Annotated in this window: 54 protein-coding genes, 1 tRNA gene and 4 pseudogenes (2 of these 59 running past the window's edge); 27 read left to right on the forward strand and 32 right to left on the reverse strand. The window is 62.1% G+C overall.

Annotation, left to right across the window (positions count from 1 at the left end; all coding sequences use genetic code 11):
- From cobT to ACFFNA_RS17985, 3 genes are all read right to left on the reverse strand, one after another.
- Positions 1-1,753, reverse strand: partial view of a cobaltochelatase subunit CobT gene (gene cobT, locus ACFFNA_RS17975; RefSeq protein WP_378920360.1) — the 5' portion only. The gene continues 146 nt to the left of window position 1, outside the view; only the first 1,753 of its 1,899 coding nucleotides appear in the window; its start codon is at positions 1,751-1,753; its stop codon lies off the left edge, out of view.
- An 11-nt stretch (positions 1,754-1,764) separates the two neighbouring features.
- Entirely contained in the window at positions 1,765-2,751 is a 987-nt protein-coding gene (gene cobS, locus ACFFNA_RS17980) for a cobaltochelatase subunit CobS (RefSeq protein WP_378920362.1), read from the reverse strand.
- A 123-nt stretch (positions 2,752-2,874) separates the two neighbouring features.
- Positions 2,875-3,504, reverse strand: coding sequence for a J domain-containing protein (locus ACFFNA_RS17985; protein ID WP_111544302.1), 630 nt, complete (start codon positions 3,502-3,504; stop codon positions 2,875-2,877).
- Positions 3,505-3,684: 180 nt separating this feature from the next.
- On the opposite strand from ACFFNA_RS17985, the gene ACFFNA_RS17990 reads away from it, so the two are divergent.
- The gene (locus ACFFNA_RS17990; RefSeq protein ID WP_095084914.1) at positions 3,685-3,987 is read left to right on the forward strand and encodes a BolA family protein; all 303 of its coding nucleotides are present in this window, start codon (positions 3,685-3,687) and stop codon (positions 3,985-3,987) included.
- Between the two features lie 22 nt (positions 3,988-4,009).
- Here the strand turns inward: ACFFNA_RS17990 and ACFFNA_RS17995 are convergent, their stop codons facing one another.
- The gene (locus ACFFNA_RS17995; RefSeq protein ID WP_378920365.1) at positions 4,010-5,563 is read right to left on the reverse strand and encodes an acetolactate synthase large subunit; all 1,554 of its coding nucleotides are present in this window, start codon (positions 5,561-5,563) and stop codon (positions 4,010-4,012) included.
- 127 nt (positions 5,564-5,690) lie between these two features.
- Positions 5,691-6,497, reverse strand: a complete 807-nt coding sequence (locus ACFFNA_RS18000; protein ID WP_378920367.1) for an alpha/beta hydrolase — start codon at positions 6,495-6,497, stop codon at positions 5,691-5,693.
- A gap of 457 nt (positions 6,498-6,954) precedes the next feature.
- Here ACFFNA_RS18000 and ACFFNA_RS18005 point away from each other — a divergent pair, with 457 nt between their 5' ends.
- The 3 genes from ACFFNA_RS18005 to ACFFNA_RS18015 are packed head-to-tail and all read left to right on the forward strand — an operon-like array spanning position 6,955 to position 11,781.
- Positions 6,955-8,904 (forward strand): PrkA family serine protein kinase, encoded by a 1,950-nt coding sequence (locus ACFFNA_RS18005; RefSeq protein WP_111544304.1) that lies wholly within the window; start codon positions 6,955-6,957, stop codon positions 8,902-8,904.
- Positions 8,905-8,922: 18 nt separating this feature from the next.
- On the forward strand, positions 8,923-10,230 hold the full coding sequence (locus tag ACFFNA_RS18010) for a YeaH/YhbH family protein (RefSeq protein WP_111544305.1): 1,308 nt from the start codon (positions 8,923-8,925) through the stop codon (positions 10,228-10,230).
- Positions 10,231-10,239: 9 nt separating this feature from the next.
- Positions 10,240-11,781: a SpoVR family protein gene (locus tag ACFFNA_RS18015; RefSeq protein WP_111544306.1), complete on the forward strand. Its 1,542-nt coding sequence runs from the start codon at positions 10,240-10,242 to the stop codon at positions 11,779-11,781.
- A gap of 117 nt (positions 11,782-11,898) precedes the next feature.
- Here the strand turns inward: ACFFNA_RS18015 and ACFFNA_RS18020 are convergent, their stop codons facing one another.
- From ACFFNA_RS18020 to ACFFNA_RS18030, 3 genes are read right to left on the reverse strand one after another with little or no spacing between them, the layout of a single operon-like run.
- Complete coding sequence (locus tag ACFFNA_RS18020; RefSeq protein WP_111544307.1) at positions 11,899-12,795, reverse strand: HlyC/CorC family transporter; 897 nt, start codon at positions 12,793-12,795, stop codon at positions 11,899-11,901.
- Positions 12,792-13,976 carry a 3-dehydroquinate synthase gene (gene aroB / locus ACFFNA_RS18025; RefSeq protein ID WP_378920370.1) on the reverse strand — a complete coding sequence of 395 codons (1,185 nt, stop codon included), beginning with the start codon at positions 13,974-13,976 and terminating at the stop codon, positions 12,792-12,794. The genes ACFFNA_RS18020 and aroB overlap by 4 nt, the downstream gene beginning before the upstream one ends.
- On the reverse strand, positions 13,973-14,584 hold the full coding sequence (locus ACFFNA_RS18030; RefSeq protein WP_378920372.1) for a shikimate kinase: 612 nt from the start codon (positions 14,582-14,584) through the stop codon (positions 13,973-13,975). Before ACFFNA_RS18030 ends, aroB begins: the two co-directional genes overlap by 4 nt.
- Before the next feature lie 209 nt (positions 14,585-14,793).
- Here ACFFNA_RS18030 and ACFFNA_RS18035 point away from each other — a divergent pair, with 209 nt between their 5' ends.
- From ACFFNA_RS18035 to ACFFNA_RS18055, 5 genes are all read left to right on the forward strand, one after another.
- Positions 14,794-14,946, forward strand: a complete 153-nt coding sequence (locus ACFFNA_RS18035; protein WP_378920599.1) for a histidine kinase — start codon at positions 14,794-14,796, stop codon at positions 14,944-14,946.
- 52 nt (positions 14,947-14,998) lie between these two features.
- A complete protein-coding gene (locus tag ACFFNA_RS18040) occupies positions 14,999-15,934 on the forward strand; it encodes a site-specific tyrosine recombinase XerD (RefSeq protein ID WP_378920375.1) in 936 nt (311 codons plus the stop codon).
- Between the two features lie 99 nt (positions 15,935-16,033).
- Positions 16,034-16,984 carry an acetyl-CoA carboxylase carboxyltransferase subunit alpha gene (locus tag ACFFNA_RS18045; RefSeq protein ID WP_111544312.1) on the forward strand — a complete coding sequence of 317 codons (951 nt, stop codon included), beginning with the start codon at positions 16,034-16,036 and terminating at the stop codon, positions 16,982-16,984.
- A 212-nt stretch (positions 16,985-17,196) separates the two neighbouring features.
- Positions 17,197-18,516: a L,D-transpeptidase family protein gene (locus tag ACFFNA_RS18050; protein WP_111544313.1), complete on the forward strand. Its 1,320-nt coding sequence runs from the start codon at positions 17,197-17,199 to the stop codon at positions 18,514-18,516.
- Between the two features lie 54 nt (positions 18,517-18,570).
- The gene (locus ACFFNA_RS18055) at positions 18,571-18,828 is read left to right on the forward strand and encodes a sulfurtransferase TusA family protein (RefSeq protein ID WP_111544314.1); all 258 of its coding nucleotides are present in this window, start codon (positions 18,571-18,573) and stop codon (positions 18,826-18,828) included.
- Positions 18,829-18,831: 3 nt separating this feature from the next.
- Here the strand turns inward: ACFFNA_RS18055 and ACFFNA_RS18060 are convergent, their stop codons facing one another.
- Both ACFFNA_RS18060 and ACFFNA_RS18065 read right to left on the reverse strand, forming a co-directional pair.
- On the reverse strand, positions 18,832-19,926 hold the full coding sequence (locus ACFFNA_RS18060) for a CobW family GTP-binding protein (RefSeq protein ID WP_378920378.1): 1,095 nt from the start codon (positions 19,924-19,926) through the stop codon (positions 18,832-18,834).
- A 67-nt stretch (positions 19,927-19,993) separates the two neighbouring features.
- The gene (locus ACFFNA_RS18065; protein ID WP_378920380.1) at positions 19,994-21,163 is read right to left on the reverse strand and encodes a D-alanyl-D-alanine carboxypeptidase family protein; all 1,170 of its coding nucleotides are present in this window, start codon (positions 21,161-21,163) and stop codon (positions 19,994-19,996) included.
- Positions 21,164-21,379: 216 nt separating this feature from the next.
- On the opposite strand from ACFFNA_RS18065, the gene ACFFNA_RS18070 reads away from it, so the two are divergent.
- Together ACFFNA_RS18070 and ACFFNA_RS18075 are read left to right on the forward strand one after the other, a co-directional pair.
- On the forward strand, positions 21,380-22,543 hold the full coding sequence (locus ACFFNA_RS18070; protein WP_378920382.1) for a M20 aminoacylase family protein: 1,164 nt from the start codon (positions 21,380-21,382) through the stop codon (positions 22,541-22,543).
- 85 nt (positions 22,544-22,628) lie between these two features.
- Positions 22,629-22,705: transfer RNA gene (locus tag ACFFNA_RS18075), tRNA-Arg, on the forward strand.
- Positions 22,706-23,068: 363 nt separating this feature from the next.
- Here ACFFNA_RS18075 and ACFFNA_RS18080 read toward each other — a convergent pair.
- The 7 genes from ACFFNA_RS18080 to ACFFNA_RS18110 form a co-directional block, all read right to left on the reverse strand.
- Positions 23,069-24,295 carry an MFS transporter gene (locus tag ACFFNA_RS18080; protein ID WP_378920384.1) on the reverse strand — a complete coding sequence of 409 codons (1,227 nt, stop codon included), beginning with the start codon at positions 24,293-24,295 and terminating at the stop codon, positions 23,069-23,071.
- On the reverse strand, positions 24,292-25,677 hold the full coding sequence (locus ACFFNA_RS18085; RefSeq protein ID WP_378920386.1) for an NAD(P)-binding protein: 1,386 nt from the start codon (positions 25,675-25,677) through the stop codon (positions 24,292-24,294). The genes ACFFNA_RS18080 and ACFFNA_RS18085 overlap by 4 nt, the downstream gene beginning before the upstream one ends.
- 44 nt (positions 25,678-25,721) lie before the next feature.
- Positions 25,722-26,042: an ArsR/SmtB family transcription factor gene (locus tag ACFFNA_RS18090; RefSeq protein WP_378920601.1), complete on the reverse strand. Its 321-nt coding sequence runs from the start codon at positions 26,040-26,042 to the stop codon at positions 25,722-25,724.
- A gap of 70 nt (positions 26,043-26,112) precedes the next feature.
- Positions 26,113-26,922: a sulfite exporter TauE/SafE family protein gene (locus ACFFNA_RS18095; protein ID WP_378920388.1), complete on the reverse strand. Its 810-nt coding sequence runs from the start codon at positions 26,920-26,922 to the stop codon at positions 26,113-26,115.
- 412 nt (positions 26,923-27,334) lie between these two features.
- Positions 27,335-27,550, reverse strand: a complete 216-nt coding sequence (locus ACFFNA_RS41275) for a DUF768 domain-containing protein (RefSeq protein ID WP_446685970.1) — start codon at positions 27,548-27,550, stop codon at positions 27,335-27,337.
- A gap of 413 nt (positions 27,551-27,963) precedes the next feature.
- The gene (locus ACFFNA_RS18105) at positions 27,964-28,236 is read right to left on the reverse strand and encodes a hypothetical protein (protein WP_378920392.1); all 273 of its coding nucleotides are present in this window, start codon (positions 28,234-28,236) and stop codon (positions 27,964-27,966) included.
- A 9-nt stretch (positions 28,237-28,245) separates the two neighbouring features.
- A complete protein-coding gene (locus ACFFNA_RS18110; protein ID WP_378920394.1) occupies positions 28,246-28,512 on the reverse strand; it encodes an ATP-dependent DNA ligase in 267 nt (88 codons plus the stop codon).
- On the opposite strand from ACFFNA_RS18110, the pseudogene ACFFNA_RS18115 reads away from it, so the two are divergent.
- The 8 genes and pseudogenes from ACFFNA_RS18115 to ACFFNA_RS18150 form a co-directional block, all read left to right on the forward strand.
- Positions 28,457-28,867 (forward strand): annotated as a pseudogene (locus ACFFNA_RS18115) (transposase family protein); the annotation flags it as partial. The gene ACFFNA_RS18110 and the pseudogene ACFFNA_RS18115 sit on opposite strands and share 56 nt — an antisense overlap.
- Before the next feature lie 18 nt (positions 28,868-28,885).
- Positions 28,886-29,410, forward strand: a pseudogene (locus tag ACFFNA_RS18120) (IS6 family transposase); the annotation flags it as partial.
- 455 nt (positions 29,411-29,865) lie between these two features.
- Positions 29,866-30,951 carry a dipeptidase gene (locus tag ACFFNA_RS18125; RefSeq protein WP_514132020.1) on the forward strand — a complete coding sequence of 362 codons (1,086 nt, stop codon included), beginning with the start codon at positions 29,866-29,868 and terminating at the stop codon, positions 30,949-30,951.
- 42 nt (positions 30,952-30,993) lie between these two features.
- Positions 30,994-32,631, forward strand: coding sequence for an ABC transporter substrate-binding protein (locus ACFFNA_RS18130; protein ID WP_378920398.1), 1,638 nt, complete (start codon positions 30,994-30,996; stop codon positions 32,629-32,631).
- A 68-nt stretch (positions 32,632-32,699) separates the two neighbouring features.
- On the forward strand, positions 32,700-33,716 hold the full coding sequence (locus ACFFNA_RS18135) for an ABC transporter permease (protein ID WP_378920603.1): 1,017 nt from the start codon (positions 32,700-32,702) through the stop codon (positions 33,714-33,716).
- The gene (locus tag ACFFNA_RS18140) at positions 33,713-34,645 is read left to right on the forward strand and encodes an ABC transporter permease (RefSeq protein ID WP_378920400.1); all 933 of its coding nucleotides are present in this window, start codon (positions 33,713-33,715) and stop codon (positions 34,643-34,645) included. Before ACFFNA_RS18135 ends, ACFFNA_RS18140 begins: the two co-directional genes overlap by 4 nt.
- Positions 34,642-35,475, forward strand: coding sequence for an ABC transporter ATP-binding protein (locus ACFFNA_RS18145; RefSeq protein WP_378920402.1), 834 nt, complete (start codon positions 34,642-34,644; stop codon positions 35,473-35,475). Before ACFFNA_RS18140 ends, ACFFNA_RS18145 begins: the two co-directional genes overlap by 4 nt.
- A complete protein-coding gene (locus ACFFNA_RS18150) occupies positions 35,472-36,233 on the forward strand; it encodes an ABC transporter ATP-binding protein (protein ID WP_378920404.1) in 762 nt (253 codons plus the stop codon). Before ACFFNA_RS18145 ends, ACFFNA_RS18150 begins: the two co-directional genes overlap by 4 nt.
- Before the next feature lie 12 nt (positions 36,234-36,245).
- Here the strand turns inward: ACFFNA_RS18150 and ACFFNA_RS18155 are convergent, their stop codons facing one another.
- A complete protein-coding gene (locus ACFFNA_RS18155) occupies positions 36,246-37,298 on the reverse strand; it encodes a GlxA family transcriptional regulator (RefSeq protein ID WP_378920406.1) in 1,053 nt (350 codons plus the stop codon).
- 215 nt (positions 37,299-37,513) lie between these two features.
- On the opposite strand from ACFFNA_RS18155, the gene ACFFNA_RS18160 reads away from it, so the two are divergent.
- Complete coding sequence (locus tag ACFFNA_RS18160; RefSeq protein ID WP_378920408.1) at positions 37,514-38,752, forward strand: Atu1372/SO_1960 family protein; 1,239 nt, start codon at positions 37,514-37,516, stop codon at positions 38,750-38,752.
- Position 38,753: 1 nt separating this feature from the next.
- A complete protein-coding gene (locus ACFFNA_RS18165) occupies positions 38,754-39,965 on the forward strand; it encodes an FAD-dependent oxidoreductase (RefSeq protein WP_378920410.1) in 1,212 nt (403 codons plus the stop codon).
- A 221-nt stretch (positions 39,966-40,186) separates the two neighbouring features.
- Here ACFFNA_RS18165 and ACFFNA_RS18170 read toward each other — a convergent pair whose 3' ends face one another.
- Together ACFFNA_RS18170 and ACFFNA_RS18175 are read right to left on the reverse strand one after the other, a co-directional pair.
- Positions 40,187-41,089, reverse strand: a complete 903-nt coding sequence (locus tag ACFFNA_RS18170) for an ImmA/IrrE family metallo-endopeptidase (RefSeq protein ID WP_378920412.1) — start codon at positions 41,087-41,089, stop codon at positions 40,187-40,189.
- On the reverse strand, positions 41,086-41,364 hold the full coding sequence (locus ACFFNA_RS18175; protein ID WP_378920414.1) for a hypothetical protein: 279 nt from the start codon (positions 41,362-41,364) through the stop codon (positions 41,086-41,088). Before ACFFNA_RS18175 ends, ACFFNA_RS18170 begins: the two co-directional genes overlap by 4 nt.
- 6 nt (positions 41,365-41,370) lie before the next feature.
- On the opposite strand from ACFFNA_RS18175, the pseudogene ACFFNA_RS18180 reads away from it, so the two are divergent.
- Both ACFFNA_RS18180 and ACFFNA_RS18185 read left to right on the forward strand, forming a co-directional pair.
- Positions 41,371-41,721 (forward strand): annotated as a pseudogene (locus tag ACFFNA_RS18180) (siroheme synthase domain-containing protein); the annotation flags it as partial.
- Positions 41,722-41,723: 2 nt separating this feature from the next.
- Positions 41,724-42,320, forward strand: coding sequence for a uroporphyrinogen-III C-methyltransferase (locus ACFFNA_RS18185; protein ID WP_378920416.1), 597 nt, complete (start codon positions 41,724-41,726; stop codon positions 42,318-42,320).
- 216 nt (positions 42,321-42,536) lie between these two features.
- Here the strand turns inward: ACFFNA_RS18185 and ACFFNA_RS18190 are convergent, their stop codons facing one another.
- The gene (locus ACFFNA_RS18190) at positions 42,537-42,923 is read right to left on the reverse strand and encodes a type II toxin-antitoxin system VapC family toxin (RefSeq protein WP_378920418.1); all 387 of its coding nucleotides are present in this window, start codon (positions 42,921-42,923) and stop codon (positions 42,537-42,539) included.
- Entirely contained in the window at positions 42,920-43,165 is a 246-nt protein-coding gene (locus ACFFNA_RS18195) for a type II toxin-antitoxin system Phd/YefM family antitoxin (RefSeq protein WP_378920420.1), read from the reverse strand. The genes ACFFNA_RS18190 and ACFFNA_RS18195 overlap by 4 nt, the downstream gene beginning before the upstream one ends.
- Before the next feature lie 332 nt (positions 43,166-43,497).
- Here ACFFNA_RS18195 and ACFFNA_RS18200 point away from each other — a divergent pair.
- Positions 43,498-44,050: pseudogene (locus tag ACFFNA_RS18200) on the forward strand (IS6 family transposase); the annotation flags it as partial.
- A gap of 350 nt (positions 44,051-44,400) precedes the next feature.
- On the opposite strand, the gene ACFFNA_RS18205 reads toward ACFFNA_RS18200, so the two are convergent.
- From ACFFNA_RS18205 to ACFFNA_RS18235, 7 genes are all read right to left on the reverse strand, one after another.
- Positions 44,401-45,183 (reverse strand): ABC transporter ATP-binding protein, encoded by a 783-nt coding sequence (locus tag ACFFNA_RS18205; RefSeq protein WP_378920422.1) that lies wholly within the window; start codon positions 45,181-45,183, stop codon positions 44,401-44,403.
- A 10-nt stretch (positions 45,184-45,193) separates the two neighbouring features.
- Positions 45,194-46,057 carry an ABC transporter permease gene (locus tag ACFFNA_RS18210; protein WP_378920424.1) on the reverse strand — a complete coding sequence of 288 codons (864 nt, stop codon included), beginning with the start codon at positions 46,055-46,057 and terminating at the stop codon, positions 45,194-45,196.
- Between the two features lie 28 nt (positions 46,058-46,085).
- Entirely contained in the window at positions 46,086-47,093 is a 1,008-nt protein-coding gene (locus tag ACFFNA_RS18215) for an ABC transporter substrate-binding protein (RefSeq protein WP_378920605.1), read from the reverse strand.
- A gap of 264 nt (positions 47,094-47,357) precedes the next feature.
- Positions 47,358-48,089, reverse strand: a complete 732-nt coding sequence (gene hutC, locus ACFFNA_RS18220) for a histidine utilization transcriptional repressor HutC (protein WP_378920426.1) — start codon at positions 48,087-48,089, stop codon at positions 47,358-47,360.
- A gap of 31 nt (positions 48,090-48,120) precedes the next feature.
- A complete protein-coding gene (locus ACFFNA_RS18225; protein ID WP_378920607.1) occupies positions 48,121-49,146 on the reverse strand; it encodes a zinc-dependent alcohol dehydrogenase in 1,026 nt (341 codons plus the stop codon).
- Positions 49,147-49,161: 15 nt separating this feature from the next.
- Positions 49,162-50,484, reverse strand: coding sequence for a histidinol dehydrogenase (gene hisD, locus ACFFNA_RS18230; protein ID WP_378920428.1), 1,323 nt, complete (start codon positions 50,482-50,484; stop codon positions 49,162-49,164).
- Positions 50,485-50,566: 82 nt separating this feature from the next.
- On the reverse strand, positions 50,567-51,340 hold the full coding sequence (locus tag ACFFNA_RS18235; RefSeq protein WP_378920430.1) for an SDR family NAD(P)-dependent oxidoreductase: 774 nt from the start codon (positions 51,338-51,340) through the stop codon (positions 50,567-50,569).
- A 201-nt stretch (positions 51,341-51,541) separates the two neighbouring features.
- Here ACFFNA_RS18235 and ACFFNA_RS18240 point away from each other — a divergent pair, with 201 nt between their 5' ends.
- From ACFFNA_RS18240 to ACFFNA_RS18250, 3 genes are read left to right on the forward strand one after another with little or no spacing between them, the layout of a single operon-like run.
- On the forward strand, positions 51,542-51,814 hold the full coding sequence (locus ACFFNA_RS18240; RefSeq protein WP_378920432.1) for a hypothetical protein: 273 nt from the start codon (positions 51,542-51,544) through the stop codon (positions 51,812-51,814).
- Positions 51,815-51,843: 29 nt separating this feature from the next.
- On the forward strand, positions 51,844-52,386 hold the full coding sequence (locus ACFFNA_RS18245) for a YbhB/YbcL family Raf kinase inhibitor-like protein (protein WP_378920434.1): 543 nt from the start codon (positions 51,844-51,846) through the stop codon (positions 52,384-52,386).
- A 35-nt stretch (positions 52,387-52,421) separates the two neighbouring features.
- A complete protein-coding gene (locus ACFFNA_RS18250) occupies positions 52,422-52,637 on the forward strand; it encodes a hypothetical protein (protein ID WP_378920436.1) in 216 nt (71 codons plus the stop codon).
- Between the two features lie 3 nt (positions 52,638-52,640).
- Here ACFFNA_RS18250 and merBA read toward each other — a convergent pair whose 3' ends face one another.
- The 3 genes in view from merBA to ACFFNA_RS18265 are tightly spaced (at most 1 nt apart) and all read right to left on the reverse strand, a layout consistent with a single transcriptional unit that may run on beyond the window.
- Positions 52,641-54,941 carry a bifunctional organomercurial lyase/mercury(II) reductase MerBA gene (gene merBA, locus ACFFNA_RS18255; RefSeq protein WP_378920438.1) on the reverse strand — a complete coding sequence of 767 codons (2,301 nt, stop codon included), beginning with the start codon at positions 54,939-54,941 and terminating at the stop codon, positions 52,641-52,643.
- Positions 54,938-55,180, reverse strand: coding sequence for a mercury transport protein (locus ACFFNA_RS18260; protein ID WP_378920440.1), 243 nt, complete (start codon positions 55,178-55,180; stop codon positions 54,938-54,940). The genes merBA and ACFFNA_RS18260 overlap by 4 nt, the downstream gene beginning before the upstream one ends.
- Position 55,181: 1 nt before the next feature.
- On the reverse strand, positions 55,182-55,279 hold the end of the coding sequence (locus ACFFNA_RS18265; RefSeq protein WP_378920442.1) for a cation transporter. 196 nt of this gene lie beyond the right edge of the window; only the last 98 of its 294 coding nucleotides appear in the window; its start codon lies off the right edge, out of view; the stop codon is at positions 55,182-55,184.

Raw genomic sequence — 55,279 nt, forward strand, 5'->3', positions numbered from 1 at the left:
GGCCGATGCCGATGGCCAGCAGTTCCACCGGCGAGCGCGTCTCGATCAACTCGATGACGGCGCGCAGATGGCGCTCGAGATAATTGCCCGGATTGACCGACAGCGTCGAATCGTCGACCGGCGCGCCGTCCGAGATCATCATCAGGATCTTGCGCTGTTCCGGCCGGGCGATCAGCCGGTTGTGCGCCCACAGCAGCGCCTCGCCGTCGATGTTTTCCTTAAGCAGGCCCTCGCGCATCATCAGGCCGAGATTGCGCCGTGCCCGCCGCCACGGATGGTCGGCCGATTTGTAGATGATGTGGCGCAGATCGTTGAGCCGGCCTGGGTTCGGCGGCTTGCCGTCCTTCAGCCACTTCTCGCGCGCCTGCCCGCCCTTCCAGGCCCGCGTGGTGAAACCGAGGATCTCGACCGAGACGCCGCAGCGTTCCAGCGTGCGCGCCAGGATGTCGGCGCAAGTAGCGGCGACCGTGATCGGCCGGCCGCGCATCGAGCCGGAATTGTCGAGCACCAGCGTCACCACCGTGTCGCGGAATTTGGTGTCGCGCTCCTGCTTGAAGGACAGCGGCTGCATCGGGTCGATGACGACGCGAACCAGCCGCGCCGGGTCGAGGTAGCCCTCTTCCAGGTCGAAATCCCAGGACCGGTTCTGTTGCGCCATCAGCCGCCGCTGCAGCCGGTTGGCGAGCCGGCCGACGACGCCGGACAGATTGGCAAGCTGCTTGTCGAGGAAGGCGCGCAGCCGGTCGAGCTCTTCCTCTTCGCAAAGCTCCTCGGCACCGACCGTTTCATCGAAAGCCGTGGTGAAGATCTTGTAGTCGATTTCCTTCGGCAGATTGGTGAAGGGATTGTCGTTGCGGCGCGCCTCGCCGGGCGTCTCGGCATCCGCATCGTCATCGTCGGACAGGTCGTCGGCGGTGGCGTCGGAGGCTTCCGTCTCGGCCGACTGCTCGTCATCGGCCGAAGCCTCGGCATCCTCGGATTGCGACTGCTCGGAGCCGGAATCCTCTTCGCCGCCCTCCTCGCTCTGCTCCTCGCCTTGCGGCTGGTTGTCGTCATTGTCCTCGGAGTCTTCCGTCTCCTGGTCGTCGCCGAGTTCCTCGGCCATTTCCATGGAGGCGAGCATGTCGCGCACGACGCGGGCGAAGGCCTGCTGGTCGTCGAGCTTGGCCGAGAGACCGTCGAGGTCGGCGCTGGCCTTTTCCTCGACCCAGGGCCGCCAGAGCTCGACCAGGCGTTCGCCGCTTTTCGGGATCGGACGGCCGGTCAGCTTCTCGCGCACCATCAGCGCCAGTGCTTCCTCGATCGGCGCGTCGGCCTTGTCCTTGACGTCGACGAGGTTGGCCTTGGCGTATTTGTCCTCCAGCATCGAGCCGATGTTGTCGGCGACGCCTTGCATGGCACGGCTGCCGATCGCCTCGACGCGGGCCTGCTCGACCGCGTCATAGACGGCGCGGGCCTGCTTGCCTTCCGGCGCCAGCTTGGTGTGAATGCGCACGTCGTGGCAGGCGCGCTTCAGCGCCATGGAATCGCCGAGGCCGCGGGTGATAGCGATGTCGGTCTTCGACGCTTTCTTCGGCAGTTCCGGCAGCCGCGCCCGGCTGCCGGCAAGTGCTGGCCGGTCCTTGGCGAAGCCGACTTCGAGCTCCTTGTCGCCGGCGATGGCACGCATGCAGACCGTGACGGCGCGCTTGAAGCTGTCGGCTTCAGACCCCGTCTTCGATTTGTTGCGCGTGTTGTCGCCCGGACCCGCCATCGCGACTCTGCTTAGCCCAGCACCACATTGGCAGCTGATTCCGGCAGATCCTCGCCAAAGGCGCGCTGGTAGAACTCGGCGACCACCGAACGCTCCAACTCGTCGCACTTGTTGAGGAAGGTCAGCCGGAACGCCATGCCGATATTGCCGAAGATTTCGGCATTCTCGGCCCAGGTGATGACCGTACGCGGGCTCATCACGGTCGACAGATCGCCATTGATGAAGGCCGAGCGCGTCATGTCGGCAACGCGCACCATCTTGTTGACGATGTCCTTGCCCTTGCTGTCGCGATAGTGCTTGGCCTTGGCCAGCACGATGTTCACCTCATTGTCGTGCGGCAGGTAGTTCAGCGTGGTGACGATCGACCAGCGGTCCATCTGCGCCTGGTTGATCTGCTGGGTGCCGTGATAGAGGCCGGTGGTGTCGCCGAGGCCAACCGTGTTGGCGGTCGAGAACAGCCGGAAGGCCGGATGTGGGCGAATGACCCGGCTCTGGTCGAGCAGCGTCAGCCGGCCCGACGATTCCAGCACGCGCTGGATGACGAACATCACGTCCGGGCGGCCGGCGTCATACTCGTCGAAGCAGAGCGCGACATTGTGCTGGTAGGCCCAGGGCAGGATGCCGTCGCGGAATTCGGTGATCTGCAGGCCGTCCTTGACGACGATCGCATCCTTGCCGACGAGATCGATACGGCTGACATGGCTGTCGAGATTGACGCGCACGCAAGGCCAGTTGAGGCGGGCGGCGACCTGTTCGATATGGGTCGACTTGCCGGTGCCGTGATAGCCCGACACCATGACGCGGCGGTTGTAGGCAAAGCCTGCAAGGATCGCCATCGTCGTGTTCTTGTCGAACAGATAGTCCGGATCGATGTCGGGCACATGCTCGCTGGTCACCGAATAGGCCGGCACCACCATCTTGGACTCGAACCCGAATTTTTCCTTCACCCACACCGTCGTGTCGGGCAGGTTGGCGATGTCGCGATCGACCTTGTTCATATCTCTCAACGTCTCCACGGGCGAAAAGCCTGATTTCGCCGGCAATCGATTTTGTCCGGGGGCGGTCTTAGAGCCTTTTCCAACCTTATGAAAGTTGGAAAACGACACGGACTGTATGGTCGCTCAGCACAGGCCCGCCTGTTTGAGCACGCGATAGGCCTGCAGCACATCGCGGAACCGGTCTTCCGAACCTCTGTCGCCACCATTCGCATCCGGATGGTGACGCTTCACCAGTTCCTTATAGCGCGCCTTGATCTCCTTGCCAGTCGCCTTTGTATCAAGGCCAAGCGTTTCCAGCGCCTTGGCCTCAAGCGGCTTGGCCTTGCGCTCGCGCGCCTCGCGCGGGTCCTTCGGCCCCTTGAACAGGTCGAACGGGTCGCGCATGCGATTATAGTAGCCGGCGCGGCCGGAGCGCATCTGGGCCACATCGGGCGACGAACGCGTCGAGGCACCGTTGACGCCCATCTTCCAGGTCGGCCGGTGGCCGGTCATCGCTTCCTTCTGGAAGCGCGCGACCTCGGTGTCCGGCACGCCGGAGAAATAGTTGAAGCCCTTGTTGTACTCGCGCACATGGTCGAAGCAGAAGCGGAAATACTCGCCCTCCTTCATCCGCCCGACCGGCGCACGATGGGTGCCCGCTTCCTTGCAGCCGTCCCACTGGCAGATCGGCGAGTGCGACTTCAGCTCCGCGTCCTTGTCGGGGCGGACGCGAATCTTCTCGAAATATTTGGGATACGGCTTCATCTCACCCATTTATGGGGCGTTCGCAGATGCGAAACAAGAATTGACATTTTCGCGATGATCGCCCTAACCGCTGAATCGCGGCTTAAAGCAGGCGAATGGCGGATTTTGTTGCGCGGTAGCGACTTTTGCGACGACCGATTGCGGTTTCGCGGGCAATGCACCGGCCATATGTGGTGAAGGGAGACGGCGATGTCCATACAGGCGACCATGGAAGACAAGCTCAACAAGGCATTTTCGCCCGACCGGCTGGTCATCATCAACGAAAGCCATCTCCATGCCGGCCATCACCACCATGGTTCCGACCATCATGGCGCCTATGACGGCACCGGCGAGACGCATTTTCGCGTCCGCGTCGTCTCTTCCGCCTTTGCCGGCATGAGCCGCATCGACCGCCACCGCGCCGTCAACGAACTGCTTGCCGACGAACTGAAGGCCGGCGTGCATGCGCTGGCGATCGAACCGGCGGCTCCCGGCGAAAAGACCCGCTGGTAGGTCGGTTCCGCCTTGGCTGTGCTCAGAGCACCGCTTCGATAAGAAACGGTCCGCGCCGCGACAAGGTGCTGTCCAGCAGCGCGTCGAACCGCTCGCAGGTGTCGGCGCGAGCCGCCTCCACGCCCATGCCTTTGGCCAGGCAAACCCAGTCCAGCGACGGATGGTCGAGATCGAGCATTCGCCTGGCGTTCTCGCCGATGGCGCCAACACCGACATTGCGCATCTCGCCATGCAGGATCGCATAGGTTCGGTTGGAAAAGACGATCGTCACCACGTCGAGCTTTTCCCTAGCCTGTGTCCACAGCCCCTGCACCGTGTACATGCCGCTGCCGTCGGCCTCCAGATTGATCACCTTGCGATCGGGACAGGCGATCGCAGCCCCGGTTGCCATCGGAATGCCTCCGCCGATCGATCCGCCCGTGCCCATCATGTAGTCGTGAGGAGCGGCGAAGGCCGATAGCGCGAAGAAACGCCGCGCCGAGGTAACCGCTTCGTCGCAGATGATCGCATCGGCCGGCAGCTTTCGCGCCACCGACAGCGCGATCGCATCCTCGGTCAGTTTTCCGCTCGGCGTTGCCTCGTCGGGAAAGGCGGTCGCGAACACCGTCTGTTGCGACGGCTTGACGCCGAGTTCGTCGCGGAGTGCTTCCAGCGCCGCATTGAGATTCTCGCCATGGGTGGCCAGCGTCAGCACCTGGCAGCCCTCCCGAACCAGCCGTCCCGGCTTTCCCGGATAGGCGAAGAAGGCAACCGGCTCCTTCGCGCCGACCAGGACCAGAACGTCGATATCCCGCAGCACAGCCGTGGCGGCATCGACCGGATAGGGGATGCGTATCGGCGCGACACGTCCGCGGCCACGCTGCATCCGGGCGGTCAGAACCTCGCTGAACAGACGGACATCGCTGCCTGTCGAGATCTGCCCGGCGATGGCGAGTGCATCCGCTCTCGCCGCTCGCCCGCGAACGATGATGCCGGCCCGACCCGGAGCGGCGCGGATCGCCGCGGCGACTGTGCGCACGGCGTCCATGTTGACGGCGGGCGGCGATGCCAGCTTCACCTTGCCGACTGAGGCCGCGCCGACTTCGCCCCAGGCGGCATCCGCCGGCAGGATCAGGGTAGTTACGCCTGGAGGCGTCAGCGAAGCGCGGTAGGCCGCCTCGGTCGCCGGCGCGACATCGTCTGGGCCAGCGATGCGGCGCACCCAGTTCGACATTGGCGTCGCAAGGCTCTCGATATCGCTGGTGAGCGGAGCATCGAGCGACAGATGATAGGAAGCGTGGTCGCCGACAATGTTGATCATCGGGCTCAGGGCGCGCCGCGCATTGTGCATGTTGGCCAGGCCGTTGGCCAAGCCGGGGCCGGTATGCAGCAGCGTCGCGGCCGGGCGATCGGTCATCCGCGCATAGCCGTCGGCGGCACCGGTCACCACGCCCTCGAACAGGCCGAGCACGCAACGCATCTGAGGTTTCCGGTCAAGCGCTGCAACGAAGTGCATTTCGGACGTGCCGGGGTTGGCAAAGCAGACCGTCACATCATTGGCCAGCAGCACGTCACACAGGACATCGGCGCCGTTCATGAAATTCTCTCCCGTTTGACGATCGAAAAGAGCAATTGCACCGGCAGACGCCCGCGCAGCAATATCCCGCCAGCACTTTTGATCTGATCCAGTTCCTCTGACGCCTGTGCCTCGTCGGGGTCAGGGGTCAGCTGACGGTCGATTTCAGGAACGCCAGCGCGGCGGCGGTCAGCGCGTCGCCATCTTCGCCGAAATCGCGATTGATCGACATATGCGTATAGGCGCTGCCGTCGAACACTGTGACCTTGGTGCCGGTGGCGCGCAGGCGCGCGGCAAAGGCCTTCGACTCCTCGCCACGGCCCGCGGCGCGCGAATAGGCGATGAAGGTCGGCGGATGCTTGCGGCCGTCGACGTAACTGGCGGGCGACAGCGCAGCCCATTGCGTGGGATCGGAAAAGACACGCGCATAGGCCCGGACCATGCCGCCATTGCTGGAAAGGGCTGCAAGATCATAGGCCCTGGTATCGTCGAGGATGAGTGCTGCGACACCAGGCAATCCACCGCGCATGCCGGTCAGTGCAATCAGATGGCAGCCGGCCGAATGGCCCATGCCGACAATGCGGTTCGGGTCGCCGCCATGCCGGGCGATGTTGGCGCGCACATAGGCATAGGCCTTTTCGACATCGCCGGCCTGGGTGGCGACGTCGGCCTCGGGCAACATGCGATAGTCGATGGAGACGAAGCAGAAGCCGTTGGCGAGCAGGAAGGCCGGCTTGGCGTTGACCTGGCTGCGTTTGCCAAACTGCCAGGTGCCACCATGGACGAAAAAGACGACCGGCAGGCCGGTTGCACCATCGGGCGCATAGATGTCGAGCTTGGCCGGCCCGTAATCGAAGGTTTTTGGCGCGGGTTGGCGCGGGCGCCGAGCCGCCGATGCTCCCAATGGCAGCATCGCCGCCACGGAGGCCAGAATGAGGCTTCGTCGATCGATCATCATGGTCTCCCGACCGTGTAGGCCAACAGTGCCCGCAGGCGCAACGAGCGTCCAGTTAAGGATTGGTAATACCCAGAGGTCTGGCTCGACGATCGATCATCGATCCGAACCTCGAATGGCACTCGAGCTTTTGGGGGGCTCATCCGCTGTAGAGGAGGCCGGATCAACCGGGCTTCGTCGAACTCGCATCGGGTCGCAACTGTCGCAGCATCAGGCCGCATCAAATGCACTGCCCTGCAGTTCAGTTCACGAAATCAATATCTACCCCTTGACGGTCTCATCTGGCCATCACCACCTAAGTATTTGGGCAAGCATTCCAGCCACATGGGTGGTGTCCCGGGTTTCAATGCCAGATGCACGCGCTCTCCTTCATGTGAAGGGAACCACAATGCTTTCCAGCAGTTGAATCTATGACGAGCCGTCTGGTACCCAGAACGGCTCTGAGGGCAAGGATATCATGCGAGAGAACCAGTCTGACGTCTTCGATCTGTTTTCGGAAATCTACACGGGTGCTGCGCAGGAGGAGATCAGCATCCAGCAATATCTCCTTGCCTGCCGAGAGGACAGATCGATGTATGCCTCGGCGCCTGAACGGATGGTCGAGGCGATCGGCGAGCCGAACCTGGTCGACACCAGCAAGGATGAACGACTCGGCCGCATCTTCTCCAACCGGACCGTCAAGGTGTACCCCACCTTTGCAGATTTCTATGGCATGGAGGACACAATCGAGCGCATCGCCGGCTATTTTCGCTACGCTTCCCAGGGGCTCGAGGAGCGCAAGCAGATACTCTATCTCCTAGGCCCGGTTGGCGGCGGCAAATCCTCCCTTGCCGAACGGCTGAAGAAATTGATGGAGCAGCGCCCGATCTACACGCTGAAGGTCGGTAACCAGGTCAGCCCGGTTTTCGAATCGCCGCTTGGCCTCTTCCATCCCGATCGCATGGGCGACCTGCTGCAGGATAAATACGGCATAGCCCGACGCCGGCTGAACGGGCTCATCTCGCCATGGGCGGCCAAGCGCCTCGACGAACTGTCCGGCGACATTTCCAAGTTCAGCGTGGTCAAGCTGATGCCTTCGCGATTGCGCCAGATCGGCATCGCCAAGACCGAGCCCGGCGATGAGAACAATCAGGACGTCTCGGCCCTGGTCGGCAAGGTCGATATCAGACAGTTGGAAAATTTCAGCCAGTCCGATCCGGACGCCTATTCCTATAGCGGCGGACTGAACCGGACCACCCAGGGCCTGCTTGAATTCGTGGAAATGTTCAAGGCGCCCATCAAGGTCCTGCATCCGTTGCTGACCGCGACCCAGGAGGGCAGCTACAACGGCACCGAAAATTTCGGCGCCTTTCCCTACCAGGGGATCATCGTGGCCCATTCCAACGAGTCGGAGTGGCAGCAGTTCAAGAACAACAAGAATAATGAGGCCTTTCTCGATCGCATCCTCGTGGTCAAGGTGCCCTATTGTTTGCGGATCACCGAAGAGAGGCAGATTTACGAAAAGCTGCTGCGGGAGAGCGAATTGGCCGCCAGTCCCTGCGCGCCCGAGGTGCTGGACATTCTCAGCCGGTTCACCGTCTCGACCCGCCTGGCCGAGCATGACAATTCGCCACTCTACACCAAGATGCGCGCCTATGACGGCGAGAACCTGAAGGACGTCGACCCCAAGGCGAAGTCGGTTCAGGAATATCGCGATGCCGCCGGGGTCGATGAGGGCATGAGGGGCGTCAGCACGCGCTTCGCCTTCAAGATCCTGTCGCAGACCTTCAACTACGACACGAAGGAGGTGGCTGCCGATCCCGTGCATCTGATGTACATCCTGGAAGAGGCGATCAAGCGCGAGCAGTTTCCAAAGGAGACGGAAGCTGCCTATCTCGAGTTCATCAAGTCGGAACTGGCAACGCGCTATGCCGAGTTCATCGGCCACGAAATCCAGAAGGCCTATCTGGAATCGTACAGCGAGTATGGCCAGAACCTCTTCGACCGTTACATCGCCTATGCCGATGCCTGGATCGAGGATCAGGACTACAAGGATCCCGACACCGGCCAGGTTCTCAATCGCGAGGTATTGGACAAGGAATTGTCGCAGGTCGAAAAACCGGCCGGCATCGCCAATCCTAAGGACTTCCGCAACGAGGTGGTGAAGTTCACGTTGCGGGCGCGCGCAAGAAACCACGACCGCAACCCGTCATGGACGAGTTATGAAAAGCTCCGCGAAGTCATCGAGAAGCGGATGTTCGGACAGGTCGAGGATCTCTTGCCGGTGATCAGCTTCGGTTCCAAGCAGGACAGCGTCACGGAAAAACGCCACAATGAATTCGTGCAGCGGATGGTCGAGCGCGGCTACACCCAGCGGCAGGTGCGTCGCCTTGTGGACTGGTACATGCGAGTGAACAAGGCGGGTTGAGAGAGCCCGGATGGTTCCATGCCGATCTTCATCGACCGTCGCCTGAATCCAAAGGACAAGAGCCTCGGCAATCGCCAGCGCTTTCTCAGGCGTGCGCGCGAGGAGCTGAAGCGGAGCATAAGCGATCAGATCCGCACCGGCAGTATCGCCGACGTGGATGCCGAGCATGCCGTACCCATGCCTGAAAGAGGCACAGGCGAGCCGAGCTTCAACAACGCCTGGAACAGCGGCAGGCGCCAGCACATCCTGCCGGGCAACAGGCATTTCTCCCCTGGAGACCTGATCCCCAAGCCCGGCCAGGGTGGTGGCGCGGGGTCCCCGGGAAACACGGCGTCTGAAGACGACTTTCGTTTCGTGCTGTCACGCGAAGAGGTGCTCGATCTTTTTTTCGAGGATCTCGAACTCCCAGATATGGTCAAGCTCAACCTCAAGGAGATCCTTGCCTTCAAGCCGCGCCGGGCTGGCTTCGCCGCTACCGGTTCACCGACCAACATCAATGTTGGGCGCACGATGCGTAACAGCCACGGCCGCCGCATTGCGCTGAGGCGTCCTAAGCAGGCGGAGTTGGACGCGATCCTCCAGGAAATCGCTACGCTTGAGGTGGTGCCATCCAGCGCAGCTGCACGCCAGCGCATTGCGGCATTGCGCGAAGAGCTCGACCGGCTGGAACGCCGCCGCCGGCGAATTGCCTATGTCGATCCGGTCGACATCCGCTTCAACCGCTTCGATCCTCGGCCTGTGCCGAACGTCAACGCCGTCATGTTCTGCCTGATGGATGTGTCCGGCTCGATGGGCGAGCGCGAAAAGGATCTGGCCAAGCGCTTCTTCGTGCTGCTGCATCTGTTCTTGAAACGGCGCTACGACCGTATCGAGATCGTCTTCATCCGCCACACGCACCTGGCCCAGGAGGTCGATGAGGAAACATTTTTCTACAACACGCAAAGCGGCGGCACTGTCGTGTCCACCGCGCTGGAGGAAATGCATCGCATTATTGAGGAACGTTACCCGGCCCGCGAATGGAACATCTATGCCGCCCAGGCCTCGGACGGCGACAATTTCGCCGGCGATTCCGAGCGATGCATAGCCTTGCTCAACGGCAAGCTCATGCGGCTGTGCCAGTATTTTGCCTATGTCGAGATCATCGACGAGCGTGAAGCCCATATCTTCGGCACGACTGAAAACGGGACATCGCTATGGCGTGCCTATTGCGAAATCGACCTGAGATGGCCGAACTTCCAGATGAGCCGCATCGCCACGCCCGCCGATATCTACCCGGTCTTTCGCCAGCTCTTCGGCAGACAGCCGGCTCCCCTCAAGAGAGCGTGAGGGGGTCCGATGGTCCGACAAGCCAGTAAATCCAGCCTGCTTTTTTCAGGGTCCGACTGGGATTTCAAGACATTGTCACGGGCCTATGACGCGATCGAGGCAATCGCGGTTGAAGAGCTTCATCTCGATACCTACCCCGTGCAGATGGAGATCATCTCCTCCCAACAGATGCTCGACGCCTATTCGTCGGTCGGCATGCCACTGATGTACCGTCACTGGTCTTTCGGCAAACATTTCCTCTACCAGGATCTGCTTTATCGCAAAGGCGGGCGAGGGCTTGCCTATGAACTGGTCATCAATTCCAATCCCTGCATCGTCTATCTGATGGAGGAAAACACCATGGCCCTGCAAGCCTTGGTGACGGCCCATGCTGCGCTCGGACACAACCATTTCTTTAAGAACAATCAGTTGTTCAAGCAGTGGACGGACGCCGGGGCGATCCTCGGCTATCTGGACTTCGCCAAGGGCTACATTGTCCGTTGCGAGGAGCGGCACGGCCTCACCGCCGTCGAGGCTGTTCTCGATTCCGCCCACGCGCTGATGGCGCAGGGCGTGTTCCGCTATCACCGGCCGCCGAAGCTGTCGTCGGAGCGGCAGCGCGAAGGGCTTCGCGAGCGCCTCGAATACGAAGAGCACTCCTACAATGATTTGTGGCGCACGCTGCCGCCGTCGCAGCAAAGGGCCAACGACAAGGGACAAAACCCGGAGCGGAAGAAATCGCTCAACCTGCCCGAGGAAAACCTGCTTTATTTCCTGGAAAAGAACAGCCTGGTCCTGGAGCCTTGGCAGCGTGAGATCATCAGGATCGTTCGTGTCATAGCACAATATTTTTATCCACAACGGCAAACACAGGTGATGAACGAGGGCTGCGCCACTTTCGTCCACTATACGCTGATGAACACGCTGTTCGATCGCGGCCAGATCAGCGAAGGCGCCATGCTCGAAATCCTGCGCAATCATTCCAACGTGGTCTTCCAGCCGGCGTTCGACGATCCGCGCTTTTCCGGTATCAATCCCTACGCTCTCGGCCTCGATATGATGCAGGACATTCAGCGCATCTCGACCGAGCCGACGGCCGAGGACCGGGACTGGTTTCCCGACATCGCCGGCCGCGGCAACTGGCGCGAGGTCCTGCTCGACGCCTGGGCGGATCACCGCGACGAGTCCTTTATCCGCCAGTACCTCAGTCCGACCTTGATCCGAAAATGGCGGTTCTTTGTGCTCGGCGACGCCGCCGACCAACCGCATTGCCAGGTCGCCTCGATCCACAACGAGCGCGGCTATGACAAGATACGCGCCGCGCTCGCTCACAGCTACGACGTCGGCGCGAACCGACCGGACATCCAGGTGGTGGATGTCGATCTGCTCGGCGACCGGCATTTGCGACTGCAGCACAAGGTCAATGACGGAGTCCTTCTCGAGGATGCCAGCCGCGACGCCACGCTTCGTCACATCCGCAGGCTTTGGGGTTATGAGGTCAGCTTGGCGGCCGTCGACGCTGAAACGGACGCGACGATCCACGAACGCTCGACGAGCCAGATCGCAGAATGAGGCTCCGTAGTTGCGCTGGTTCTCATGGCGTCAAAAAGTGCGCACCGGTCTTGGGCGACATGCATCAAAACAGGGGCTTGAAGCACGTCGCCTGAATTCGTTTCAACGCGACACGCCCTAAGCGTCGCCGGCTGGCCTTATTCTCAGCCGGGCGATCCGGTTCTTGTCGCGCTTCATCACGACGAAGCGTTTGCCATGGAAAGTAAACGCCTGTTTTTCCTCGGGAATCGACTGCGTCTCGTGAATGACGAGGCCGGCAATAGTGGTCGCCTCCTCATCCGGCAGGTTCCAGTCGAGCGCCCGGTTCAGGTCGCGGATCGGCACCGTGCCGTCGACGACGACGGAACCGTCCGCCTCCTGCTTGACGCCCTGGATGTCGACATCGTGCTCGTCGGCGATCTCGCCGACGATCTCCTCGATGATGTCCTCCAGCGTCACCAGCCCTTCGACCTCGCCATATTCATCGACGACGACGGCGAAATGCGCCTTGCGGCGCAGGAAGGCGTTGAGCTGTTCCTGCAAGGTCGTGGTGTCGGGCACGAACCACGGTTTCGAGGCGATCTTCATCACGTCGATCTTGGAAAAGTCGTTGCCGACGTCGTTGAGCGCCCGCAACAGGTCCTTGGCGTGCAGCACGCCGACAATGTTGTCGAGCGAGCCCTTCCACAGCGGCATGCGGGTGTGCGGGCTCTGCAGGATCTCGCGCACCACCGCTTCCGGCGCATTGTCGGCATTGACCGAGCGCATGTTGGTGCGGTGGACCATGATGTCGGACACTTCGAGTTCGGCGAGATCGAACAGGCCGCCGACGCGATCGCGATCCTCGCGCACCACCTGGCCGTCGCGGCGGAAATCGTCGACCGCGCCGCGCAACTCGTCCTGGCTCGAGCGCTGCGGCTCGATGCGCGACAGTTCATAGCCGAAAGCGGCAAGCAGGCGCGTGCGCAAGGCAACGGCCAGCAGAATGAGGACGGCAAGGACAGCAACGACGATCCAGCCGGTCTCGTTGGTCATCTCGGCCGGCTCTTCTGCTGGCTCGGCCGGCTCTTCTGCTGGCCCGGCCGGCTTTCCTGCTCGCCCGGATGGCTCTCCTTCAGGAACGACAGCACTTCCGAAGCCGGCACGTCCTTGGCGATGAAGGCCTGGCCGATGCCGCGCGTCAGGATGAAAGTCAGCGCACCCCGCGACACCTTCTTGTCCTGGGCGATGAAGGAAAGCAGCGCCTCGGCATCGGGCAAATCACCAGGAATGTCGGCCATCCGCCACGGCAGGCCGACGGCACGCAGATGCGCCTCGACGCGCGCCGCATCGTCGGGGCTGGCGAGGTTGAGCCGCGATGAGAACCGGTGCGCCAGCGCCATGCCGATGGCGACACCCTCGCCATGGACGAGCCGGGTTCCGTCATACTGGGTGGCGGCTTCCAGCGCGTGGCCGAAAGTGTGGCCGAGATTGAGCAGCGCGCGGTCGCCGGTCTCGAACTCGTCGCGGGCGACCACATCGGCCTTGGCGCGGCAGGCTTCGGCAATGGCCTGCGCCCTCTCCGGCCCGCCGGCAAACACTCGGGCCCAGTTCTCTTCCAGCCAGGCGAAAAACGCCGGCCGGTCGATGAGGCCATATTTGGCGAGCTCGGCATAGCCGGCTCGGAATTCGCGGATCGGCAGCGTGTCGAGCACTTCGGTATCGGCCAGCACCAGCTTCGGCTGATGGAAGACGCCGACCAGGTTCTTGCCGCGCGCACTGTTGATGCCGGTCTTGCCGCCGACCGAGGAATCGACCTGCGCCAGCAATGAGGTCGGTATCTGCACGAAATTCATGCCGCGGCGCACGATGCCGGCGGCAAAGCCGGCAAGGTCGCCGATGACGCCGCCGCCAAAGGCGATGACGATGTCGCCGCGTTCCAGCCTGGCGGCCAGCACACCGTCGACCACCTCTTCGAGATGGGCGAAGCTCTTGGTCTTCTCGCCGGGCGGCAGTGTGATGACAGCGGGCTGGATGTCGCTCTTTTCGAGACCGTCCTTCAGCGCATCGAGATGCGCTGCCGCGACATTGGCGTCGGTGATGACAGCGGCGCGTGTACCCGGCAGGCGGCGCGAAATCTCGGTACCGGCGCGCGACAACAGACCGGAGCCGATCAGGATGTCGTAGGCCCGGTCGCCAAGGCCGACTTCGACCGTGACTGGCTGATCTGCGCTCACGATCGTACCTCGCCTGTAGGGGCAGTCTCATCAATGCCGAAATGCCGGCAAAGCGCATCCACCACCTCGGTCGCGATGACCTCCTTGCGGTCGTCGCGGGTCGGCACGGTGACGTCTGATGTCGCGTAGACCGGATAGCGCTCGCCCATCAGCCGCTCGAGCACGGCGCGGGGGTCGGCACTTTTCAGGAGCGGGCGGTTCTGCTTCTTGGAGACGCGGTCCATCAGAAGGTCGATCTCGGCCTTCAGCCACACCGACACGCCATGGCCTGCGATGGCCTCGCGCGTCTGCGCGTTCATGAAGGCGCCGCCGCCGGTCGACAGCACCTGCGGGCCGTTCTCCAGCACGCGCAGGATGACGCGTTGCTCCAGAGCCCTGAACTCGGTCTCGCCATACCGCTCGAACAGCTCCGGAACGGTCATGCGCGAGACGCTTTCGATCTCCTGGTCGCTGTCGATGAAGGGCAGCGCCAGCATCGTCGCCACCTTGCGGCCGATCGCCGTCTTGCCGGCGCCCATCAACCCGACAAAGACGACGGAACGGCTGCCCAGCCGGCCAAGCAGCGCGGCGTGGTTCTCGTCTGGAGGATTTACTGGCAGCGCGTTCATCAGATACTTCGAGGGTCCTCTTTGCCGGCGTATCGACATGAAAAGCCCGTTTGCGTCAAGCGTGGCGAGCAGCCTGAGCCCGATATGGGCTGGCCGGACTGCATCAGAAGGTGCTCACAAACCTCAGCTTCTTCCTTGAATTGGCCGGAATGGCGTCCCATAAGGGCACAGGGTTTGGAAACGCAGAACAAGAAGACGGGCGAAAATTGATGCCGACACTGTTTCGCTTTGTCGTGATCCTCGCGATTCTGGCCGGCATTGCCTATGGTACGATGTTCGCGCTGGTGATGTTCGTCGAGCCCAAGAAGGCTGAAATGAGCGTGCGCATCCCTCCCGAAAAGCTCAACCCCAAGAAAAGCTGATCGCTGCCAGGAAAAGCCCTGCCAAGAAAAAGCCCGCCAAGAAAAACCCCGAATGAACAGCGCCGCCCGCATCGAAGCCTTCCTGGAAATGATGAGCGCCGAGCGGGGTGCCGCCGAGAACACGCTGTCCTCCTATCGCCGTGACCTCGAAGACGCTTCGGACGCGATCGGTGGCGCGCTTGCCAGTGCCGCCGCCGCCGATATCCGCGCCTATCTGGACGACATCGCCGCGCGCGGCTTTGCCGCGACGTCGCAGGCGCGCAAACTGTCGGCGATCCGCCAGTTCTTCAAATTCCTCTACGCCGAGGGCCTACGCGCAGATGACCCGACCGGCACGCTGGACAGCCCGAAAAAGGGCCGCCCGCTGCCGAAGACGATGAGCGAGGCCGACACCGGCCGGCTGATCGACCGCGCAGCACTTGAGGCCGGCGATCCCAGGCTCGGCAACGATGCCGCGCTTGGCAACAGCGAGTGGCTGGCGGCGCAGCGCCTGCATGCGCTGGTCGAGGTGCTTTATGCCACCGGCCTGCGCGTTTCCGAACTGGTCGGCCTGCCGGTGACGGTGGCGCAGCGCGACGACCGCTTCTTCATGGTGCGCGGCAAGGGTGACAAGGAGCGCATGGTGCCGCTGTCGACCAAGGCGCGTACGGCGATGCGGAGCTGGCTTGCCGCCCGCGCCAAGGTGCCGGCCTTCGCCGACAGTCCGTTTCTGTTTCCGGCCGCCTCGGACAGCGGCTATCTCTCGCGCCAGGTCTTTGCCCGCGACCTGAAAGGACTGGCGGCAAGGGCCGGCATCGCCTCGGCGAAGATCTCGCCGCATGTGCTGCGCCATGCTTTCGCCAGCCATCTCCTGCAGAACGGCGCCGATCTCAGGGCCGTGCAGCAGTTGCTCGGCCATGCCGACATATCGACGACACAGATTTACACGCATGTGCTGGAAGAGCGGCTGGTGCGGCTGGTCAACGATCATCATCCGCTTGCCGACTAGGCCTCATATCGCTATGTGAGGACGACATTCCACCGCCCGGAGCCTTGGATTTCAGGGTTCTGCCGTTCCTCGCCTTCCGACGTATCGGTCCGCTCACGCATGTACAATTACCTCGATTTCGAAAAGCCTGTGCAGGACCTCGAGGGCAAGATCCTCGAGCTGAAGAAGCTTGCCGAGAATGGCGAGGCGGTCGATGTCGGCGACGAGATCAGCCGTCTCGAGAAGCGCTCCCGCGATGCGCTGCGCGACGCCTACAAGGCGCTGACGCCGTGGCAGAAGGTGCAGGTGGCGCGCCATCCCGACAGGCCGCATTGCGTCGACTACATCAAGGGCCTGTTCAACGATTTCACGCCGCTGGCCGGTGACCGCAATTTCGGCGAGGACCAGGCGATCGTCGGCGGTTTCGCCCGCTTCCGCGGCGAGCCCGTGGCCATCATCGGCCAGGAAAAGGGCTCCGACACGACCAGCCGGCTGAAGCACAATTTCGGCTCGGTGCGACCGGAAGGCTATCGCAAGGCGGTGCGGCTGATGGAACTCGCCGACCGCTTCAATATCCCGCTGCTGACGCTGGTTGACACCGCAGGCGCCTATCCCGGCGTCGGGGCGGAGGAACGCGGCCAGGCGGAAGCGATTGCCCGCTCGACCTCGGCCTGCCTTGGCCTGAAAGTGCCGTCGATCTCGGTGGTTATCGGCGAAGGCGGCTCGGGCGGCGCCATTGCGATTGCCACCGCCAACCGCGTCTACATGCTCGAACACGCCATCTATTCGGTGATCTCGCCGGAGGGCGCCGCTTCGATCCTGTGGCGCGACACGACAAGATCGAAGGACGCGGCGACCAACATGAAGATCACCGCGCAGGATCTTCTGGAGCTGAAGATCATCGACGCCATCATCCCCGAGCCGCTGGGCGGCGCGCATCGTGGCGCCGAAACCGTGATTGCCGCGACCGGCGACCTCATCGCCAAGACGATGAAGGAGTTTTCCGGCGCCAATACCGACTTCCGCGAGCAGCGCCGCGAGAAATACCTGGCAATGGGTCGCAGCCTCTAAACCATGTCCCGCCACCGCAATGTGGCGGCGCGGAGCATTTTTGCCACAAAAATGCCGCTGCATTCGGCTCAATGAGACTGACGCAAGGGGACGCGTCGGCACTTGCGGTAAGGAATTTTCAAGGTTAACGGGCTTAGTGTCCGTACACGTTCAGTGCAGTAGCCGTGGCATGAATTGCCTTGGCGCCAGAGAAAAAGACGATATCCGTAGCCATGTTCGCCAAGCTTGCCCGCACCGGAATCCTGATCGCTGCCCTCGGCGTTGCTGGCTGCAACGATTCGTCGATGAAGGATTTTGCCCCGGAGGCCAACAAGCCGCTGCCCGACAAGATCCTCGCCGACATGAGGGCCAAGGGCATGGTCCGCACCTCGTCAGTGATGGCCCGCATCTTCAAGGAAGAGGGCAAGCTCGAAATCTGGAAGGCCAAGACCAACGGCCGCTACGACATGGTGGCGAGCTACGACATCTGCAAATGGTCGGGCAAGCTCGGACCGAAATACACCGAAGGTGACCGCCAGGCGCCGGAAGGTTTTTATACGGTGCGTCCGGCGCAGATGAACCCGCGCTCGAACTACCATCTGTCCTTCAACATCGGCTTTCCCAACGCCTATGACCGCGCCAATGGCCGCACCGGTGCCAATCTGATGGTGCACGGCGCCTGTTCGTCGTCGGGCTGCTATTCGATGACCGATGCGCAGATCGAGCAGATCTATGCCTTCGGCCGCGACGCCTTTCAGGGTGGCCAGACCGAATTCCAGATCCAGGCTTTTCCGTTCCGCATGACCGCCGCCAACATGGCGCGCTACCGCAACGACCCGAACTATGAGTTCTGGAAGATGCTGAAGGTTGGCTACGACAATTTCGAGGTCACCAAGGTGCCGCCGAAGGTCGACGTCTGCGAGAAGCGCTATGTCTTCAACCAGGTTGCCGCCGACGGCCAGACATTTGATCCGACCGGCGCCTGCCCGGCGACCACGCAGCCTGATTCGCTGAAGAGCGCCTACAACGCCTATCAGAGCACCTACGACGCGGCGTTCAACGGCGCGCTCAAGGCCAGCGTGCCCCCGCCGAAGCCAACCATCGCCGGCATCAAGGAAGCCAGCATCGTCTCCGACTGGTCCAAGCGCCGGGCGCGCGGCGAGCGCGTGCCGATCGACCCGCCGTCGCTCAATAACGACGGCTCGGTGACCGAGACGGCGCGCATGGGCCGCATCGATTCGCCGGCCGGCCGCAAGATGGCGGCACTCGACGCCGAAAAGGCCGCCAAGCAGAAGGCCGAGGAGCAGAGGCTGGCCGCCATAGAGGCCGCCAAGCAGGCCAAGGAAGCCGCCAAGGCGCAGGCCCTGGCCGAGAAGGAAGCGGCCAAGGCCCAAAAAGAGGCGGCCAAGGCAGCCAAGGAAGCACCTGTCGCCACCGCCACCATCGCAGCCCCCACGGAGGCCGCGCCTGAAGCTGAAACGCAAGCGGCAAGCGCCGACGAGAGCAGGGTCACCAGGCTGAAGAACAAGCTGCTCGGCATGTTCGGCGGCTGAGGTTTTCGCCGATGCATGTCACCCAAAAGTGCGTAGCGGATTTGGGGCAACGACATGCTTGAAAACAAGGACTCCAAGCGTGCGAGCGTCTACGATCTCAAGGGGCTGAACTGCCCCTTGCCTGTGCTGAAAGCAAAGAAACGGCTGGCCGGGATGCAAGCGGGCAGCAGGCTTTGGCTTGAGACCACCGATCCACTCGCCGTCATCGACATCCCGGCATTTTGTTCCGACAGCGGCCACCGTCTTGTCGAAACGGCGGCGGTGTCAGGCGGTCATCGTTTTCTGGTCGAGCGCGGCGAGCAGCAATCGTAGAGTTTACCGTCCGGCGATCGCCAGCGGATTGTTTTGCAGCGCCGCGCGGTCGGGCGTGTCGATCGACGGCCGATTGGTGAAGGCGGCGAACAGCCGGCGCACATAGTCTTCCGGCATGTCGAGCGTGATCAGCACCAGCCGCGTGCCGCGCTGGCCATCCGGCCAGGACGGCAATTGCACAGGCGGATGCAGGATTTTCTGCACGCCATGGATCACCAATGGCCGCGACGGGTCTTCGCTGAGCTCGATGACGCCCTTCATTCGCAGCAGATGCTCGCCATGTGCCGAGCGCAACAGGTCGAGAAACATCTCGATCGCCGAAAACGGCACCGGGCCGTCATGGACCAGCGAATAGGAGCGCACGCGCTGATCGTGGCGGTGGCCGTGGTCATGCTCGTGATCATGACCGTCATGATGATCATGATCATGCGCCTCGCCCAGCCAGCGCCGCACATCGGCGGATTTGGTCGCCGGATTGTAGAGACCGCAATCAAACAGCGCCGCCACGCCTGTCTTCGTGTCGGCGGCATCAAGCAAATCGGCGCCCGGATTGATCTGCCGCAGGCGCACCCGCAGCGTTTCCAATTCATGCGGGTCGGTGACCAGATCGGCTTTGCTGAGCACGATGCGGTCGGCAACCGCCACCTGCTTGACCGCTTCGACATGCGCGTCGAGCGTCGCATTGCCATTGACCGCATCGACCAGCGTGATGACGCCGTCGAGCCGGAAGGCCTGGACCAGCGCCGGATGCGCCATGATCGACTGCAGCACCGGCGCCGGGTCGGCGAGACCCGTGGTCTCGACGATGACGCGGGCCAGACGGGCTATGCGGCCGGTCTGCAGCCGGTCGACCAGGTCGGCCAGCGTGTCGACCAGTTCGCCGCGAACCGTGCAGCACAGGCAGCCATCCGACAGCTGGATGATGCCGTCGGACGCCTGCTCGACCAGAAGATGGTCGATCGCCACTTCACCGAACTCGTTGATGATGACCGCCGTGTCGGCCAGCGCCGGATCCTTCAACAGCCGGTTGAGCAGTGTCGTCTTGCCGGCGCCGAGGAAACCGGTCAGCACCGAAACAGGGATCGGAAAGCTGCTCATCGGGCTCCGCCTGTTTGTTCGAGCATGATCTCTGGCGAAAACCGGATGCCACTTTTCGGGGTCATGCCTAGTTGGCAACCTTGACCGGCTGATCGCCTTGCGCGGCGGAACCGGCAACGACCGGACCCGTGCCGGCCGGCGCCGGCTGGTCGGGACGCCAGCTCGGGATCGGCACGTCGGCATATTCCTGGCCGCCCTGGTCGAGCATGGCCTTCGGCGCCGGACCGGTGGCGCCGCCGAGGCCGACGGCAACCAGCGTCGGCACATGGTCGAGCTTTTCCTGGTAGGGCGATTTCGGCACATCCTTGGCGGCAGCGGTGGCGGGCGGTGCCTCGGACTGCTCCGCCCGCGCCTTCTTCTTGCAGATCTCGTCCTGCATGTCGTTGGGCGAGACGGTGTCGCCGTAGGGCGCCAGCGTGGCGACGGTGGCCGAGCCCACGGCGGGCGTGTCAAAACCCTGGTCGAGCAATTTCGCTGCGGCCTCGGCACGGGTGATTGCCGACTTCTCGCCAAGCACGACCGCCACCAGCGTGCGCCCATTGCGGGTCGCCGAGCCGATCATGTTGAAGCCGGAGGGACAGACGAAGCCCGTCTTCATGCCGTCGGCGCCGGGGTACCGGCCGATCAGCAGATTGTAGTTCGGGATCGCCTTCTTGCCGACCGCAAGACCCTCGATCGAGAACCACGGCGCATATTGCGGAAATTCGCGCCGGATCGCCATCACCAGCACGGCGAGGTCGCGCGCCGTCGTATACTGGTCCGGCGAATAGAGCCCGTTCGGATTGACGAAATGGGTGCCGTTCATGCCGAGGCGAGTCGCCTCGGCGTTCATCCGTTCGGCGAAGGCTGCCTGCGAGCCGCCGACATTCTCGCCGACAGCCATGGCGATGTCATTGGCCGACTTGACCAGCATCATCTTCAGCGCGTTGTCGAGCCGCATCACCGAGCCCGGCTTGAAGCCCATCTTGCTTGGCGGCTCGGCGGCGGAGTGTTTGGTCACCTTGATCGGCGAATCAAGCTGGACCTCGCCGGCCGCGATCGCCCGGAAGGTCACATAAGCGGTCATCAGCTTGCTCAGCGACGCCGGATACCAGCGCTTGAACGCGTCCTGATGCTGCAGGATCTTGCCATTGTTGAGGTCGAACACAACGACCGGATTGGCCAGCGCCGACCCGGCCAGGACCGACAGCGCGATTGCGCCAGCCGAGAATAGTTTGAGGAAATGCCTGTGCCGCATGATCAAATCCGAAATCGCCTCTTGCCGTAGTCGCCCCTGGCTCCGTAAGATTTCGTTACGCGACCGCCAGCATGATGAGTCCGACCCTCAAAAACCGGACTGCATCGTTGCGGTGCTATTTACTCTATGTGACGCCAACATGGCAAAGTGCCTGACGATCACAATTGCAAGGCAGCGGACAACACCCGCCTGTCCCAACAGCGAGATGGAACCATCATGCCAATCCTGAACCGTGCCGCCGAAATGCAGGACGAAGTTGCCGGCTGGCGCCAGCATCTGCACCAGACGCCAGAACTGAACTTCGATGTCTTCAAGACCGCTGCCTTCGTCACCGACAAGCTGAAAGCCTTCGGTTGCGACGACGTGGTGACCGGCCTCGGCAAGACCGGCGTCGTTGGCATCATCCGCGGCCGCCAGGGCGAAGGCCCCACCATAGGGCTGCGCGCCGACATGGACGCGCTGCCGCTCAACGAGATCACCGGCAAGCCCTATGCCTCGACCAACCCCGGCAAGATGCATGCCTGCGGTCATGACGGCCACACGGCGATGCTTTTGGGTGCCGCGAAATATCTCGCCGAGACGCGCAATTTCACCGGCTCGGTGGCGGTGATCTTCCAGCCGGCCGAGGAAGGTGGTGGCGGCGGCAACGAGATGGTCAAGGACGGCATGATGGAACGTTTCGACATCTCCAGGGTGTTCGGCATGCACAACATGCCGGGCCTGCCTGTCGGGCAGTTCGCCATCCGTCCGGGCCCGATCATGGCGGCGACGGCCGAGTTCACCATCACCGTGCGCGGCAAGGGCGGCCATGCGGCAATGCCGCACGGCACGATCGACCCGATCGTCATCACCAGCCAGCTGGTCGGCGCGTTGCAGACGATCGCCTCGCGCAGCACCGATCCGGTCGAGGCCGTGGTGGTGTCGGTGACCAAATTCCACGCCGGCGATGCCTATAACATCATCCCGGAAACGGCGGAAATCGCCGGCACCGTGCGCACCTTGCGCAAGGAAATCGCCAAAAAGTCCGAGGAGCGCATCCGCACCATCTGCGACGGGCTGGCGACCGCGTTCGGCGCCAAGATCGAGGTCGACTATCAGGCGAATTACCCCGTCACCTTCAACCACGCGGAAGAGACGGTGTTTGCCAGCGATGTCGCGGCTGGTGTCGCCGGCGATGCCCATGTCCACCGTGGCATCCAGCCGGTGATGGGCGGCGAGGATTTCTCCTACATGCTGGAAGCCCGCCCCGGCGCCTTCATCTTCATCGGCAATGGCGACACCGCCGGTCTCCACCACCCGGCCTACGACTTCAACGACGAGGTCATCCCGCACGGCATGAGCTATTGGGTGAGACTGGCGGAAACAGCACTCGCCGTCTGATGCCTGTCGCGCAAAGGGCTGGCCGAATTGCGTTCGGCCAGCCTCTTGGCGAAACGATCCGAAGCGGCTATGTGTCTGGCCGCGTGGTCCCGTAGCTCAGTAGGATAGAGCGGCAGATTCCTAATCTGTAGGTCACAGGTTCGATTCCTGTCGGGATCACCAGCAATTTCAATTACTTATGGAGCTGACGCCGTACTATTTTGAAGATCGGCCGGGCAATTTTAGTACGGCGAATTTCGCTGACCTTCAGACTTTGGGCAGGCTTGCCCTGGGACGAAATGGCCTAATTCCGTTGCGAAGAAGGGAGCTACGAAGCTCGAATAGAGGTCGTTTGGTGTTCGAATCGCCCTTTTCGATGCACCGAAACGGCCGACGACAGCCCTACCGCCCTCAGCCTCGACGTCTCCTGGCCGCTGCAGGTTCAAGTCACCGACACGAGACAAACGATACTCTTAGTGGAATGCCCGATACCTAGGCTTGGGCATAGACTAGGCCTGGCCGGAATATCTGGGGGGAGACGTGATCCTAGTTGGCCTGGACCTCAAACGTCCGTCGGCGGACGAGCAGCCAGCCAAGGCCGCATGCCAGTGCGACGTTGACCAGCGCCAGCCCGGAAAGGAACGCCAGCATTCCATGGGCCCCGAAGCGCTCCAGCAGTAATGCGCCAACGGACGGCGCCGCCGCCTGAGCAACCAGGCTCGGCATGGCAAGGCGACCCATCAGCTTGGCGTAGCCATTAGAGCCGAACATCGCGAGCGGTATCGTGCCACGCGCGATGGATTCGAGTCCGATGCCCGCCCCGTAGAACGCGAGTGCCAACGGGACGATCGGCATGCCGAGCCAGTGCGCCGAAACGCCAATCGCGACGAAGGCCACCGACGCGAACTTGGTCCAAATCGGGTGATGGAAGCGTGCGATCACCATCTCGATTGTCCGCGCGGCCACCTGGGAGGGACCGACGAGTGCTCCAAGCCCCACGGCTGCAGCAAGCGTCATGCCGCCCTTCTGCAGTATCGTCAGCAAATGCACCGACAGGGTCGAAGAGATCACCGCTGCAAGCGTCAGGGTTGCGGCGAGGACGACCATAATCGGGAGATTGGAGCCGGTTTGCAGGGCCGGCCTCGCTGCCCCATGCGACGTGGCTTTGACAGCCGGTTGCGGCAGGCCGAGAGGCAAGATCACGAGGTAAAGCGGCAAGGCAAGGCAGAGCTGGGCTGCGGCGTAGGCCAGGCACGTGCCGCGCCATCCGATCTCCCCCAGCAAAAAGGCCGAGATCGGCCAGCAGATCGTGCTCGCAAAGCCCCCGAACAGGGTGAGCGTCGTGATGGCAGACCGCGCCCCATGGCCGTAGAGCCGGCCAAGGGTTCCGAAGGCAGCGTCATAGAGCCCCGCCCCCATGCCGAGGCCGATTGCCAGCCACGCGATGATGTAGGCGGCCAGATTGGGGGCGACCGCAAGTCCGACCTGGCCAAGTCCGATGCATCCCGCGCTGAATGCCAGAACGTTGCGGCCACCGTGTCGCTCGATCGAAGACCCGACATGCGGCGAGATTATTCCCGCCGTGAGCAATCCTAGAGACAGGCCTCCGACGACCCAAGCCAGAGGCCATCCTGTGTCCGCGGCGACCGCCGGCGCGATGACAGCGGGGAGATAGTAAGACGATCCCCACGCCATGATCTGTGTCACGCCAAGCGTCGTGATGATCGTGCGACGACCACGCACGACGGCGGCCGACAGGGGCGCAGCGGTCATGCTGCGGCGCTGCAGCCGCAGCCAGCCTTCCCTTTCTCCTTGGCTTGCGCGTCGGCAACACAGCAGGCGTCAACGGCCACAGGCGCCGGGCCACCGCAGCAGCCTTCGGCTGATCCGAAAAACGATGCCGGCACCGTGCAAACTCCGGTCTCCGGCAAAACCAGCTGCACCGCGTCGGCCGCCGCCATGTCACCGGCGATCGCCGCAGCGACGGAGCGGACCTGCTCGTAGCCCGTCAGCAACAGGAACGTCGGCGCCCGGCCGTAGCTTTTGATTCCGACCGTATAGAAGCCCGGTTCCGGATGGCTAAGCTCGCGGTGGCCATGCGGGGGGACGTCCCCGCATGAGTGCTCGTTAGGATCGATGAGCGGACCGAGCGCTTTCACGCTTTCAAGCCATGGATCGAGGTCGAGCCGCAGCTCCCGGGTCAGGGCGAGGTCCGGGCGCTGGCCCGTGGCCGCGATAATTCTGTCGACGGGACCGATGGTTTGAAGACCGTCTTTGGTTTGCCCGTCCACAAGCAGACGACCGTCAACCTCACGGATGGCTGTCGTGGCAAAGCCAGTGATAAGGCGGACGCGGCCGCTTTCGGCAAGGTCCCTGACTTCGGAGCCGAGTTCGCCGCGTGCAGGCAACGCGTCAGCGTCGCCGCCACCATAGATCCGGACCAGGTCGGTGCTGCGCGTCGTCCAGATTGCAGAGGTCCCCGGAGCGCTCTCTGACAGCTTGGCAAGTTCCAGCAGGGCATTGGCAGCGGAATGACCGGCCCCGGCCACGAGCGTCGTACGGCCCGCATAGAGGTGGCGATCACGACCGAGGACATCGGGTATGCCGTACGCGATCCGGTCGCCGAACTCGCTTTCGCCTTCAGCGGACAAGCCGCCTGCGCCTAGCGGGTTCGGTGTTTGCCATGTGCCTGACGCGTCGATGACGGCGCGGGCCGTATCCCGGCGCATGCCGGTCGCGGTTTCAACCATCAGCATGAAGGGCCGCTGTTCACGTCCCTTGCTGACGACCTTGTCGGCACCCCAGCGGGACACAGCGACGACGCGGGCAATGGTTTCGATGGACGGTGCCAGTTCCGGAAGCCGCGCGAGCGGGCCGATATATTGGTCGACGATCTCATCGGCGGTGGGAAAGGCCTCGAGCTCGGGCATGTTCCAGCCATGGCCCTCGAGCAGATGGCGGGCGACCGCATCGACGCAATAGCGCCACGGCGTGAAAACGCGAACATGCCCCCAGTCCGAGAGATTCGACCCTACGTGCGCCCCGGACTCGTAAACCTTTACCTTCAGTCCGCGGTTGATCAGCTGGGCGGCCGCCGCGAGGCCGACGGGACCGGCGCCGATGACGGCCACCGGGAGACTTGCGATGTCGTTCATTTGTTCGCTCTTTCCAGTATCTTCGAATTATTCCGGCAAAAAATTCAGGCGACAACTGCGCTGGCCGACGGCGCACATTTTGCGTCGGCACAGCACTCGTCAGCCAAATAGCCGATCAACGCATTCATGCTGGGATAGTTGGCGCGGCAGATCAGCGTCGTTGCCTGGCGTTCCTGGGTCACGAGGCCTGTATCGACCAGTCGCTTGAGGTGATGCGACAGTGTCGAGGAGGGGATCTCGAGTTTCTCCTGGATGCTGCCGACAGGAAGCCCTTCGTCCCCTGCCCTTACCAAAATGCGGTAAAGCTGAAGCCGCGTCGGGTTGCCGAGGCTTTCGAGTTGGGATGCTGCTTGTTCGAGTTTCATCGAAATACGTGTAGGCGCGGATTCGATCGCAGTCAACTAAATTTCGAGATCTGTCGAAATAAGAAACTGGTCAGCGGTGACGCCAGACCTTCACGGCTGAAATCAGCAAGATGACCGCGAGCGCGGGCAGCAGAAGCGCGTTGGGTACGAAACCGAGCAGCCGCCCACCGATGAACGTCCCGACGATGGAGCCGGCTGCCATCACCAGCAGGAAGCCGCGATTGCGGCCAATGACGGAAAAACTCTGGTCGCGGCTGTAGCGGGTGAACCCTACCAGCATGGTCGGTAGACTCACCGCGAGCGACAGGCTCCCCGCCAATTTGATATCGGCTCCGAACAACAGGACGAGCGTCGGGATCAGCAACTCGCCCCCGGCAACGCCGAGCAGCGACGCGACAATACCAATGATGAAACCGGCAATGACACCCGCGACGAGTTGCGCGGTGCCAACCAGAACAGGCTGGCCCGCGGCCGCATCGTGCCCCACTACCAGGACCACGGCGATGACGATCAGCAGCACCGCGATAACCTTGTACAGGGTTTCGGATTTGAGGCGTGTCGCCCACCCTGCCCCGAACCAGGCACCGATCAGACTGCCGGCCAACAGATTGACGACAATCGGCCAATTTGCCGCGATGGCGCTGAACGGCACCGACCCTGCACGAAACGGGAGAGCCGTGGCAACTACAACCAAGCTCATGGCCTTGTTCAGAATTACGGCCTCCAAAGCAGCAAAACGGAACATACCGATGAGAAGTGGCAGCCGGAACTCGGCGCCTCCGAGACCGATCAGGCCTCCAAGCGCGCCAATGATGGCGCCACCGCTGAAAGCGGCGGGCTTGTTGCGAGAAATGAGATCGCCAGGACCAGGCGGTGACATGGAGATATGTCCAATCTTACCTGGCGGTGGCCAGAGACGTTTTTTGAGGTGTCCGAATGCATGACGAGATTTCTAACAATTGGTCACGTCCATCCTTTCCATCGATCAGCGATTGGAACGCCAGTTCTTTGCCATTGGATCATCGATCTATCTGGGGCTACCTCAGGCCGCCCCGTCACCTCTCCCCTGGCGGTTTCAAAACCCCGTACTCAGCCGAACGCGCGGCTCGATCGACCTCATGTTCCGCCGCCCTCAGGCCGCGTTGGAACAACTCCCGCACCGCCTGGATCGGTTCATCATTCTTTTCTCAAACCGCCACGCATCCAGAACGGCAAGCTCTTCGGTGCTGAGCATGATTTGCAGACGATATGTTCGCAGTCGGGTCGGCAAAGGTTCCTCTCAAAACCGCATTCTAAATACCGGCGTCGTGGTGGACAATGGCGTTAAGGATCGTCTCATAGATGCTCCCGGTGTCTTCCTCGATCTCGACGCTACTAATGCCCACGGCCTTTGCATCGGCAAAGAGCTTATGCGCGAGTTCGGCAACCGAAATAACGTCGGCGCTGACGGTCGCGGGGACGTTGTTGGCGATCCATTGATGCAGAAAATTCGTGCCGCGAGAGCTCATTTCCGATAAGCGCGCAGCGCATATTAGGTTCCCCTACTTGTACGACAACGCCAGCCGGTTTATGGACAAGCCAACCTGGAACGGCCACGCCAACGCCAGCAGGGCGACCAAGGAAGGCCAGCCAACAGATGAGGCTCGCTGTGCGCTGAGTGCCCCTTATCCTCGCTCAGCGAGCCCACGTCCCGTACTAGGGGGCGGTTACCAGCTGCCCCCGCCGGAGCCGGCAATTTCAAACTATGCAAATTGAATGCCAAGTTGGGTGCGCCAAGACGGAACGTCCCTGGTGAAATCTGCCCGGTATATTGGCAGACTCTTGACGAAGAGGTGCCAGATGCCAGATTCATGTGCAAGGCCAAGCCGCGCCAGCACGACGGCGTAGCATCGATCAGAACGTCCAGTTGGCAGCCATCAGTCTACGCCTCCCTGAAATCCTGCAACGAAGCGTGGTGCAAATCTTCCTCACCACGTAGATGCTTCACGCGACCGGTGAGACCCGGCCTAACCCATTGTGTCGCCGGTCGGTTCATGCCCTTGAGAGCAGTGCCGGCATGCTCTTGGACCCGTTGCCAAAGGCGCTCGCGCATCTCGCGGTTCAAGGTGATGAAGGCCGCGCCGACATATGGGCCCGTGCTGCGATCTGCCATCAGGCCGAAGGCTGGTTTGCCGGGTTCGCGCTCGACGCCCAAGCAAAATATTCATCCACGGTGTAAGCTCTTCGTCTTTAGCCAGGCAGTCGAATTGCCGCTTCGGTAAACGCTGTCGTTGCGCTTCGAAACCATACCCTCCAGCCCGGCTTGGTCGATCAAATGAAAGATCGCTTTTGCGTCTCCCGGCAATGCCTCGCTGAATTGGATGCGAGCGCCAGCAGGGATTGTCGCTTGCAGAATGTCGCGCCGATCCACAAGCGGCAAGCCGGCCATGATCGCCTCCGACCACGGCACCGAGTTCACCTCGAACGCCATCCTCGCCTGGTCGAAGGATCACAGAATCGAATGGCACTACATCGCGCCAGGCAAGCCAATGCAGAACGGCTATGTCGAGAGTTTCAACGGCCGGATGCGCGATGAGCTTTTGAATGAGAGCCTGTTCTTCGGTCTCGACCACGCCCGAAGCGCCATCGCCGAATGGAAGGAGGACTTCAACACCGCGAGGCCGCATTCCTCGCTCGGCTATCAGACCCCGGCAGCCTATGCCGAGGTCATCACCGCAACCGGCTCCGACGCTGTGCTGATGGAAGGCTCCGCGCCTCCGCCGGTTGCTCAACCCGCGCCACAAGGCGTAACAAAAACGGTCGAGGCTCTAATCGCAGCTGGATGACAGTTCAGTGGCAGGTCAGAGCGCTTCAACCGGCGCAAGCGGACCGTCACCGGCAAGTGGCATATGGACGAAACGTAGATCAAGGTTCGCGGCCAATGGCTGTATCTCTATCGTGCCATCGACGGCGCCGGCGACACGGTCGAGTTCTTCTTCAGCGAACACCGTGATCTGCCGGCAGCAAAGCGCTTCCTTCGACAGGCGCTTGCGTGCCATGGCAGGCCGGATCGCATCGTCATCGACGGCAGCCAGACCGATCACGAGGCGATCGTTTCCTGCGATGCCAACCGCTTGGGCGATCGATCGCGACGCTCACTGAAGCCGATCCTCATTCGCAAGAGCAAGTATCTCAACAACCGGATCGAGCAGGACCATTGGCGCATCAAGCGCCGGGTCCGCTCCATGCTCGGCTTCAAGTCAACGACGACTGCCGAAATTATCCTCTCGGGCATCGAGATGGTTCACATGATGCGCAAGCGACAGGCGAGGTTTGCTTATAATTCGCGTCCGTCAATCGCCGAGCAATTCGAAATCCTCGCAGCCTGATAAGCGGCGCGAAGCGCCGTGTCATGGCCAAAATTACAATTTGCGACAGAGCCAACTGGACTGCCAGCGAATTCGGCGAATCCTTGGGGCCGAGACTCCATATGTGGAACGTTGGCGGTCACGACCATAGACGACACCATCTAACATGCTCTATCCGGCCAACTCAGGAACAATCGTGGACGTAAGAGCTACCCCACGCCATGGGTAACGACCGAAACTCTAAGGCCCCGTTATCTGTCCACGGGAGTTACTAAGGTGACTGCGGCGCGCCGCACTTGCCAACATATCCATTCTTCAAAAGCAGGCGTCGAAAAGTCAAAGAAAATGTCCGAATTCTAAAATCAGATCCTCAATTCCAAGGCCATATTTCCGATCAATGAAGCGGTTGGTAGCGAAGTGCTTCTACCGCTCCAGGCAGCGGAGATAGATAATGGGATTATGCGGTAAACTCAGATTTGCGTCCAACCAACAGGCGCGTTGGTAAGATGCACAGGGTATTCGACGGACACAATGATGTCCTGCTGCGGCTTTGGAGGAATGCCTGCAAGGGCAATGATCCGGTCGCCGAGTTTCGCTGTGGTATCAATGATGGACATTTGGACCTGCCGCGGTCTCGGGCGGGCGGTTTAGCGGGAGGGCTTTGCGCCATCTTCGTTCCATCCGGGGACCTGGTACTGAAGACTCCGGATACAAACGGACATTATGACACGCCACTTTCAGACACGGTGAGCCTCGGCCAGGCTCTCCTTGAGGCGCGGGAAATCGCTGCCATCGCGTTCCGGCTCGATCAGGCCGAGGCTTGGAAGATATGCCGCTCGACCGCCGATATCCGTGGAGCGATCGAAGCGAAGGTATTTGCAGCGGTTTTGCACATGGAGGGCTGCGAGCCGATTGGTTCCGATTTAGCAGAGCTTGAAACATTCCACGCCGCGGGTCTCAGATCATTGGGACTGGTTTGGAGCCGCCACAACATCTTCGGTCATGGCGTACCGTTTGCGTATCCGAAGTCGCCCGACACGGCTCCGGGCCTGACGGAAGCGGGCTTCTCGCTTGTTCGAGAATGCAACAGGCTAGGCATCGCCATCGATCTGGCCCACATCGCCGAGAAGGGCTTCTGGGATGTTGCGAGGACGACCAGCAAACCGTTGATCGCAAGCCATTCCAATGCGCATGCGCTGACGCCCGTGGCGCGAAACTTGACCGACCGCCAACTCGATGCGATCCGCGAAAGCCAGGGCGTCGTCGGACTAAACTTCGCCACGACGATGGTGCGGCCGGACGGACAGGAAAACGCCGCGACCCCGCTCTCGGACATGGTCCGTCATATCGATTATCTCGTCAATCGGATGGGGATCGACTGCGTCGGCCTCGGGTCGGATTTCGACGGCGCGACCATCCCGGAGGGTATTTGCGACGCGGCCGGAACACAGAACCTCGTCTCTGCTCTACGGGACGCCGGATACGATGACAGAGAACTCGACAAGATCTGCAAGGACAACTGGCTTCGTGTGCTGGCCGATGCCTGGCACGAACAAGAGTGAACACCTCAAAGCATTCATCAAACCAAAAGAAGGGGACTGAAAATGGATAACCGTACCCAGAAGACACTCCTGGCGCTCGCTGCTGGGACGGGCCTTGTAATGCTGGCCGCTAATTCTCCCGCTCTTGCCGGGACGCCCCCCGACACTTTAGTCGAGGCCTTCGCGATAGACGATATCATCAGCCTTGATCCGGCGGAGTCCTTCGAGCTGAGCGCAGGTGAGGTCATCAGCAACACTTACGATACGCTGGTTCGACTCGATCTCAACGACACTACGAAGGTGGTTGGCGACCTCGCCGAAAGCTGGACTGTCTCGCCCGATGGTCTGACCTATGCATTCAAGCTCAAGCCTGGCCTCGTTTTCGCTTCGGGCGACCCCATCACCGCTGAAGACATTGCCTGGTCGTTCGAACGAATGGTCAAGCTCGACAAAAGCCCTGCCTTCCTGATCGACCAACTCGGGCTTGACGGCAACAACGTCACCCAGAAGGCCAGGGCGATCGATCCCACGACCTTTTCGCTCACCGTTGACAAGCCCTACGCGCCGAGCTTCGTGCTGAACGTCATGGCCGCAAGCCCAATCTCGGCCGTCGACATGAAGCTGCTGATGGCACACGCCAAAGCCGTTACGCCGACCAGCGACTACAAATACGACACGGACTTCGGCAACGGCTGGCTGAAGACGAACTACGCTGGCTCCGGCCCCTTCGTCCTGAAAGCCTGGAAGGCCAATGAGGCAGTCGTTCTGGAGCGTAACGACAAGTTCCACGGAGAAAAGGCAAAGCTCGCCCGCGTGATTTTCCGCCATATGAAGGAAAGCAGCGGTCAACGGCTGGCTCTGGAGGCCGGCGATATCGACGTCGCGCGCAATCTTGAACCGGGCGACATCGATGCAATTTCCGCCAATAAGGCGCTGGCCGTCTATAGCGCGGCGAAGGGCACCGTCTACTACATCAGCCTCAACCAGAAGAACGCCAATCTCGCCAAGCCGGAAGTCCGCGAAGCCCTCAAATACCTCGTCGACTATGCCGCGATCGGCAAGACGCTGATCAAGGGCATAGGCGAGATCCACCAGACCTTCCTGCCGAAGGGCCAGCTCGGCACACTCGACGAGAACCCCTATACGTTCGATGTCGCCAAGGCGAAGGAGCTGCTTGCCAAGGCAGGCCTCGCAAACGGCTTCACGGTCACCATGGACGTGCGCAGCGCTCAGCCAGTGAGCGGGGTCGCAGAAGCCTTCCAGCAGTCGGCCGCCCAGGCCAGCGTCAAGGTCGAAATCATTCCGGGTGATGGAAAGCAGACCTTGACCAAGTACCGCGCCCGCAACCACGACATCTACATCGGCCAGTGGGGATCGGACTATTGGGACCCGCATTCCAACGCCCAGACCTTCACCGTCAATCCTGACAATTCCGATCAGGGCGCCTCGAAGACCTTGGCCTGGCGCAATGCCTGGGACGTGCCGCCGTTGACGGCCGAAACAGACCGCGCCCTCCTGGAAAACGATGCTGTCAAACGGGCGGCGATCTATCAGGACCTGCAGAAGAAGGTTCTGGACGATGGTCCGTTCATCAATATCTTCCAGCAGACCGAAGTGGCCGGCACATCCGCTAAACTGAAAGGCTTCAAGCTCGGTCCGACCTTCGATTCAAACTTCCTCGCTCCAGTCTCCAAAGACTGACTAGGAAGGACGATCCGATGGCAATGACCGACACGGCATGGAGAGCCGGGCGCAGGCGCGCCCGGACGATGAGCGGGATTTACGGCGTCGCCAGTTTCCTGGCGGTCATCGCCACCACCTATATGGGGCTTCTGGCAGTTACCTTCTTCATCGGCCGCGTTGTGCCGGTGGATCCCGTCCTTGCCGTTCTCGGCGACCGGGCCCAGGCCTCGGCGATTGAGCGGGTCCGCGAACAGATGGGGCTGAACCTGCCCCTCTGGCATCAGTTCTTGATCTATGTTCGCCAGATTCTCTCAGGCGATTTCGGCACGTCGGTACTGACCACCAATCCGGTCATGGCGGATATCGCCCATGTTTTTCCAGCGACGCTTGAGCTTGCAACCTTCGGAACACTGATCGGCACGGTGCTAGGCGTTCCCCTTGGAATTCTGGCTGCCGTCAAGCGGGGATCGTTCGCCGACCAACTCGTTCGACTTGTTGGGCTCGCCGGATACTCGATCCCGATCTTCTGGCTCGCCTTGCTGGGACTTCTGCTCTTCTATGCCCGCCTCCACTGGGTCGCCTTTCCCGGCCGGATCGACATTGTCTACGAATATACCTTCACGCCGATCACCGGGCTCTTTCTTTTGGACGCTTTTCTGCAGCGCCAATGGGATGTCGCCTGGGACGTATTCCGGCATCTCGCGCTGCCTGCCAGCCTGCTCGGTTATTTCTCGCTCGCCTATATCAGCCGCATGACCCGCTCTTTCATGCTGAACGAACTTGGCCAGGAATATGTGATTGCCGCCCGCGCCAAGGGGCTCTCGGAAACGCGGATCATCTGGAGACATGCGCTCAGAAACGCAGCCGTCCCGTTGGTTACGGTGATTGCGCTCTCCTACGCCGGACTTCTCGAAGGGTCTGTGCTGACGGAAACGGTGTTTTCCTGGCCGGGCCTCGGCCTCTACATCACCAACTCGCTCCAAAATGCCGACATGAATGCCGTGCTAGGCGGCACGATTGTCATCGGTGCCGTCTTCATCGCCCTCAACATCCTGTCTGACCTGCTTTACCGGACCCTCGATCCCAGGACCCGTGCGCGATGACCATGACGATCGATACTCAACCTCTCGGCCGCCGGGCTTACCTCTTAAGCAATCAGCCGGCTTCGCGTATGCAGGCCAGCCTCGGTCGCGCCTACATGATGTGGTTGCGCTTCTCCGCCAACGGTCTGGCACTTGCGGGCCTTGGCATTATCATGGCTTTGGTGCTGGTGGCGATCTTCGCCGATGTCATAGCGCCACATTCGCCGGTCTTCGGCGATCTGGCCGGGGCTCGCTTGTTACCACCTGGAACGGGCAGCTATCTGCTTGGCACAGACGATCAGGGCCGCGACATTCTCTCAAGACTGATCCACGGGTCCCGGCTGACGCTTGCAGTCGTCACGCTCGTGGCGATTATCGCTGCACCGCTCGGCCTTCTTGTCGGCACCGTCGCGGGCTATGCGGGCGGCTGGGTGGATGCCGTGCTGATGCGGATCACCGATATCTTCCTCGCCTTTCCGAAACTCGTGTTGGCCATGGCGTTCGTAGCGGCGCTTGGGCCGGGGATCGAAAATGCAGTGCTCGCCATCGCCCTCACATCCTGGCCGGCCTATGCGCGGATTGCGCGTGCGGAAACGCTGGGCGTACGCAATTCGGACTATATCGCCGCCGTTGCGTTGATGGGCGCCTCACCATGGCGGATCGTACTGCGCCACGTCATGCCCATGTGCCTTTCCTCGCTGATCGTCCGTGTCACGCTGGACATGGCCGGTATCATCCTGACCGCCGCTGGTCTTGGATTTCTCGGTCTCGGCGCCCAACCGCCGATGCCGGAATGGGGTGCGATGATCGCGTCCGGACGCCGCTTCATACTTGATCAGTGGTGGGTCGCCACCATGCCCGGCATTGCCATCCTCACCGTCAGCCTCGGCTTCAACCTGCTCGGCGATGGGCTGCGCGACGCACTTGATCCAAGGGAGGCCGGCCGATGAGCCCGCTTTTGACAGTCACCGACCTCAAAGTGCATTATCCGACCCGGACGGGGCTTGTTGAGGCAGTACGTGGCGTGTCCTTCACGCTGGGTCGCGAACGTCTAGGCATCGTCGGTGAGAGTGGCTCCGGCAAGTCGCAGACCGGCAGGGCGATCATGGGGCTGACACCGCCGCATGCCCGTATCACCGCGGACCGGCTCGCCTTCTCGGGCATCGACTTGATGACCGCGACACCGCGCGAGCGGCGGGCATTGCGCGGCGGCCGTATCGCCATGGTGCTGCAGGACCCGAAATATTCGCTCAATCCGGTCATGACCATCGGACGGCAGATTTGCGAAACGCTGAGGACACACAGCTCCGTCACGACGACAGAGGCGAAGCGTCGGGCTTTGGAGATGCTGGAGGCGGTGCAGATCCGCAATCCGGAACGGGTGTTCGGGCTTTATCCGCACGAGGTCTCGGGCGGCATGGGACAACGTGCGATGATCGCGATGATGCTGGTCGCGGGCCCCGAACTCCTGATCGCCGACGAACCGACCTCGGCGCTCGATGTCACGGTGCAACTGGAGGTGCTTGGGATCCTCGACAAGCTCGTGGCCGACCGCGGCATGGGATTGATCTTCGTCTCCCACGACCTTCGCCTGGTCTCGTCCTTCTGTGACCGTGTACTTGTGATGTATGCGGGCCGCGTCGTGGAGGAGCTGTCATCCGGGGAGCTTTCGAACGCCAAGCACCCCTATACCCAGGGACTTCTCGAGTGCATGCCGAAAATCGGCGAGAGCCGCCACCCGCTGCCGGTTCTCAACCGCCAACCGGAGTGGGCCGCATGACATCCGTTCTGACCATCGAGAATATCAGCGTCTCCTATGAGGATTACCGCGCGCTCGACAACGTCAATATCGTCGTCGCCCGTGGTGAAACTTTCGGTCTCGTGGGAGAATCCGGTTCAGGAAAATCGACTTTACTGCGCGCGATTGCCGGCCTTGCGCCGGTGCGCTCAGGAACGATCCGGGTCGACGGAGCGACACTTGCAGGCTCGAAGCGCTCGCGCGACTTTTATCGAAAGGTGCAAATGGTGTTCCAGGACCCCTACGGGTCACTGCATCCACGCCAGACGGTCGATCGAATATTGCTGGAGCCGCTTGTAGTTCACGGTATCGAAGGTACAGAGCCTCGTATACGCCGTGCGCTCGACGAGGTAGGGCTTGGCCCATCCTTTCGGTTCCGCTTCCCGCATCAAATGTCAGGCGGCCAGCGGCAGCGCATCGCCATCGCGCGTGCTCTTATTCCCGAACCGGAGATCCTGCTGCTGGATGAACCTACGTCGGCGCTCGACGCATCCGTTCAAGCGGAGGTGCTCAATCTCCTCGAGCAGGTGCGAAAAGAACGAGCCTTGAGCTTTATCATGGTGGGCCATGATCTTGGCGTGGTGACCCATATGTGTGAGCGCATGGCAGTGATGCGGGCCGGAAAGGTAGTAGAGGAGCTGACATCCTGTGAAATGATCGCAGGAACAGTCAAGGAGGATTATACGCGTAACCTCATGACGGCGAGCAAGGGTTTCGTGCGCGCGACCGAGGCCGCTTGATTCCCTGGGATTTCACCGAAACTTTCCGGGAGGCTTTCCGTACTTCTTGCCAAATGCCGTCGCAAGATGTGCTGAGTCCGAAAAGCCTGTTTCGAACGCGATGGCGGTGATCGGCATGGCGGTGTTTTCTACCAGGAAACGTGCATAGCGCAGGCGGGTTTCGAGAATGAAGCGTTTCGGGGTCATGCCGATATGCTCTCGAAACAGCCGCGCGAACTGGCGTGGCGATAGACCGACAACGGCTGCGGCTTCTTCAGGGGAGGTATCGCGGCCCTTGCGGCTTTCGATGAGAACCACAGCGCGCTGGATGCGGGTGTCACCGACGTGTTGGAACGGAGAGACCCGTTCGTGATCGAAGGCGCCTATGCCTTTCTGCTCTCTCAGCGATAACTGATGGACGGCCTTTGCTGCCCGGTCCGGTCCGCAATGGGTGCGGATGAGCTCCGTCATCAGCGACAGGATGGAGATCCCGCCCGGCACCGTGACCTGTCCGTCCGCGACGACAAAATCCTCACGCGTCGAGAAAGAGAGGCGAGGGAACGCCGTGCGAAAATCTTCCGCGTGAAAAGGATGGATCGCCGCCTTCTTCCCTGCAAGCAGTCCTTCCTGCGCCAGCACGAAAGCGCCTGTGCAGACCCCGATGACGGTCACACCAGCAGCGACGGCGACCTTGATATAGTCGCGATGCTGTGCGGGGGCCGCACGCAGGTGTGGAAGAAGACCACCAATGACGACGACGTAGTCGAAGTCCGTGGGATTGGTGTACGGTGCGTCCGCCTGCACGCGGATTCCGCAGCTTGCGACTGACGCCTGTCCCAACTTGCCCATGATTGACCACCTGCAGTGCAGCGGTCGCGAATTGTCCGCGAAATCGGCCGCATGGCGGAGAGGTTCCACGACGCCCGTCAGCGACATCATCGGAAAGGTCGGCCACAACAGAATGCCGACGGAAAGATCCGGTTTGCGGTCGCGCGACGACAGCAGTCGTTGCGCCCACAGACCGTCGAGCCATCGAACATAGTCGGGATCGGTCGGCGCTGGTGAAGCATCGCCTTCGGACGTCACGGCAAACCCTCGTTTGTCAAAGTGTGTACCTGTCAGGTGTCGATTTTTCAAAGAAAAAGTCCATTCCTTAAAATTCCAAGCCCGTTCGCCGTGCCAATCTGATCGTCGTCGTATGTCGATACCGGAACTTGCTTCTTCCAGATCATATGACCGTTCCTTTTCGCCGGCGGCAGCTTGCCGGTTGCGCTCACCTATCGTCGTTAGAGAAAAGCCCTATGAACACCCAAACTGCAGAGATCGTATTGAAGCGCGCGGAGCGCGCGAGGGGCCACAAGCCGCTTATTCTAATGACACCGGATATCAACGTGGGAGAGCGTGCCTGGACAGAGCGAGAATATACGGTACGGGCAAACTATGCCGAAGCCATTGCCGAGGCGGGCGGGATTCCTCTCATTCTTCCCTTTGATCTGGAAACCATGATCTCTGCCGCAGCTTTGGCCGACGGTATTCTGATCACCGGGGCCCTGCCCGGTGTGGAAGTGGCGCCTCAGCGCCGTGAATTTGAGCGAACCCTTGTTGGAATGGCAATCGAGGCTAAAAAGCCGCTGCTTGGCGTTTGCCATGGCATGCAGTTGATCGGCGAGTATCTTGGCGGGACATTCGTCGCCGCTCTGCCGACCGACGTCGGGATACCGGCAACCGACCACATGCCGAATGCCATGCCGGACGGCCTGGCCCATGACATCCTGCTGGAGCCTGAGAGCGAACTTGTCGGATGGGCGGCCGGTTCAACAACGGCTCAGGTCAACAGCCTGCATCGCCATATGCTAACGGGTATGGGGCGCTTTCGGGTCGCGGCGCGCGCGCCGGATGGCGTTATCGAAGCTTTCGAGGGAACGACAGATGGCTTCTGTCTTGGCATCCAATGGCATCCCGAATACCGACTGACTGAATTCGACCGGGCAATCCTTAGGAATTTCGTCGAATTCAGCGCTCGACACGCGCGGCCGCGAATTGCGCCCGGAGCGCTTCGCGAAGAGCTTTGCGCGGTGCGCCAACGGCTTTTGGCGCTTGGTCTCGCTCTGCCGGAACCCGCAGTTCCGCCAGGAGCCTTCGTCGGCGCTATTCGCAACGGGACGATCGTTACGATTTCGGGGCAGGTCCCCCTCAAGGATGGAGCGGTCATTCGAACGGGACATCTGGGCACGGTTGTTTCCGTCGAGCAAGGCAGGGAATGTGCGCGTTGGGCGCTACTCAACGCCCTTGCCCAGTTGGAAGGCATTGCGGGACGGCTGGATCGGGTGACGAGTTTCGTCCGGCTGGCCGGATATGTCGCGGCATCGCCCGATTTTACCCAGCACGGAGCGGTGGTTGACGGGGCCTCGGATCTGCTCCGCGAGATTTTTCCCGACCGTTGGCAACACGCACGCGTGGCTCTCGGAGTTGCCTCTCTGCCGCGAGGCGTTCCCGTGGAGATCGAGTTGACTGCCTCGTTGGCCGCCGAGGCGTTTTGAGATGAGAAATGTGGCTGTCGTTGGAGCGGGCGTCGTAGGCGTTGCGTCCGCATACCTTCTGGCTCGGGCCGGACACAGGGTCACGCTCATCGATGCGGCTCGCGAACCGGGGCTGGGAGCAAGCGCTGGCAACGCCGCTCAGCTTTCGTGGGCCTATGGCGATGCAATGGCCTCACCGGCGCTGCTGAAACACTTGCCAGCGATCGTTGCCAAACGCGATCCGGCGTTTCGCATTCGCTGGCAACTTGACCCGGATTTCCTGATCTGGGGGCTCCGTTTCCTGGCCAATTCGTCTGCTAGCCGCTGGTGGAGCAACACCGGCGCCATTTTGCAGCTTGCCAATGAATCACGCCAGGAACTGGAGGCTCTTCTGGCAGAGGCGGATATAGAGTTCGACTATCGCGTCGCGGGGAAGCTCCATCTCTACGCCAATCGGGCAGGCTTCTTTGCAGCTCGGCCAATTGTCGAGCGAAAGACGGCCCTCGGATTCAACCAAAAGCTGCTGACGCGTGCCGAGGCCGAGACGGTGGAGCCTGCTTTGAAGACATATCAGGGCGAGATTGCAGGCGCCGTCTATACGCCCGGCGATGCGCTCGGCGATGCGGCGGCCTTTTGTCGCCAGCTCACCGCACATATTGTGGATCGGTATGGCGTTTCGACACTGTTTGGTCGCCGGGTGGCTGGCTTCGAACAACGTCAGGGAAGGCTTTGTGCTTTAAGATTCGGCGATAGCACTCCACTTTCCACCGAGGCCGCAATCATCACCGCCGGGCCTCTGAGCCGCACCTTTGTGCTCGATTTGCCTGAAGTCCGGTCGATCCGCCCCGTGAGGGGCTATTCGTTAACCGTCCCCTTTACCCATGGAGCGCCTCGCGTCAGTTTAACGGACACCAAGCGCAAGCTTGCCTTTGCGGCTATCGGCAACCGATTGCGCGTCGCAGGTCTTGCCGATATCGAGCGACCGGACGCCGGCTTTGGCGCGGACCGCTTCGAGACGTTGCGTACTGCAGCTTGCGAGGTGTTTCCTGACCTTTTTGGCTTGCAAGATGACGAGATTTGTTGGTCGGGCGAGCGGCCTATGACACCGTCGTCGCGACCAATCATCGCGCCGTCGCGCCGCATCCGTGGCATCTACATCAATGCGGGTCACGGCATGCTAGGCTGGACGCTTGCGCTGGGCTCTGCGCGACGGATGGTCGGTATGGTGGGGTAAGTGCCAAGATGCGCAATGATCATATGCCGGCCCTGAGAGTTTGTAGAAACTCGAGAGTTTTGTTGCCGGCGTAGCTTCGGGGAGCTGTAGTTCGAATCCGTCCTCGGGCCTATAGAACCTCACATCCGATCGCCGCTCTCAGCGCCAGCGCGACCTTACCTACAAGAAGCGCAGGCGCTCGGGGATCTGCTCGGCGGACGCAGTGAGTAGGTAGGCCGGCTTTACCGGTCAGAATACAGGCGGCGCTTGAGGCGCTCTGCCGAGGTCATTTCCGCTTCTTCGTCCGCCTCCTCGTCATCGCCGGAGGCTGCGTCCCGCGAGAGCATGTTTAGCGCGAAGCCCTGCCGTTGCAGAAGAACCTGCTCATAGAGTGGCGCGGGTTGACGACCTCTCTCCCCATGGAGCCACATACCGGCGTCGGTCTCGTCAATCTCACTGGGTACGCCCATTTCATGCTTTCGGCGCTGCAGCAGCGAGTGCGCGGGAACCATCGCGCCGGACGGGATTGAAAGTTTTAGAAATTTGAGCGGGTCGCGATAGTCGCGCAGCACCTTGCCGTTCTGCGTCACCACGATTGCGACAGGTTCTTCCCGAAAGCGCACGTAAGCGCGGCCGGCCGCCTCCTCGTCGTACTTCTTGGCGATGGCCGACAGCTGGCGAATGTCGGGATCGTTACCCACGGCAACATCGACCCGGAATTTCGGTAGCGGCATCAGGATCTGCGAGGCAAAGCGATTGGCCTCGACTTCCATTTTCAGGCGCCGGTCCGATTCCCCGCCCTTCAGCTCCCGCATGTCCTGGAGCTTGCAAAGAAAACGTCCTTCGGCCGACGGCACGTGGGACGGCATCAGGAAATGGCCGAGTTCGTGGGCAATGGTGAAGCGCCGCCGCTCCCTTGGGCTTGCCTCGTTAAAAAGAATCGATCCGTTGAACTTGTCGGGCGTGGTAATAAGCCCGCCTTCATAGCCTTGCGTCGTGAGCGGAACGATCTGGTGGATGTCCAGCCTCAGGCACAACTCCTCGACGGGCACCGGGATCGGCAGCTGCGGCTCGAGCTTCAGGATCTCAAGAACGAGGCGCTCGGGGCTGCCCGCGTCGGCCAAGTCCATCCGCGTAATGTTCATGGTTTTCGGCTGGCTTTCAGCCGCTCAGCAATCAGCGCTATGGTCTGGCGGTGTGAATATGCATCGAAGGTTGACCCCGCGCGGGCTCGCATAACGGGCTGATATTGCTGTGATTTATAACCGCTTGGCAGGGTATCACGATCGGCATCAGTCGGGACCCTACTTGTTTGCCGATTTTCCTTGATCTTGCCGGCAAGCGAGCGGTGATCGCCGGCGGCTCCTAAGCGGCGCTTTGGAAAGCGGATTTGCTCCTTGCCGCGGGCGCACAGGTGCATGTCTTCGTGCCGAGGGAGGAATTATGCGCCGACTTCGTGGAGCTGTTCGCCCGTGGCATTGCAAACGGGTCTCTCGTTTATCATGACCGAACCTGGGCCACCGACGTCTTCGAGGATGCCGCCATAGCAGTCGCCGACGCCGCATCGGACGAACTGACTCAGGCATTTCTGCGCGCCGGGCTCGCCGCGGGTGTTCCCGTCAATGTCATCGACCGGCCTCGGTTCTGCCAGTTCCAATTCGGTTCGATCGTGAATCGCTCACCGGCCGTCGTCGGCATCTCGACGGCGGGAGCGGCACCCATCCTGGCACAGGCAATCCGTCGTCGCATCGAGACACAGCTGCCGGCATCCATCGCTGCATGGGCAGAGTTGGCCCGAAGCGTGCGCGAGGCCGCCAACGCCGCCCTGCCGAAGGCACAGCCAGACGCGTCTTCTGGGAGCGGTTCGTCGACCGTGCTTTCGCTGGCGCGCCATCGGCGACCGCAAGGCGCGATCTTCTCGGCGAGGCCGCCAGGATCGTCTCTGGCATCGATCTTCTGGGTGGACAGGTCACATTCGTGGGAGCCGGCCCGGGCGATGCCGAGCTTCTCACCGTTAAAGCGATCCGGGTGCTGCAGGCGGCCGACATCATCCTGTTCGACGATCTGATCTCGCACAACGTGCTCGAACTCGGCCAACGCGAGGCAGGGCGCATACAGGTCGGCACGCACGGCGGGCGAACGGATTGCCGCCAGGAAGATGTCGACGAATTGATGGTGAAGCTGGCCAGGGCCGGCAAGCGCGTTGTCTGGCTCAAATCAGGCGATCCCATGATTTTGGGCGATAGTCGCGAGGAAATCGCGCGGTTGGAAGGTTCTGGCATTGCGGTGTGTGTCGTGCCTGGCGTCGCCTCCGTACCGGAAGTTTCGCGAAATCGGTCGACTTTGGCGTCCCCCGCCACGATCGGCGGGCCATAAGCTGACCCCTCCGCGGAGCCCTGGCGTCGCGCTCCAGGTGCCCTACCGTCCGGCTTGCAGGTCGGTGGAGGGCGGATTTACCTCACGTTGAGTCGACTTGAACGCGATGCGGTACCTTGCGACTGGCCACCAACGGTTGAGGCTACGCGCTAGGTGTCCTTCGAGTAGACATCAATCCGACGTTCCCTAGTCGTCTACCGTCGAAGGGGACGTGGTTCAGAGTTGTCTTATAGGTCCAGGATATCTGGCCACGAGTTCATCCACGGTCAGAAGCGTGACGCCTTCCACAATCGACTGGGCGATCAGCATGCGGTCAAACGGGTCCTTGTGAATCGGCGGGAGCCCGTCAACCCCGATGGCGTGCTCGCTGGTGATTGGCAGTTCGCCATAACCGTTGTCCAGAAGACCGCGTCTGAGCAAACGTGGATCGACCTTGAAGTCGTCACGCCCCAGGCCACGCTTGATGGCGATTTCCCATAGGCTGGCCGGGCTGAACATCAACTCGTTCAGAGGGTCCTTGATATAGGCAAGCGCAGCGATAGGCAGTCGGTCGGGCTCCCCTGCGGCCCACAGGAGAAGATGAGTGTCGAGTAGAAGCTTCACGCCTCGTTCCCGAACAGCTTCTCGATTTCATCGCCACCCATACGATCGAAGTCATCCGGCACAGAGATCTGCCCGTTCAGGAATCCGACCCTACGCACCTCGCCAGCCGTGGGATGGTCGATCGGCACGACTTTCACCATGGGCTTTCCCGCTTTGGCGATGACGAAGGGTTCGCCCTTTGCGGCCCTCTCGACAAGGCGAGAAAGCTGCGTCTTGGCCTCATGAATGTTGACGGTGTGCATTTGTAGCTCCTAAGGTGAACTTAGTTCATATGACTTAGGCTAATTTGAACGGAACTGCAACATACGAATTAATCCTTCATTCGGGTCGGCATTGAGAAGAAAAACGATCCTCCAACGACGTCGTGAACCGGCCGAGGTGCTGAAGCGACCGGTTAGCGAATCCCGGCTTGAGACAGAAAGAGCCAGCGGTACTTCGATTTCCACCAAGGGCCGGAGATCGTTTCGGTGATTGAAGGTAAGACCGACGTTAGCGACCGGCAGGGCCGGCGCTTACGCGCCGCCCGCCTCGAACTTCAGGACCGGCAGACCCAGCTTGCGGGCCTTGTCGCCCTCTGAGCCTGCGCGATCTAGAAGAGATGATGGCCGAACGCGGCCTCAACGTCGATCCCTCGCTGCTGGAGTGTTTCAACCGGCGCAAGCGTGCCGTTACCGGCTCGGGGCCAGTGGACGTACCTCTATCGTGCCATCGACAGCGTCGGCGACACGGTCGAATTCTTCTTCAGCGTAACCGTGACCTGGCGGCCGAAAAACGCTTCCTCCGGAAGGCGTTGGAGCGCCACGGTCGACCGGATCGCATTGTTATCGACGGTAGCCAGACAAATCACGAGGCGATCATTTCCTGCGATGCTGAACCCGTTTGCGGGATCGATCGCGGTGCTCGCTGAAACCAATCCGCAAGAGCAGGTATCTCAATAACCGGATCGAGCAGGACCACCGGCGCATCAAGCGCCGCATCCGCTCCATGCGGGCTTCAAATCGAAGGCGAGCGCAGAGGTCATTCTGTCCGGTATCGAGATGGTTCACATGATGCGCAAACGGCAGGCAAGGTTTGCGTACAATCTATGCCCCTCAATTGCCGAGCAGTTCGAGATCCTTACCGCCTGATTATTGGCGCGAAAGCGCAGTGTAGTGAGCGAAATCACGATTTGCGACAGGGCCGGCGTGGTCCTCGGTCGTGGCTTACAACCTCGTTCTCTTCACCCGCCTCAAGCCGAGCTGACGCCGATCCGGCATGGCAGTTGGCCGCGCAACCGGTTATGCCGGCTTCGTGGCGCGCCCCGATAGCCACCCAAAATCCATTCTGCCGCTCATCATCACGTTACACTCCTTCCAAGGCACCTTGCTCTCCTTGCAAAGGGCCGAAAGTGTAACCCATCTATCCGGAAGGAACCGTCACCCATCTCTCGGGAAGGGCAGATGATGAGCCGTCTGCAAGAAAGAGTGCGACTTTCTGCTTATGCCATTTCAGGGCGCCGGGAAGCCTCGCGGATCGCCTTGTGCACGCCGCGCTGCAAATCCATGAAGGCCGGGGTTTCCATCACCTCTTCCCGGCGCGGGCGCTCGATGTCGACGTCGAAGGTCTGCATGATGCGTCCCGGACCGATCCCCATGACGACGATCCGATCCGAGAGATAGACCGCTTCCTCCACATCGTGCGTGACGAACAACACCGTCAGCCTGTGCTCTTCCCAGATCTGGGTCAGCAGCTCCTGCATCTGATGCCGGGTCAAGGCATCGAGCGCGCCGAACGGCTCGTCCATCAGCAGCATCTTGGGCCGATAGGACAACGCACGCGCAATGGCGACGCGCTGCTTCATGCCGCCGGAGAGTTCGGACGGATAGCGGTCGGCACTCTGCGACAGCTTGACGAGGTCGAGATGCTCGAGCGCGATCTCGCGGCAGGCGGCGCGATCGTAACCGGCCGCCTTGAGGGCGAACTCGATGTTCTGCCGCGCCGTCAGCCAGGGCAGCAGCGTGTAGGACTGGAAAACGACGCCACGGTCGAGGCCCGGCTGCAGGATCGGCGCGCCATCGATGCTGAGATCGCCGGCGTCGAAATCCTGCAGTCCGGCGACGATCGACAGCAGCGTGCTCTTGCCGCAACCCGACGTTCCGACGAGCGAGACGAACTCATTGTCGGCAAGATCGAGGTTGATGTCCCGCAGCACTTCCGTGCGCCGCTCGCCCGTGCCGAAGCTCTTGTCGAGACCGGCGATGCGCAATTTGGGAACAGTCATCGGCGGCTCCTCATTGCGAATGGCCATCCTGCCGGAAGAGCACCTTTTCCAGGGCCTTCATGACCTGGTCGGTGATGAGGCCGAGCACGCCGAGGAGCAGGATGTAACCGATGATGGTGTTGGTCTGGAAATAGCGCTGCGACACCGTGATGCGATAGCCCAGACCGGAGGTCGCCGCGACAAGCTCCGCCAGCACCAGCCAAGTCCATGCCCAGCCGAGGCTGATCCGCAGCGTATCCCAGATGCCCGGCAGGGCGCTGGGCACGACGATGCGCGTCAGGATCTTGCGGTCCGGCAGGCCGAGTGTACGGCCAAGGCCGATGAAATCGGTGGGGACCCGTTTCACATTGTCCATGATCATCAGCACCTGTTGGAAGAAGGTGCCGATGAAGATGATCAGGAATTTCTGCGTATCGCCGGTGCCGGCCCACAGGATAGAGAGCGGCACGAAGGCGACGACCGGCATGTAGCGGATGAAATCGACCAGCGGCTCGATAGCCGCTTCCCAGGAGCGGAAACTGCCTATCAGCACGCCGATCGGGATCGACAGGGCCGAAGCGATGAGGAAGCCGATTGAAATGCGGTACGCCGAGGCTCTGAGGTCCAGCCACAGCGTGCCGTCCGTAGCGAGCTTGGCGATCTGGGTCGCGACGCTGCCGGGCGACGGCAGGAAGATCGGCTTCACCCATTCCAGCCCGGTCGCCGCCCACCAGGCGAGGCCAAGCCCGACAAAGACGGTCACCGCGATCATCAGGAAACGCGACCTGGCGATGGGCACGCCGATCCCGGAGGATCGGCGGCGCATGGCTTGTTTTGCGGCCACCTTTGGCGCGGGGCGCGCCAAGCCGTTTTTCGCGGGAGGCTCTGCGGACATCTGCGTTACCACCGCGATCCGGGCTTTGTCATTCGGCTGCCTTGACGAAGGACGGTTCGATCATCTGCTCCGGCGTCACATCTGCCTGCAGCAGCTTGGCGTTCTTGGCGGCCGCTTCGACATCGGCGAAGGTCTTGGTGGTGAAATCACCGGTGAGCGCCGTCTTGTTTTCGGCGAGCGAATAGTAGCGCACGCCGTCGAAAGCAGTGTTGAGATCCTTGACGTCGGAACCGACGGCCTTGGCGATGATGGCGCGGCCGCCGGGTGTGTCGGCATTGTAATCCTTGAGCGCGGCATCCCAACTCTTGATCATGGCCAGCACCTGCCCGGGCCGCGACTTGATCACCTCGTCACGCACCACCAGCACGTCGCTGATCAGGCCGGGATCCTCGCCGGCGGTGAACAGCAGCTCGACGTCCTTGTTCTGCGCCATGGCGACGGTGAGGTATGGTTCGTAGGTGACCGCGACCGGCACCTGACCCGCGATCAGCGCGCCGCCGGCGTCGGACGCCGGCATCGGAACGGCTTTCACATCGTCGATCGACATGCCGTTCTTGGCGAGCGCGTATTTGAGCAGGATGTCGCTCGTCGTGCCTTCCTCGAAGGCGACCTGCTTGCCCTTGAGGTCCTTGATGGAGGTGACGTCCTTGCCGGCAATGATGGCGTCGGCCGTCATCGAAACATCGAGCAGCAGCACGATCTTCACCGGCAGGCCAGCGGCAACCATGCCCATCGCCGTGTGGGTGGCGATGTTGGCGGCGTCGAGCTGGCCACTGGCCAGCGCTGCGTTGATGTCCTTGTCCTCGGAGAAATTGACGATCTGGACGTCCGACAGGCCGTTTGCCTTGAACAGGCCCTTGGCGTCGGCGACATGCCACTGGCCATAGCCGAGCCAGGGCTCGATGCCGATCTTGAACGATCCGGCCTCGGGCGTCGTGGGAATGGCCGCATCGGCCGCATGGGCTGCGGGGGCGGCAGCGAGCCCGATGGCGGCGACCATCATGAGCGCGCGAAATTGTCCTGCTAGGTTACGCATCATCTCTAGTTCCCCTTGATGATCAGACCGCTTTTTTACCCAGGCATCCGGTCTGGTGAGACTGCGGGTTTCTGCTCTCGCGGCGCTGTGCCTCGGCGTCTCGCCCACCACTTCATGGTGAAGTGCAGGGATATTTCAGCGTCAGCGGGAGCGGATGTCAAGGCTAAAATACATACATGCATATACAAGTTGAGCCGACACAAATTTCCTGTCGATCCGACCCATCAGCCTACCGCCATCGGCCACGCATTCGCCTCGTTGCCGTCAGTTCGTCCTGGAAGGGGAATACCGGCTGCCGAGCGAGTAGCGGCTGCCGACGTAGGTCAGCTTGCTGATGGTGGCAACGATCGCGCCCGTCCATGTCCGGCGGTGCAGAAACAGGCAGCAGCTGCCGACATCGATGTTGAGATGCCGCGCCGTCTCGGCGTCGGCCGGGATCGCCGAGATGATATGCTCGACCTCGGTCACCGGGGTCTTCTGCATGAGGTAATCGTAGGTCGCCGTCTTGGAAAAATCCTGCTTGTCGTAGTCGGGGATGAGGCTCGGATTGACGAAGCGTTCTTCCAATTGCACAGGCAAATCGTTCTCGAAATTGACGACGACCGAATGATAGATCGAGACCCGCTTTGGGAACTCGAAGGACAGGGCGAGCTCCTTGGTCGGCGTGATGGTTTCCAGCATGAGCACTTCAGAGCGATGGCTGTTGCCGCGCTCGACAATCTCCGCCGCGATGTTGTTGATCTCGATCAGCGTCGATTGCGGCCGGGGCGGCGCGATGAACGTGCCGACACCTTGCAGCCGGATCAGGAATCCCGCCGCGGTCAGTTCCCGCAAGGCGCGGTGGACCGTCATGCGCGAGACACCCAGCGAAACCACCAGCTCATTCTCGGACGGCAGCTTGCGATCCTTACCCCACCGGCCCGTTCCGATGTTGGTCAGGATGTAGTCCTTTACCTTCTCGTAAAGGGGGCTCGCCGTATCGGGCAAATCGATCATTTCAAAATCCTTTCCGGCAATTTATCGGAAATCACACCGGCTCAACAGGTTGCCGCATGCGGATGATTGTTTTCAAGCCGTCGCTTTGCCCCGCCAACAGCCGCTCATAAGCAGCCGGTATCTCGTCAATGCCGATCTCGCGATCGATCAGGGCCAGCAGTGGTTCGCTGAGCTCACCCAGCATCTGCACCGCGTCGGGCAATTCGTCGGCAAAGGCGTGGCATCCCAGCAGTGCGATCTCGCGTTCGACCAGGAGATTGGGGTCGATGTCGAGACGGCCGTGGAAGATGCCGACCATCGCCACGGCGCCGCCGGAATCGAGAACGCCGAGCAGCTGAGTGAATGCGGCGATGCTGCCCGTCGCCTCGACGGCGGCCAGCAATGGGGCATTGGCGGTCGCGGCAGCAATAGAGTCGCGGTCGAGGTCGACAATTGTCGCGCCGGTCACCCGCGCCACGCGGGCGCAGCGCGCCTGGTTGCGGTCGGCGACAAGCACGGTGCCGGCGAAGCTTCGCGACAGCAGCAGCGCGGCAAGACCACCGATCGGCCCGCAGCCGACGACCAACACCGAGCCTGCCGTCTTCGGCAGCCGCCGCACCGCGTGCAGCGCCACCGCGAGCGGCTCGGCCATTGCCGCGACCCGCTCGTCAAGTGCCGGATCAACGACATGCAGCAGACGCGCGGGCAACACCGCCTGTTCGGCAAAGCCGCCGGCGCAGACTTCGCCGACGAAGCCCAGCGAAGCGCAGAGATGGCGCCTGCCGGCACGGCATTGCGCGCACTCTCCGCACCAGAAGCGGGAATCGGCAACCACCCTGTCGCCGACGGCGACGGTGTCGACGCCCTCGCCGAGCACGGTCACCGTGCCGGTCAGCTCGTGGCCGGCCGTCGAAGGCGAGCGGCTTATCCATTGGCCGGTGCGGAAATTGTGCAGGTCCGAACCGCAAATGCCGGCGGCATCGACCCTGAGCTTCACCCAGCCCGCATCCGGTGAGCCCGGCGAAGCGATATCCTCGACGCGCAGATCGCCGGGTCCATAAAGCCGTGCCGCCTTCATCGCCATCGTCTCCGTTCAGCCGGCGAGGTAGCGGTCGCGGATTTCCGAGACCGCGTTTTCGTGCGAGCTGAAACCCTCGTAGCGGGCGAGTCTGCGGGCATGCATCGCGAGTTCCGGATAGGCGGCCGAAGTGACATAGCCGACCGACGAGCGCTTGACGAAATCCGTCACCGAAAGCGGTCCATAGGTTCGCGCCCAGCGGCTGGTCGGCAGCACCGCATTGGGGCCAAGGACGAAATTGGCGAGCGTCACCGGCGTATGCGGCCCCATCAGGATTTCGGCGGCCTCGGTGATGTGCCCGAGATGTGCGAACGGCTCCTTCGACAGGATTTCCAGATGTTCGGGCGCATAGTCATTGATGAAGCGGTAGCTGTCTTCCAGCGACGCGGTCAGCACGATGCCGCCGCGCTTTCCGGTCAGCACCGCGCGCGAAAACTCCATGCGCTGTTCGGTCATGCGCGACCAGTGCTCGGGAAGTGCCGCGCGTGCTGCCTCAGCAACCTTGCGGCTGTGCGTCACCAGATAGGCCGAGGAATCCGGTCCGTGCTCGGCTTCGATCAAAAGATCGAGCGCGGCAAGGCCGCCGTCGACGCTGTCGTCGGCGAAGATGATGGCTTCCGACGGACCGGCCGGAAGACCTGTGTTGATGATCGAGGACAGCACGCTCTTGGCCGCCACCACCCACGGGCTGCCCGGACCGACGATCTTGAGCGCGGGCTTCACGGTCTCGGTGCCATAGGCGACCGCAGCGACGGCCTGGGCGCCACCGCATTTGTACACGGTATGGACGCCGGCGAGGCGAGCGGCGACCAGGGTCGCCGCATCCACCGAACCGTCCGCTGTCGGCGGCGTCACGATGGCGATCTGCGGCACGCCGGCGATGACAGCCGGAACCGATGTCATCATCGTCACCGACGGAAACGCGCCCTTGCCGCGCGGCACGTAGAGCGCCACGGAGGCGATCGGCGTGTATCGGTCGCCGGCATAGGCGCCCGGCCGGACTTCCTTGAGCCACATCGTCTCCGGCTTCTGCTCCTCATGGAAACGCCTGATGTTGTCGATGCCGAAGCCGATGCTCTCCACGACATCCTTCTCGACCTTGTCGAAGGCCGCGTCGAACTCGGCCTCCGACACCTTCAGCCCGCCCTCGGTCACATTGGCCTTGTCGAGCTCCCTGGCGAAGCGGATCAAGGCAGCGTCGCCCTCGTCCTTGACGGCCTGGATGATCGGGCGGACCTTTTCGACGAAGACCGACAGATCGGCCTCGGCGCGTTTCAGCAGGCCGGCCCGCTGGGTGGCATCGAGCGATGACAGATCGTGGAAGCTGATGTCGGACATGGGTATTCCTCTTTGTTGGAACGCAATGTGCCAGCCGGTCACAGTGCGGAAGACATTGATTTCGAACCTATGGCGAGCCGCCTCAGATCGATGCCAGGAAACCGCCATCCACCGGAATGGACTGGCCGGTTATGTAAGCTGCCGCGTCAGAGGCAAGGAACACGGCGACACCGTGCAGATCGCCAAGATCGCCGAAACGGTGCTGCGGGATCTTGGCCAGCATGGACTGCTGCCATGCCTCGTTGCTGTAGAACACATCCGTCATCGCCGTCCTGAAGTAGCCCGGAGCGATGGCGTTGACCCTGATGCCGAGATCCGCCCATTCGGCCGCGAGCGCCCGCGTCATGCCGAGCAGGCCCGACTTCGACGAGCCATAGGGCACAGCGGTGGGGATGCCGACTTCTGAAGTCAGCGAGCAGAGATTGATGATGGCGCCGGCACGCCCGGCATCGCGCATCTGCCGCGCCGCGGCCTGGGCGCAGAAGAATGCGCCCTTGAGGTTGGTGTCGACGATCCGGTCCCACAGCGCTTCGTCGACATCGAGCGAGGGCCGGACCTCTTCCATTCCGGCATTGTTGACGAGGATGTCGAGACCGCCAAGCAGGCTCGCGGCCTCGGCGATGGCGGTCTGGCAGCGGCCGACATCGGTGACGTCGAGGGCGACGGCATGCGCCACCCCGCCGGCCGCACGGATGGCAGCTGTCGTCTCATCGAGGGAGGCCAGGCTGCGCGCGGTGACCGCGACGTCGGCGCCGGCAGCGCTCAGCGCCTCCGCAATGCTGCGGCCGATGCCACGGCTGGCGCCAGTGACAAGCGCTTTCCTGCCGGAGAGGTCGAAAAGGGAAGCGTTGCGCATGTGATCCTCCTTGGCCGCTCCGGTTGCGTTACGCAGAGACTATCAGATCGACTTACATATACAAGCATATACAAATGACTTTGGGTGCGATGGTGGTGAGGTCGTCCGCTGCACGCGTGATCGCACAATTGGCTCACCCGCGGAGCAATCTTTCGAGGCTTGTCGACGGCAATGATCGGTCGGCGATGGAGGAGACCAAACTTGTCCAAAGTTTCAGACATGGTCCGAACCGAAGTCATGCGCCTGTCGCCTTATAATTCCGGACTGACGATCGGCGAGGTCATGCAGCGATACGCTCCGGCCAGGATCGCTAAGCTGGGCTCGAATGAAAACCCGCTTGGCCGGAGCCCGACCCTGGCCATGTGGCCGGCAGCTTCAACTCTTACAGTCATGGGGCTTGCAACAGCGCTCGTCGCCTCCGCCGTGTTCTCGCCGCAGATAGAGTCGAATGTCTTGCGGATCATCGGAGGATGAAGACCGCGAAGCACAGAGGGAGACATTCCGTGATACACAGTCGCCTGTTGTCGGCAGGGTTCCTTGTCGCCGTTCTGAGCCAGCCGGCCTTTGCCTTCGATCTGTCGAGTCCGTCGGTCTCAGACGGCAACTGGGGCAAGAAGTTCCTCGCCAAGGAGTGCGGCGGTCAAAACATATCTCCTGCGCTTGCCTGGAAGGACCCGCCCGTCGGCACCAAGAGCTTCGTCCTCACACTCTTCGATCGCGACGCCCTCGACGGTTTTGGATGGTGGCACTGGCAGGTGCTGAAGATCCGGTCCACGGTGACCGGCTTGCCCGAAGGTGCGGGGACCAGGGGCAGCAAAGGCCTGCCGAAAGGCGCGATCCAGGGCAAGGCGGACCTCGGCCGTGCAGGCTATCTCGGGCCTTGTCCCGATCAAGGAAGTGGGCTGCATCGCTACGTGTTCACGCTCTACGCGCTCAAGTCGGCGGAAGCCGAGACCGAGCGCGACGCCTCGCCGGGCATGATCCTCGCCGACGTGATGCGCGAGTCGCTCGGCAAGGCGACGGTGACCTACACCTACGGCCGATAGCTCGATTGGCCAGGGCGAGCAGGCTAATCTCACGCATGGACTCTTTGACGCTGTTCGGTCTTGCCGCTGTCTCTCTGATGCTGGTCTTCTACGCTCTAGAAGACCGCCGTCCTTGGTTTGTGCTCGCCTTCGCCGGGGCCTGCGTGCTTGCTTCAATGTACGGCTTCCTCCAGGGCGCGTGGCCCTTCGGGCTCGTCGAGGCTATCTGGGCATTCATAGCTGCCGATCGTTGGCGGCGCCGCAGATCTTAACCACTAGCCGGCGCAGCACGACAGCTTCGCCACGTCCTTGTCGAAGGCCAGGGCGGCAAGCTTGAGGCCCTCGACGGTGGTAAGATAAGGGAAAATCGTGTCGACAAGATCGCCGAAGGTCATGCCTTGCCGGATAGCCAGTGCCGCTGTCTGGATGCTGTCCGCGCCCTCGGGGGCAAGGATATGGGCACCTAGCAACTTGCCGCTAGCGGCATCGGCGACCAGCTTGATCAATCCGCGCGTGTCGCGGGCGGCAAGCGCACGCGGTACCTGGTCGAGATCGATCGCAGAGACCCGGACTGGATACCCGGCCGAACGTGCCGCAGCCTCGGTCAGGCCAACGCTCGCCACTTGCGGGTCGGTGAACACGATCGCCGGCATGGCGCTGTTGTCGTACCGCAGGCTGTCGCCATTGAGGGCGTTCTTGGCTGCGAGCTTGGCGCCGTAGGCGGCCATGTAGACGAACTGGTCTTGGCCGATGACGTCGCCGGCGGCATAGATGCCGGGCCGGGTCGTGCGCATGCGGTCATCGACGATGATGCCGCCCTGCGGCAACGCGGCGATTCCATGTTCGGCAAGCGCGAGCCCTTCGATGTTGGGTGTGCGCCCGGTGGCGATCAGCACTTGATCAGCATCGATGGTCGTCTCCTGGCCGTCACGTGCGACCGTGAGTGCAATGCCGTGCTCGGTCTGCCGGATTGCGCGGTAGGCGATGCCGGAGATGACGGTGATCCCCTCGTCCTTGAAATATCCCGTCAGCGCCGCGCCAATCTCGGGCTCGGCCTCGGGGAGCAGGCGCGAGCGACAGACGAGCGTCACCTCGACGCCGGCACGGGCGAACATCTGGGCGAGCTCCGCCCCGATATAGCCGCCGCCGATCACGAGCAGCGATCGGGGTAGCTCCTCGAGATCGAGCGCCGACGTGCTGGTGAGATAGGGTACTGTCTCGATGCCGGAGATCGCAGGGATCGCCGGCCGCGCACCGGTCGCGATGATGATCTTGGCGGCCGGAATACGCGTGCCGTTCACCTCGACACCGCCATCGAAGAGGCGCGCTGATCCTTCGCGATAGGCGATGCCGTTGTAAGCCGGCAGCAGGTCCACGTACTTGGCCTGGCGCAGCTCGGAAACCAGCGCGCCCTTCTGACGAACTGTTCCCTGCCAGTTGGTCACTTCAGCCTGGGCGGCGATGCCGGCGAAACGTGCCGCGGCGCGCGCATTGTGGAGCGTCTCCGCGACGCGGATCAGTGCCTTCGACGGGATGCAGCCGAAATTGACGCAGGTGCCGCCGATGATGCCGCTGCCGATGAGCGCCACCTGGGCGCCCTGATCGGCGGCCGTGATCGCGGCGGCGAAGCCGGCTGAGCCGGCGCCGATCACCGCAAGGTCGTAGGAACTGTTGTTGCGGCCATTCGCGCTACGCCGACATATCACGGGTCTATCCGGCGGTGCCGTATCGCCGGACGATTGCGACTCGCCCCTTATCTCAGCCGCGCCGTTGCGGTGGCCGCCGCTTGTGTCGAGGCCGGTAAGGCTCGGCCCGAAAATCGCCCGACCTGCCTGCAGAGCTTCCTCGATCGACAACCGGAACCCCGGCCTTTCTGCAGGCTGCGCCCGACGCCACGCTGCCAGGTGATCATCCGAACAGAAGAACGAGGTTGCCGTGCACAACGAGTTCGCCGCGCAGCCGCCTTCGTAGCGGACGCTGAGCCACACGACGGCCGTCACCGGCGTAATGTCGACCAGAGCTCGGCCGCGGTCCTTTGTGGTGATCCGGATCGGCGCGCCGCAGTGGCTACAGCGTGCGGCGATCGCGATATCGCGGTCGGTCATGGCGCCGCTGCCGAGCGCGTCGACCGCGCACATGGCGTTGAGGGTGCGCCCTTCCAGAATGACCTGGTGGCCGGTGTCCCGGTCCGTGAAGGGATAGGCGCCGACGATCCGCCCGCCATCGAGCACGACGAGGTCGCGACGGCGGAGCTCTTCGAGCAGCGCACGGACGGCTTCCTCGCTAAGCCCCGCACGCATGGCAAGCGCGCTTGGGGTCGGGGCTCGCCCGTGTTCAGCATAGAGCTCTAGCACCGCAACGCGCACGCGATCCGTGGCCGCATCGTAGCCGCTCCAGCGATCGAGGACATGGCCGGAGCCAACCATGGCCAGCAGGGCGTCCTTGACCGCAGCGGACTTGACGACCGACCAGTCCGGAAACGTCACACCCGGCCGCACGGTGTAGCTCGGCAGTGTCGAAGATGAGGAGGTCGCAGCCTTGTAACGAGGCGACGAGGATGCGCAGCAATCGTTCATGGCTTCACGCCTTCCTTGTGAATCTTCGTCTCGCAATCCGCGGCTTTGGCCCGTCGATGATGGATGGCCCACGCGACGAGACCCGCGATCACCACGGGAAGCACCCCCAGACCCGCACCTGCCAGCCAGGCGCCAAGGCCGGCCAACGGCAGACCCACGGCGACAAGCGGCGCCGCGCAGCAGAGCGCGGCAAGTGCGACGCCTGCCATGCCCCCGTGGACCAGGGCGCGGTCACCCATCTCAACTGCCCTGCTGCACCACGTGGGCCGGATAGCCCGCATTCATGCTTGCGGCCGCGATCGTATCCGGGTTCGTCTTGGTGTCATCGAAGGTCACGG

The sequence above is a fragment of the Mesorhizobium kowhaii genome (assembly GCF_042431665.1).
Classification (GTDB): Bacteria; Pseudomonadota; Alphaproteobacteria; order Rhizobiales; family Rhizobiaceae; genus Mesorhizobium; species Mesorhizobium kowhaii.

Excerpts from the sequence above, each read along its gene's own strand:
- ACFFNA_RS18195 (WP_378920420.1), bottom strand. The coding sequence starts at position 43,165 with ATGCACACCGTCAACATTCATGAGGCCAAGACGCAGCTTTCTCGCCTT.
- ACFFNA_RS18005 (WP_111544304.1), top strand. The coding sequence starts at position 6,955 with ATGCGAGAGAACCAGTCTGACGTCTTCGATCTGTTTTCGGAAATCTAC.
- ACFFNA_RS18020 (WP_111544307.1), bottom strand. The coding sequence starts at position 12,795 with ATGACCAACGAGACCGGCTGGATCGTCGTTGCTGTCCTTGCCGTCCTC.
- ACFFNA_RS18090 (WP_378920601.1), bottom strand. The coding sequence starts at position 26,042 with ATGAAACTCGAACAAGCAGCATCCCAACTCGAAAGCCTCGGCAACCCG.
- ACFFNA_RS18060 (WP_378920378.1), bottom strand. The coding sequence starts at position 19,926 with ATGAGCAGCTTTCCGATCCCTGTTTCGGTGCTGACCGGTTTCCTCGGC.
- ACFFNA_RS18040 (WP_378920375.1), top strand. The coding sequence starts at position 14,999 with ATGAACAGCGCCGCCCGCATCGAAGCCTTCCTGGAAATGATGAGCGCC.
- ACFFNA_RS18160 (WP_378920408.1), top strand. The coding sequence starts at position 37,514 with ATGAACACCCAAACTGCAGAGATCGTATTGAAGCGCGCGGAGCGCGCG.
- merBA (WP_378920438.1), bottom strand. The coding sequence starts at position 54,941 with ATGAACGATTGCTGCGCATCCTCGTCGCCTCGTTACAAGGCTGCGACC.
- ACFFNA_RS18185 (WP_378920416.1), top strand. The coding sequence starts at position 41,724 with ATGGGCAGAGTTGGCCCGAAGCGTGCGCGAGGCCGCCAACGCCGCCCT.
- ACFFNA_RS17985 (WP_111544302.1), bottom strand. The coding sequence starts at position 3,504 with ATGGGTGAGATGAAGCCGTATCCCAAATATTTCGAGAAGATTCGCGTC.
- hutC (WP_378920426.1), bottom strand. The coding sequence starts at position 48,089 with ATGATCGATTTGCCCGATACGGCGAGCCCCCTTTACGAGAAGGTAAAG.
- ACFFNA_RS18225 (WP_378920607.1), bottom strand. The coding sequence starts at position 49,146 with ATGAAGGCGGCACGGCTTTATGGACCCGGCGATCTGCGCGTCGAGGAT.
- ACFFNA_RS18260 (WP_378920440.1), bottom strand. The coding sequence starts at position 55,180 with ATGGGTGACCGCGCCCTGGTCCACGGGGGCATGGCAGGCGTCGCACTT.
- ACFFNA_RS18210 (WP_378920424.1), bottom strand. The coding sequence starts at position 46,057 with ATGTCCGCAGAGCCTCCCGCGAAAAACGGCTTGGCGCGCCCCGCGCCA.
- ACFFNA_RS18045 (WP_111544312.1), top strand. The coding sequence starts at position 16,034 with ATGTACAATTACCTCGATTTCGAAAAGCCTGTGCAGGACCTCGAGGGC.
- ACFFNA_RS18035 (WP_378920599.1), top strand. The coding sequence starts at position 14,794 with ATGCCGACACTGTTTCGCTTTGTCGTGATCCTCGCGATTCTGGCCGGC.
- ACFFNA_RS18015 (WP_111544306.1), top strand. The coding sequence starts at position 10,240 with ATGGTCCGACAAGCCAGTAAATCCAGCCTGCTTTTTTCAGGGTCCGAC.
- ACFFNA_RS18175 (WP_378920414.1), bottom strand. The coding sequence starts at position 41,364 with ATGCACCTGTGCGCCCGCGGCAAGGAGCAAATCCGCTTTCCAAAGCGC.
- ACFFNA_RS18065 (WP_378920380.1), bottom strand. The coding sequence starts at position 21,163 with ATGCGGCACAGGCATTTCCTCAAACTATTCTCGGCTGGCGCAATCGCG.
- hisD (WP_378920428.1), bottom strand. The coding sequence starts at position 50,484 with ATGTCCGACATCAGCTTCCACGATCTGTCATCGCTCGATGCCACCCAG.
- ACFFNA_RS17990 (WP_095084914.1), top strand. The coding sequence starts at position 3,685 with ATGTCCATACAGGCGACCATGGAAGACAAGCTCAACAAGGCATTTTCG.
- ACFFNA_RS18010 (WP_111544305.1), top strand. The coding sequence starts at position 8,923 with ATGCCGATCTTCATCGACCGTCGCCTGAATCCAAAGGACAAGAGCCTC.
- ACFFNA_RS18250 (WP_378920436.1), top strand. The coding sequence starts at position 52,422 with ATGGACTCTTTGACGCTGTTCGGTCTTGCCGCTGTCTCTCTGATGCTG.
- ACFFNA_RS18235 (WP_378920430.1), bottom strand. The coding sequence starts at position 51,340 with ATGCGCAACGCTTCCCTTTTCGACCTCTCCGGCAGGAAAGCGCTTGTC.
- ACFFNA_RS41275 (WP_446685970.1), bottom strand. The coding sequence starts at position 27,550 with ATGAGCTCTCGCGGCACGAATTTTCTGCATCAATGGATCGCCAACAAC.
- ACFFNA_RS18110 (WP_378920394.1), bottom strand. The coding sequence starts at position 28,512 with ATGGCGTTCGAGGTGAACTCGGTGCCGTGGTCGGAGGCGATCATGGCC.
- ACFFNA_RS18170 (WP_378920412.1), bottom strand. The coding sequence starts at position 41,089 with ATGAACATTACGCGGATGGACTTGGCCGACGCGGGCAGCCCCGAGCGC.
- ACFFNA_RS18145 (WP_378920402.1), top strand. The coding sequence starts at position 34,642 with ATGAGCCCGCTTTTGACAGTCACCGACCTCAAAGTGCATTATCCGACC.
- ACFFNA_RS18215 (WP_378920605.1), bottom strand. The coding sequence starts at position 47,093 with ATGCGTAACCTAGCAGGACAATTTCGCGCGCTCATGATGGTCGCCGCC.
- ACFFNA_RS18135 (WP_378920603.1), top strand. The coding sequence starts at position 32,700 with ATGAGCGGGATTTACGGCGTCGCCAGTTTCCTGGCGGTCATCGCCACC.
- cobS (WP_378920362.1), bottom strand. The coding sequence starts at position 2,751 with ATGAACAAGGTCGATCGCGACATCGCCAACCTGCCCGACACGACGGTG.
- ACFFNA_RS18085 (WP_378920386.1), bottom strand. The coding sequence starts at position 25,677 with ATGAACGACATCGCAAGTCTCCCGGTGGCCGTCATCGGCGCCGGTCCC.
- ACFFNA_RS18080 (WP_378920384.1), bottom strand. The coding sequence starts at position 24,295 with ATGACCGCTGCGCCCCTGTCGGCCGCCGTCGTGCGTGGTCGTCGCACG.
- ACFFNA_RS18000 (WP_378920367.1), bottom strand. The coding sequence starts at position 6,497 with ATGATCGATCGACGAAGCCTCATTCTGGCCTCCGTGGCGGCGATGCTG.
- ACFFNA_RS18050 (WP_111544313.1), top strand. The coding sequence starts at position 17,197 with ATGTTCGCCAAGCTTGCCCGCACCGGAATCCTGATCGCTGCCCTCGGC.
- ACFFNA_RS18095 (WP_378920388.1), bottom strand. The coding sequence starts at position 26,922 with ATGTCACCGCCTGGTCCTGGCGATCTCATTTCTCGCAACAAGCCCGCC.
- ACFFNA_RS18140 (WP_378920400.1), top strand. The coding sequence starts at position 33,713 with ATGACCATGACGATCGATACTCAACCTCTCGGCCGCCGGGCTTACCTC.
- ACFFNA_RS18055 (WP_111544314.1), top strand. The coding sequence starts at position 18,571 with ATGCTTGAAAACAAGGACTCCAAGCGTGCGAGCGTCTACGATCTCAAG.
- ACFFNA_RS18150 (WP_378920404.1), top strand. The coding sequence starts at position 35,472 with ATGACATCCGTTCTGACCATCGAGAATATCAGCGTCTCCTATGAGGAT.
- ACFFNA_RS18070 (WP_378920382.1), top strand. The coding sequence starts at position 21,380 with ATGCCAATCCTGAACCGTGCCGCCGAAATGCAGGACGAAGTTGCCGGC.
- ACFFNA_RS18130 (WP_378920398.1), top strand. The coding sequence starts at position 30,994 with ATGGATAACCGTACCCAGAAGACACTCCTGGCGCTCGCTGCTGGGACG.
- ACFFNA_RS17995 (WP_378920365.1), bottom strand. The coding sequence starts at position 5,563 with ATGAACGGCGCCGATGTCCTGTGTGACGTGCTGCTGGCCAATGATGTG.
- ACFFNA_RS18165 (WP_378920410.1), top strand. The coding sequence starts at position 38,754 with ATGAGAAATGTGGCTGTCGTTGGAGCGGGCGTCGTAGGCGTTGCGTCC.
- ACFFNA_RS18205 (WP_378920422.1), bottom strand. The coding sequence starts at position 45,183 with ATGACTGTTCCCAAATTGCGCATCGCCGGTCTCGACAAGAGCTTCGGC.
- ACFFNA_RS18030 (WP_378920372.1), bottom strand. The coding sequence starts at position 14,584 with ATGAACGCGCTGCCAGTAAATCCTCCAGACGAGAACCACGCCGCGCTG.